The organism is Candidatus Accumulibacter sp. ACC003 (assembly GCF_907163085.1).
In the GTDB taxonomy this organism is placed as follows: domain Bacteria; phylum Pseudomonadota; class Gammaproteobacteria; order Burkholderiales; family Rhodocyclaceae; genus Accumulibacter.
Genome location: NZ_CAJQTX010000002.1, coordinates 515,491 through 573,161, shown reverse-complemented (window position 1 = coordinate 573,161; position 57,671 = coordinate 515,491). Strand labels below are relative to the sequence as shown.

37 protein-coding genes, 1 tRNA gene and 1 pseudogene (2 of these 39 only partly in view) are annotated in these 57,671 nt (G+C 63.0%); 20 read left to right on the top strand and 19 right to left on the bottom strand.

The window, feature by feature from the left end; genetic code table 11:
- A protein-coding gene (locus QZ656_RS06220) for an IS110 family transposase (RefSeq protein ID WP_291991569.1) crosses the window boundary here: on the top strand, positions 1 to 719 show its 3' portion. The gene continues 502 nt to the left of window position 1, outside the view; only the last 719 of its 1,221 coding nucleotides appear in the window; its start codon lies off the left edge, out of view; it ends in the stop codon at positions 717 to 719.
- A 57-nt stretch (positions 720 to 776) separates the two neighbouring features.
- Here the strand turns inward: QZ656_RS06220 and QZ656_RS06215 are convergent, their stop codons facing one another.
- Positions 777 to 1,529, bottom strand: a complete 753-nt coding sequence (locus tag QZ656_RS06215; protein WP_291992561.1) for a ParB/Srx family N-terminal domain-containing protein — start codon at positions 1,527 to 1,529, stop codon at positions 777 to 779.
- Between the two features lie 419 nt (positions 1,530 to 1,948).
- Between QZ656_RS06215 and QZ656_RS06210 the strand changes: the two genes are divergently transcribed.
- Positions 1,949 to 2,569 carry an MEDS domain-containing protein gene (locus QZ656_RS06210; protein WP_291992560.1) on the top strand — a complete coding sequence of 207 codons (621 nt, stop codon included), beginning with the start codon at positions 1,949 to 1,951 and terminating at the stop codon, positions 2,567 to 2,569.
- Between the two features lie 16 nt (positions 2,570 to 2,585).
- Positions 2,586 to 4,685: an EAL domain-containing protein gene (locus QZ656_RS06205; RefSeq protein WP_366522113.1), complete on the top strand. Its 2,100-nt coding sequence runs from the start codon at positions 2,586 to 2,588 to the stop codon at positions 4,683 to 4,685.
- 49 nt (positions 4,686 to 4,734) lie between these two features.
- Here the strand turns inward: QZ656_RS06205 and QZ656_RS06200 are convergent, their stop codons facing one another.
- A complete protein-coding gene (locus QZ656_RS06200; protein WP_291992559.1) occupies positions 4,735 to 5,787 on the bottom strand; it encodes a class I SAM-dependent methyltransferase in 1,053 nt (350 codons plus the stop codon).
- Between the two features lie 652 nt (positions 5,788 to 6,439).
- Positions 6,440 to 6,516 (bottom strand) — tRNA-Arg (locus tag QZ656_RS06195).
- Between the two features lie 316 nt (positions 6,517 to 6,832).
- Here QZ656_RS06195 and QZ656_RS06190 point away from each other — a divergent pair.
- Positions 6,833 to 7,279, top strand: a complete 447-nt coding sequence (locus QZ656_RS06190; RefSeq protein WP_291992558.1) for a c-type cytochrome — start codon at positions 6,833 to 6,835, stop codon at positions 7,277 to 7,279.
- Positions 7,280 to 7,376: 97 nt separating this feature from the next.
- Here QZ656_RS06190 and QZ656_RS06185 read toward each other — a convergent pair whose 3' ends face one another.
- Positions 7,377 to 8,075, bottom strand: coding sequence for a hypothetical protein (locus QZ656_RS06185; RefSeq protein ID WP_291992557.1), 699 nt, complete (start codon positions 8,073 to 8,075; stop codon positions 7,377 to 7,379).
- A 74-nt stretch (positions 8,076 to 8,149) separates the two neighbouring features.
- Complete coding sequence (locus tag QZ656_RS06180; RefSeq protein ID WP_291992556.1) at positions 8,150 to 10,132, bottom strand: UvrD-helicase domain-containing protein; 1,983 nt, start codon at positions 10,130 to 10,132, stop codon at positions 8,150 to 8,152.
- A 243-nt stretch (positions 10,133 to 10,375) separates the two neighbouring features.
- On the opposite strand from QZ656_RS06180, the gene QZ656_RS06175 reads away from it, so the two are divergent.
- The 5 genes from QZ656_RS06175 (at position 10,376) to QZ656_RS06155 (ending at position 14,881) form a co-directional block, all read left to right on the top strand.
- A complete protein-coding gene (locus QZ656_RS06175; RefSeq protein ID WP_291992555.1) occupies positions 10,376 to 11,533 on the top strand; it encodes an efflux RND transporter periplasmic adaptor subunit in 1,158 nt (385 codons plus the stop codon).
- A 3-nt stretch (positions 11,534 to 11,536) separates the two neighbouring features.
- Positions 11,537 to 12,277: an ABC transporter ATP-binding protein gene (locus QZ656_RS06170; protein ID WP_291992554.1), complete on the top strand. Its 741-nt coding sequence runs from the start codon at positions 11,537 to 11,539 to the stop codon at positions 12,275 to 12,277.
- Positions 12,259 to 13,467 carry an ABC transporter permease gene (locus QZ656_RS06165; protein ID WP_291992553.1) on the top strand — a complete coding sequence of 403 codons (1,209 nt, stop codon included), beginning with the start codon at positions 12,259 to 12,261 and terminating at the stop codon, positions 13,465 to 13,467. Before QZ656_RS06170 ends, QZ656_RS06165 begins: the two co-directional genes overlap by 19 nt.
- A 732-nt stretch (positions 13,468 to 14,199) precedes the next feature.
- On the top strand, positions 14,200 to 14,595 hold the full coding sequence (locus tag QZ656_RS06160; RefSeq protein ID WP_291992552.1) for a type II toxin-antitoxin system RelE/ParE family toxin: 396 nt from the start codon (positions 14,200 to 14,202) through the stop codon (positions 14,593 to 14,595).
- Complete coding sequence (locus QZ656_RS06155; protein WP_291992551.1) at positions 14,567 to 14,881, top strand: DNA-binding transcriptional regulator; 315 nt, start codon at positions 14,567 to 14,569, stop codon at positions 14,879 to 14,881. The genes QZ656_RS06160 and QZ656_RS06155 overlap by 29 nt, the downstream gene beginning before the upstream one ends.
- A gap of 231 nt (positions 14,882 to 15,112) precedes the next feature.
- Here QZ656_RS06155 and QZ656_RS06150 read toward each other — a convergent pair whose 3' ends face one another.
- Positions 15,113 to 15,970, bottom strand: a complete 858-nt coding sequence (locus tag QZ656_RS06150) for a pirin family protein (RefSeq protein WP_291992550.1) — start codon at positions 15,968 to 15,970, stop codon at positions 15,113 to 15,115.
- A 129-nt stretch (positions 15,971 to 16,099) separates the two neighbouring features.
- The gene (locus tag QZ656_RS06145; protein ID WP_291992549.1) at positions 16,100 to 16,702 is read right to left on the bottom strand and encodes an NAD(P)H-dependent oxidoreductase; all 603 of its coding nucleotides are present in this window, start codon (positions 16,700 to 16,702) and stop codon (positions 16,100 to 16,102) included.
- Positions 16,703 to 16,799: 97 nt separating this feature from the next.
- Here QZ656_RS06145 and QZ656_RS06140 point away from each other — a divergent pair, with 97 nt between their 5' ends.
- On the top strand, positions 16,800 to 17,750 hold the full coding sequence (locus QZ656_RS06140) for a LysR family transcriptional regulator (RefSeq protein ID WP_291992548.1): 951 nt from the start codon (positions 16,800 to 16,802) through the stop codon (positions 17,748 to 17,750).
- A 15-nt stretch (positions 17,751 to 17,765) separates the two neighbouring features.
- On the opposite strand, the gene QZ656_RS06135 is transcribed toward QZ656_RS06140, so the two are convergent.
- The 3 genes from QZ656_RS06135 to QZ656_RS06125 form a co-directional block, all read right to left on the bottom strand.
- Entirely contained in the window at positions 17,766 to 21,146 is a 3,381-nt protein-coding gene (locus QZ656_RS06135) for a mechanosensitive ion channel domain-containing protein (RefSeq protein WP_291992547.1), read from the bottom strand.
- A 30-nt stretch (positions 21,147 to 21,176) separates the two neighbouring features.
- Positions 21,177 to 21,914 carry an alanyl-tRNA editing protein gene (locus QZ656_RS06130; protein ID WP_291992546.1) on the bottom strand — a complete coding sequence of 246 codons (738 nt, stop codon included), beginning with the start codon at positions 21,912 to 21,914 and terminating at the stop codon, positions 21,177 to 21,179.
- Positions 21,915 to 22,005: 91 nt separating this feature from the next.
- Entirely contained in the window at positions 22,006 to 22,200 is a 195-nt protein-coding gene (locus QZ656_RS06125) for a hypothetical protein (RefSeq protein ID WP_291992545.1), read from the bottom strand.
- 22 nt (positions 22,201 to 22,222) lie between these two features.
- Here QZ656_RS06125 and recC point away from each other — a divergent pair, with 22 nt between their 5' ends.
- From recC to QZ656_RS06075, 10 genes are all read left to right on the top strand, one after another.
- On the top strand, positions 22,223 to 25,816 hold the full coding sequence (gene recC, locus QZ656_RS06120; protein ID WP_291992647.1) for an exodeoxyribonuclease V subunit gamma: 3,594 nt from the start codon (positions 22,223 to 22,225) through the stop codon (positions 25,814 to 25,816).
- A complete protein-coding gene (recB, locus tag QZ656_RS06115; protein ID WP_291992544.1) occupies positions 25,813 to 29,589 on the top strand; it encodes an exodeoxyribonuclease V subunit beta in 3,777 nt (1,258 codons plus the stop codon). The genes recC and recB overlap by 4 nt, the downstream gene beginning before the upstream one ends.
- 59 nt (positions 29,590 to 29,648) lie before the next feature.
- Positions 29,649 to 31,724: an exodeoxyribonuclease V subunit alpha gene (recD, locus tag QZ656_RS06110; protein WP_291992646.1), complete on the top strand. Its 2,076-nt coding sequence runs from the start codon at positions 29,649 to 29,651 to the stop codon at positions 31,722 to 31,724.
- Positions 31,725 to 32,058: 334 nt separating this feature from the next.
- A complete protein-coding gene (locus QZ656_RS06105; protein ID WP_291992645.1) occupies positions 32,059 to 33,120 on the top strand; it encodes an ISAs1 family transposase in 1,062 nt (353 codons plus the stop codon).
- Positions 33,121 to 33,245: 125 nt separating this feature from the next.
- Positions 33,246 to 34,397, top strand: coding sequence for a sugar-transfer associated ATP-grasp domain-containing protein (locus QZ656_RS06100; protein WP_291992543.1), 1,152 nt, complete (start codon positions 33,246 to 33,248; stop codon positions 34,395 to 34,397).
- Between the two features lie 690 nt (positions 34,398 to 35,087).
- Positions 35,088 to 36,371: a group II intron reverse transcriptase/maturase gene (ltrA, locus tag QZ656_RS06095; protein ID WP_366522112.1), complete on the top strand. Its 1,284-nt coding sequence runs from the start codon at positions 35,088 to 35,090 to the stop codon at positions 36,369 to 36,371.
- 577 nt (positions 36,372 to 36,948) lie between these two features.
- Positions 36,949 to 37,737 (top strand): DUF3348 family protein, encoded by a 789-nt coding sequence (locus tag QZ656_RS06090; protein WP_291992542.1) that lies wholly within the window; start codon positions 36,949 to 36,951, stop codon positions 37,735 to 37,737.
- Positions 37,737 to 39,779 carry a hypothetical protein gene (locus QZ656_RS06085; protein WP_291992541.1) on the top strand — a complete coding sequence of 681 codons (2,043 nt, stop codon included), beginning with the start codon at positions 37,737 to 37,739 and terminating at the stop codon, positions 39,777 to 39,779. The genes QZ656_RS06090 and QZ656_RS06085 overlap by 1 nt, the downstream gene beginning before the upstream one ends.
- Positions 39,779 to 40,432 carry an OmpA family protein gene (locus QZ656_RS06080; protein ID WP_291992540.1) on the top strand — a complete coding sequence of 218 codons (654 nt, stop codon included), beginning with the start codon at positions 39,779 to 39,781 and terminating at the stop codon, positions 40,430 to 40,432. Before QZ656_RS06085 ends, QZ656_RS06080 begins: the two co-directional genes overlap by 1 nt.
- The gene (locus QZ656_RS06075) at positions 40,425 to 41,342 is read left to right on the top strand and encodes a DUF2894 domain-containing protein (protein ID WP_291992539.1); all 918 of its coding nucleotides are present in this window, start codon (positions 40,425 to 40,427) and stop codon (positions 41,340 to 41,342) included. The genes QZ656_RS06080 and QZ656_RS06075 overlap by 8 nt, the downstream gene beginning before the upstream one ends.
- 264 nt (positions 41,343 to 41,606) lie before the next feature.
- On the opposite strand, the gene QZ656_RS06070 is transcribed toward QZ656_RS06075, so the two are convergent.
- From QZ656_RS06070 to QZ656_RS06030, 9 genes and pseudogenes are all read right to left on the bottom strand, one after another.
- Positions 41,607 to 42,704 (bottom strand): ISAs1 family transposase, encoded by a 1,098-nt coding sequence (locus tag QZ656_RS06070; protein ID WP_291991628.1) that lies wholly within the window; start codon positions 42,702 to 42,704, stop codon positions 41,607 to 41,609.
- 646 nt (positions 42,705 to 43,350) lie between these two features.
- A complete protein-coding gene (locus QZ656_RS06065; protein ID WP_291991620.1) occupies positions 43,351 to 44,457 on the bottom strand; it encodes a transposase in 1,107 nt (368 codons plus the stop codon).
- Positions 44,454 to 45,361, bottom strand: a pseudogene (locus QZ656_RS06060) (site-specific integrase). Before QZ656_RS06060 ends, QZ656_RS06065 begins: the two are co-directional and overlap by 4 nt.
- Positions 45,301 to 47,088 (bottom strand): hypothetical protein, encoded by a 1,788-nt coding sequence (locus tag QZ656_RS06055; RefSeq protein WP_291992538.1) that lies wholly within the window; start codon positions 47,086 to 47,088, stop codon positions 45,301 to 45,303. The pseudogene QZ656_RS06060 and the gene QZ656_RS06055 overlap by 61 nt, the downstream one beginning before the upstream one ends.
- A 545-nt stretch (positions 47,089 to 47,633) precedes the next feature.
- On the bottom strand, positions 47,634 to 49,469 hold the full coding sequence (locus QZ656_RS06050; protein WP_291992537.1) for an alpha-amylase family glycosyl hydrolase: 1,836 nt from the start codon (positions 49,467 to 49,469) through the stop codon (positions 47,634 to 47,636).
- 1,351 nt (positions 49,470 to 50,820) lie between these two features.
- Positions 50,821 to 52,245, bottom strand: coding sequence for an esterase-like activity of phytase family protein (locus QZ656_RS06045; protein ID WP_291992536.1), 1,425 nt, complete (start codon positions 52,243 to 52,245; stop codon positions 50,821 to 50,823).
- A 240-nt stretch (positions 52,246 to 52,485) separates the two neighbouring features.
- Complete coding sequence (locus QZ656_RS06040) at positions 52,486 to 55,956, bottom strand: DEAD/DEAH box helicase family protein (RefSeq protein ID WP_291992535.1); 3,471 nt, start codon at positions 55,954 to 55,956, stop codon at positions 52,486 to 52,488.
- Positions 55,957 to 56,059: 103 nt separating this feature from the next.
- Positions 56,060 to 57,118 (bottom strand): Fic family protein, encoded by a 1,059-nt coding sequence (locus QZ656_RS06035; RefSeq protein WP_291992534.1) that lies wholly within the window; start codon positions 57,116 to 57,118, stop codon positions 56,060 to 56,062.
- Between the two features lie 2 nt (positions 57,119 to 57,120).
- Positions 57,121 to 57,671: the end of a restriction endonuclease subunit S gene (locus QZ656_RS06030; RefSeq protein WP_291992533.1), read on the bottom strand. Its footprint extends 664 nt past the window's final position; only the last 551 of its 1,215 coding nucleotides appear in the window; its start codon lies beyond the right edge, outside the window; its stop codon occupies positions 57,121 to 57,123.

Sequence of the window (57,671 nt, the reverse complement as noted above, 5' to 3'; positions counted from 1 at the left end):
GCGACATCCACGGCGTCGCCGGGCGGGCGATGGTCAAGGCGCTGATCGCCGAGCACTCTCCCGCCGAGGTGTTGATGCTCGCCGGCAACCGTCTCAAGGCCGACCGTACGGAACTGCTCGACGCGCTCGACGGCGAACTCACCGCCGACCACCGCTTCGTGCTGCATGAATTGATCGCGCACGTCGAGGAGCTCGAACGCCGTATCGATCGTTTCGACCAGTATCTGCTCGATCAACTGACACCCTACCGAAGCACGCTGGCATTGATGCAGACCATCCCCGGCATCGACGCCGTCGGTGCCGCCTTGCTGCTGGTCGAGATCGGTAATGACATGAGCGCCTTCGGCTCGGTTGATCGACTGGCCTCATGGGTGGGCATTTGTCCTGGCAACAACGAGTCCGCCGGCAAGCGAAAGACCGGACGGATACGAAAAGGTAACCCCTGGGTCCGACGCCTGCTTTGCCAGTTCGCGCACGCGGCCAGTCGGACGCGATGTGCTTTCAAGTCCAAGTTCGAGGCGCTTCGCTTGCGACGAGGGCATAAGCGCGCCATCGTCGCCATCGCCCACAAGATTCTCAAAACGGTCTTCCTGTTGATCAGCCGACAGACGCACTACCGGGACTCGGCAACCGACTTCGAAGCCCTATCTGTTGCACGCAACGCCCCTCGCTGGTTGAAGATGCTCAAGAAGCACGGTTTTATCCCCGCTGCCGCCTGAGCTACTCTTCCCGCCTGTTGCTCTCAATGGCATCAAGTGCCAGAGATTCGCTCGCCTTCAGGAGGGTGTTCTTTCACGGTAAGCGGTACGACCGACAAAACCGGGAAGGCCAGCGGCCTCGGGGGAACTCGCCAGGTAGCGCGCATAGGCGAGCTTCTCCCCGTAGTCATCGGGGTCGGCCTTGCGGATGTCTGCCAGGGTCATTTCCATGCAATTCTTCTTGCACGTCAGCTGTTCGGCGAAGATCACGCGAGTGCGGAAGAAGCTGCCCCATTTGAACTCGGCGAAGATGGCGTTGTTGGGGTCCTTGACGTAGCCGTAGTCCTCGCGAACGAGCCAGGACAGGCTGCGGTAGATGTCGTTGTCGAGATCTTTCACGTGCTGCTTCAGGGTATCCGGATTCGATGGGCCGGCACCCATGGCGTCGAATGGGTAGACCCAGGCATTCGCGGCCATCGCCTTCCAGAAGTGTTTGCCCTCGATCGAATTCCAGTTGCGTGCCACCTGCACCGGGATCGCCATATCGCCCTTGGCCAGCCACAGCGAAATGCTCAGATGGTGGTGGTCGATCAGGTAGTAACGACCGTTGTTGCCGATGATCACGGGCACGGCGCGCGGCAGCAGATAGTCCTCGAGGGCGCTGTCGCTCTTGGCCTTGATCTTGGCAACCTTGGCATTTACCTCGTCCATGCCGACAGCGTTCTGGGTGGGCATCAGTTCGCCTATTTTCAGGCGTCCCAAGCTGCCCTGTGGACTATGTGCGTCTATTTTTGGGAGAAAAGCGCAGACATCTTCATCTTTCTTGGCCATTTGGTGGTCCTCCTTTGGTGGCAGATTCCTTCGGCTGCGTTCATGCCCGGGCACCGGACGTCGCAATTTTTGCTGGGCCCGGGCAAGCGCGCAGACGATAGTACGCAGATCGCGATCGAAAAATAATCCCGAGCGCGGCGTGGAAATAGCCAGCCGAACGCCCGGCGGCGTGTCGGCCGTCCCCTGGGTGAAATAGAGCGACTGGCGAGGAAGACGAGCAAAGCCGTACGCTTGCGGCGAGAGAAGATTCTTGCCGTTGACGGGGGGCGGCGAAAGGGTGATCCTGCAGTGGCGATCGGACGCCGTGAAAATCATCTCGCAACGTCAATCATCTGGCACGAGCCGTCATCCTTCCGGGAACAGTGCAGCGGCTCTCGTGATCGCGAACGTGCCTGGAGCAGTCGTAGCGAGGAGGTGCCGTGTCCACCGAACCACACCATGCGTCACTCGGCTTTACCACGCAGGATTTGCCGGCAGGGCTGCATATCTGCCAGATCTTCAGCACAGACGAGGACCGTCTCGACGCCGTCCTGAAGTTCTTGCGCAGCGGTCTGGAAGCCGGTGAGCGCGTGGCCTGCTTTACCGACAAGCTGGACGATGCGCGCTTGGCCAGCTACCTTGCCGAGAATTGCCTGTCTCTTGACGAGCAGACGAACAGTGGCGCTTTTTCGAAGACCAGCGCCGGCGAGGTCTACTTCGCCGACGGTCGCTTTGACCCCGATCGCTTGCTTGGCTTGTTGCAGCAGTTCCACCAGGGCTCGGTCGCCGACGGATTTCCGGCGGCTCGGGTCATCGGCGAAATGATGGCCGACGTCCTGCGCCTGGCCGGTGTCGACCGCCTTCTCGAGTATGAAGCACGCGTCAGCGTGCTGCTTCGTGAGCATCCGATCACCGCCGTATGCCAATACGACGCCAATGCCTTTGATGGTGCGACGATCATGCAGGTGCTCAAGGTTCATCCGCTGATGGTGATCCGCGACGCCGTCGTGCACAACCCCTTCTACGTCCAACCCGAGGACGTCCTGGGAACTCGCTGCTGACCTTCGGGGAGGCCGGATGTCTGAAGCCGTCTTGCCGAATGTGCGCGTGCTTGGACAGCTTCTGCTCATGCAGAGTGTTGTCACTTCATTGCCCGATGAGTCCATCCTTCCCTTCGTAACGCAGGGATTGGCCGATGTTCCCGGGGTCCCGCACGTGCAGTTCCGCGCCGAGCCCTCGGGTGACGAGGATGCCGCCCTGCGCTTCCGCCTGGCTTCGAGCGTCGGCGAGCATGGCGAGCTCGTTTTCAGCGTCAGTGACGCCATGGTCTTTGCGCCTTACGCTGACCATATCCGCAATTTCGCTTTCATGCTGGCGGTCATCCTGGCAGAGCGTAGCCAGCGCCGGACGATAGTCGCTCAGTATCGGCATCTTGAGCAGCGGGTCGCGCAGCGGACCGGCGAACTGGCGCGCGAACGCGACACGGCACAACGCTATCTGGACATTGCCGGCGTGATGCTCATGGCGCTCGACAAGCAGGGCCGGATCGTGATGGTCAACCGCAAGGGTGCCGAGCTTCTCGGCCAATCGGAAAGCAGCTTGATTGGCGTCGACTGGTTCGACAACTTCCTGCCGGCAAAAGAGAAAGCAGCAATCCGCAAGCTCTTCGACCTCCTGATGGCCGGCGATACGCGGCTGCTCGAGCGTCACGAGAATGTCATTGTCACCAGCACCGGCGCGCCGCGGGTGCTGGCCTGGAATAACAAGCTGTTGCGCGACGAAGCAGGCGCGGTGGTGGGGACGCTTTCTTCTGCTGAGGATGTGACCGAGCGTCGGCAGGCGGAAGAAAGGATCAGGGAGCTGGCGTTTTTTGATCAGCTTACCTCGCTGCCCAATCGAACGCTCCTGCTCGATCGTTTGAAACAGACGCTGGCCACGAGTGCGCGTAGTGCCAGGCATGGCGCGCTGCTGTTCATCGATCTGGATAACTTCAAGTCACTCAACGACACCCTGGGGCATGATACCGGCGATATTCTGCTGCAGCAGGTGGCGCGACGCCTGACGAGTTGCGTACGCGAAGAGGATACGGTCGGGCGCCTTGGCGGCGACGAGTTTGTCGTCATTCTGGCAGGCTTGAACGGCAGCGCCGAGGACGCGGCGGCTGATGCCGAGGTGGTCGCCCACAAGATTCTGTCGTCGCTCAACGACGTCTATCACTTGGGCAATGTCGCGCAACGCAGTACCGCAAGCGTTGGCGTGACCTTGTTTGATGGTGAGCAGGTCACCGCCGACGACTTGATGAAACAGGCCGATCTCGCCATGTATCGTTCCAAGGATTCCGGTCGCAATCTCGTTAGCTTCTTTGACCCCACCCTCGAGTCGGCGGTGAAGGAACGCGTCAAATTGGAGCAGGGTTTGCGGCGGGCTCTGGCGGAGAGGCAGTTCGTGCTTCACTATCAAGCGCAGGTCGCGGCCAACGGCCGGCTGTCCGGCGCCGAAGCCCTGTTGCGCTGGCAGAGTCCCCGGCGTGGCCTGGTCTTCCCCGGCGAGTTTATCGGACTCACCGAGGAAACCGGCTTGATCGTGCCGCTGGGCCTGTGGGTGTTCGAGGCCGCCTGCCGCCAACTCGCCGCGTGGGCGAACCAGCCGGCGATGGCCCAACTGACGATCGCCGTCAATGTCAGCGCCAGGCAGTTCCATGAAGTGGACATCGTCGATCGACTGCTGGCGATAATCGAACGGACGGGCGCCAGGCCCGAGCGACTGAAACTGGAACTGACCGAGAGTCTGCTGCTTGACGACGTCGCCGACACGGTAGGCAAAATGGCGGCTTTGAAGACCCGCGGTGTGGCTTTTTCGCTCGACGACTTCGGCACTGGCTACTCGTCGCTGTCCTACCTCAGGCGTTTGCCGCTCGACGAGCTGAAGATCGACCAGTCGTTCGTGCGTGACATCGTCGCCAATCCCGGCGACGCGGCAATTGCCAGAGCCATCGTCGCCCTCGGTCAGAGCCTGGGTCTCGGGATTATCGCCGAGGGCGTGGAGAGCGAAGAGCAACGAGAGTTTCTCGTCAGCATCGGTTGCTACGCGTACCAGGGTTACTTGCACAGCCACGCCTTGCCGGTCGATCGCTTCGAGCAGCTTGTCGGGCGCTCGCCTGGCGGCCGAAGCGCCTGATGGCGAGTTTCAAGCTCGTATCGCTGTGCCGGGGGTGTTACCGGGCGGCTCAGGCGCGCGCCAACAGACAGCGGAAGCTTGCGGCGATGGTGTAGCTGCCGTTGGGCCGACGGAAGCGTGTAAGTGCGCTGGCATGCGCCGCGTCGACCGCTGCCTGGCCGTGCTCTTCGATCGCCCGCGCGGCGACGCCCGACGACCCGAGCCCGCGCAGGGCCGTAGCGAGGTCGGCGTACTGCCAGGGCGAGTCAAGGTCGAATACTTCGCCGGCGTCGAGGCCCGCGTCGGTGGCGAAGGTCCGCAGCGCGGTTTCGTCCGACAGGGCAAAAGGACCCGGCGCAGCGGCCGGTGACGGAGGCAGTAGCGGCTTCAGCGCCGCCAGCAGCGAAGCGGCTTCCATGCCTTCTGGTTCTCCCCAGGTGACGATCACGACATCGCCGCCCGGCCTGGTGACGCGCCGTGCTTCGGCGAGTGCCACTCCGGGATTGCCGGCGAACTGAAAGGAATTGAAGCCAGTGACCAGGTCGAAGCTATCGTCGGCGAAGGGCAATCGCTCGAGGTCTCCCACGCGCAGGTCGCCGTCCGGCACCCGCGCCCGGGCGATCGCCAGCAGATTGTCAGCAGCGTCGAGCCCCGACACGCGCGCACCGCGTTCCGCGGCGATCTGTGAGGCCATTCCGGCACCACATCCGGCGTCGAGATACGCCGTGCCCGAGCGTAGCGCGACGCGCTCGAAAACCGCCAGGTACACCGGCCGGCATCCTTGCTCCTGGATGTCCGCCCAGTCGTGTGCCCTGGCTCCCCATCGGCGACCGTTGATGTCGACGGTGCTTGGCATTGTCTCCCTGGCCATTGGCTTCTCCTTTTCGTTGGTCGCGTCCCTGCTCACGCCGCGGGTGTTCAGGCAGGCGACGGGTGACCGCAATCGGTGCCGGTCTTCGAGAATGCCTTGCCTGGCCTTGTTCGTCGTCGGATTGTAGCGGTAACGCAAAAGACTTGTCGCCGCCGCGTGCAGCTCGACCTTGGCGTGCTCTCCGGCTGTTCGAACACGCCGGCCTGCTGGCTTGTGGAGGCGATGCCGTTCGGTGTCTGAAGCGAAGTTCACAAAAAGTATCCACAGGCTGTGCACAATCGGTGGATAGCAAGATCATCCCCAAGAGCTGTGGAAAGATCGTGGGACAGGCCTGTGGATACCACCCGGATCCTCTGGCAGCGGCTGGTTCGGCTGAGTGTGCCTACACAATAGGCAGTCCCTGCAGCGATTTACCTGTGCCGATCCGGCCGGATGCCTGCCTGGACGCGCGGATCGTCACATTTCGCCGACGGCCTGGCAGGCGCTGAAGCGCCAGGCTGAATCGGCGGCGCACATCGACGACGCGAAAGAGAGGCGGCTGCGATTGGCCAACCATCCGCGCGAGGCCGGGTTTGGCGTGTCGGTGACGCGATTCTGGAAGCAGGACAGCGTCGCTTACAAGTGCTTGCGACAGTTGAAGGACGTCGATTTGGAGCCGTGCCGGGGAAAGGGCGTGCGTCGCCCTCTGATTGAGCTGCGGGCAAAGGCCAGGAGGCGCATGGCGAGGAAATTGCTTGCGCTCCGCGGCCTCGTAGCTGCCATCCCGAGTGCACCACAACACCAAGCGCCCCGGCTACGAGGGCGTACCTTGGCGCGACGGACTGGATAGGGACTTGCTGAAGCTGACGGCATGGCGTCAGCGCTGGAAGCGACCAAGTAAGCACTTGATGGCAAATAGCTGTTTTGGTGCGCCCGAGACGATTCGAACGTCCGACCCCTGCCTTCGGAGGGCAGTACTCTATCCAACTGAGCTACGGGCGCGTGTGGGAGACGAAGCTTAACCGCTTTGTCCCCGGGAGTCCAGCCGGAGGCTTTGGGAGAGGGCGAAACGGCGGTACAATTGCGCGTCCAAAAGTCAAGACAATTGCTGGCACCCAAGATCGTGAAAGTGATGACCGTTTCCTGCACTTGCAGCGCGCATTCCGGCTTCTCGCCGGAATCGTTCGACGGGCAGCGAGCAATGCACCCTGAATTCCCCGTCTTGCTCCCCGGCCCTTCTCCCGCGGTGGCGCGAAGGGCGATCCCCTAGTCGCGGACGCGACTTTCACATTAATCCGCAGACAACCAAGGATCTGGCATGGCTGAAAAACGAAATTCCTCACGGGTGATCCTGACGATCACCATTGTCATCGCAATCGTTTTGATCGTGGTGATCTGGCCCTTGTCAATGATCGGTAAAGGTAGCGTTGCGAAAGGCGGCAGCGACGACGAGGTGTATGTCCGCATCCTGCCGGTGGCAAAAATCGAATACGAGAAAGCACCTGCGGCGGCAGACGGCCAGCCGCGTGACGGTGCGACGGTCTATCAGTCGGTTTGCATGGCCTGCCACGGCACTGGTGTCGCTGGCGCCCCGAAAGCGGGTGACAAGGCCGCCTGGGCGCCGCGGATTGCCACCGGCACCGACGCGCTGGTCGCCAGTGCGACCAACGGCAAGGGCGCAATGCCGCCCAAGGGTGGCAACGCCAGTCTTACCGACGACGAGATCAAGGCCGCGGTCGCACACCTGGTCGGCTTGGCACAGTAAGAGATCTGATTCGGTAGCAGACGAAAAAGGAGACCTCGCGGTCTCCTTTTTTTGCGCCCGGAAGTTTCCTTCCGGGGCGTGCGACGGCGTGCGATTTCTACTTGGCGACAGCCGGAACAGCGCTTTCAGCGGCCGGGGTGGCTTCCATCTTTTCGCCTGCCGGATGCTTGGCGGCAGCCTTGTGCGTCGGTGCCTTCGCCTTCGGCTTGGCATCGTGCATCTTTTCGCCAGCCATCGCATCCGGCTTGGCGGCATCACCCTCGGCCGGGGCGGCTTCCATCTTCTCGGCGGCCGGCTGCTTGGCAGCTGCCTTGTGGGCCGGTGCCTTTGCCTTCGGCTTGGCGTCGTGCATCTTTTCGCCAGCCATCGCTTCCGGCTTGGCGGCATCGCCCTCGGTCGGGGCGGCTTCCATCTTTTCGGCGGTAGGATGCTTGGCGGCCGCCTTGTGCGCGGGTGCTTTCGCTTTGGCGTCGTGCATCTTCTCTGTAGCCATGGCTTCGGGCTTGGCGGTCGCTGCACTGGCAGCAACTGCCGGGGTCACCGCGGGAGTGGCCGCAGCAGGGATCGCCACGGCCGGCGTGACAGCGGCGGCTGCGGCCGGCTTGACCGCCTCAACCGTCTTGGTCGCGGCAGCGGCAGAAGGAGCTTGAGCGAAAGCGGCGGTGCTGAAAGCGGCGGCAACGGCAACGGCGATGATGTTCTTGAACATGTGGATCTCCTGAGATTGATTGGTCTTGTTCGATCGGCCGCTTTGCTGTTCTCTCGGCCTTGCCAGCATTAACGCGAGCGCTTGCAAACGCGATGTCAGGTCATGCGTAACGTCGTGTGACAGGCTGTAACCATCTCTCGGAGTGCGGCGCTTTTGAAAATCTACCTGGCCTTGCCAAGCATCGCCTTCATCGCCGCCAGGCGGTCGGAGTTGGCGGCCTTGTCCGGCGGTGCCGCGCTCTTGCCACCGGAAACGCGCAGGTCGTCGCCCATCTCGGCGACGAAACGAGAGGGCTCGCAAGGAATCGTTTCGCGGCCCTGCTTGCGTCGCTCGCAATAGCTCAGGTGCAGCGAACGCTGCGCGCGGGTGATGCCGACGTACATCAGGCGGCGCTCTTCTTCGATGCGGCCGTCGGCCTGTGCTTCGCGGTGCGGCAGGATGCCCTCTTCGATGCCGATCAGGAAGACGTGCTTGAACTCCAGGCCCTTGGCGGCGTGCAGCGTCGATAGCTGGACGGCGTCGACGTCCTTTTCGTTCTTGTCGAGCAGGTTGATCAGGGCGATGGTCTGGGTGAGGTCGATCAGCGTCTTGCCTTCTTCCTGGCCCTTTTTGCCCAGCCAGTCGCAAAACTCCTGGACGTTGCCCCACTTGATTTGCGCCGCCCGTTTCTCGTCGCGCTCGTTGAGCCAGTCCTCGTAGGCGATGGCGTTGAGCAGCTCGCTCAGCAACTGCGCCGGCGGGTCGCTGCTGGCGCGCGCCTGCAGGCGGTTGATGAATTCGCAGAATTCCAGCAGCGGCGCGAGTTGGCGGGGCTGCACGCGCTGCGCGAAACCCTGTTCGAAGGCGGCGGCGAACAAGGACAAATGGCGTTCGCCGGCGTAACCGCCGAGCGCCTGTAGCGTGCTGGTGCCGACGCCACGCCGCGGCGTGCTGACCGCGCGGATGAACGCCGGGTCGTCGTCGTCGTTGGCCAGCAGCCGCAGGTAGGCGACGAGATCCTTGATTTCGCTCTTGTCGAAGAACGACTGGCCGCCCGACAGGAGATAGGGAATGCGCTGGTTGCGCAGGAATTGTTCGAGCGCCCGCGCCTGGAAGTTTCCGCGATAGAGGATGGCGTAATCGCGGAAGGTGCCGCGATGTTCGAAGCGGTGTGCCTGCAGCTTCATGACCACGCCTTCGGCTTCCTTTTCGCTGTCCTGGCAGACGCTGACGGTGATTGGGTCGCCGTGGCCGAGGTCGGACCACAGTTTCTTGTCGAACAGCTTTTCGTTATGCGAGATCAGCGCGTTGGCCGCCTTGAGGATGCGCACCGTCGAGCGATAGTTCTGCTCGAGCTTGATCAGCTTGAGCTTTGGATAGTCGCGCGGCAGTCCCCGCAGATTCTCGATGTCGGCGCCGCGCCAGCCGTAGATCGCCTGGTCGTCATCGCCGACCGCGGTGAACGCGGCGCGCGGTCCGGCGAGCAGCTTGAGCAGTGTGTACTGGCTGGTGTTGGTGTCCTGGTACTCGTCGATGAGTAGATAGCGCAGGCGGTTCTGCCACTTCTCGCGCACTTCGGGATGGTTCTCGAAGAGCGCCACCGGCAGCGCGATCAGGTCGTCGAAATCGACCGCCTGGTACGCCTGCAGAGTCGCCGAATAGCTGGCGAAAGCATTCGCGGCAAGCAGTTCGGTGTCGTTCTGCGCGTCCTTGCGTGCCTGATCGGGCGAAACCAGCGCGCTCTTCCAGTTCGAGATCAGCGACTGCAGCTTGCGGATGACCGCCTTGTCGACGCTGGCGGCCAGTTCGGAGACGATGGCAAAACAGTCGGTGGCGTCGAGGATCGAGAAGTTCGGCTTGTAGCCGAGCGTGCGTGCCTCCTCACGCAGGATGCGCACGCCGAGCGCGTGGAAGGTCGAAATCGTCAGACCTTTCGACGGCTTGTCGGCCAGCAGTTTGTTCACCCGCTCCTGCATTTCCTTCGCCGCCTTGTTGGTGAAGGTGATGGCGGCAATATTTCTCGGGCTGAAGCCGCAGGACTCGATCAGGTAGGCGATCTTCTCGGTGATCACGCGCGTCTTGCCCGAGCCGGCGCCGGCCAGGACCAGCAGCGGACCGTCGAGGTAATGGATCGCTTCGCGTTGCGGAGGATTGAGAGAGGACATCGGCGAAATTGACACCAGCAGACACCAGCGTGCGAGGCCGGACGGAAGGGGGAATGAGGCGGAAGCGGGGCGGCGATTCTAGCACGCTGGCCGGCGAGGCCTGCGGTGGCCGCCTCGACCACACCCGGCAACGCGTTCTGCCCTTGCTACTGGCGCGGTTTCATCGGAACATGGCGAGCGTTGCCGTCGAGCCGCCGGGCCAACGTTTTTTATTGCACCTCGCCAACCCCGAGCCCCACCCCTATGTCGCCGCTGATTCGCCGTTTATTGCTTGCTGTGCTCGTCGTAGTTCTGATCGCCGCCGGCGTGTGGTGGGCGACGCGACCGAAACCGGTGGTCGTGGTGTTCAGTGAAATCAAGCGCGGACTCGTCGAATCGACGATCGCCAATACCCGCGCCGGCACCGTCGAAGCGTGCCAGCGTACCAAGCTGTCGACGATTACCGGTGGTCGCATCGAGGTGCTGGCGGTCAAGGAAGGCGACCGGGTCGAGAAGGGCCAATTGCTGATGAAGCTGTGGAACGACGATCAGCGGGCGCAGCGGGCGTGGTACGCCGCGCAAGTGGCGACCGCTCGCCAGCGCGTCAACGAAGCCTGCAGCGTCGCCGCCAACGCCGAACGCGAAGCCGATCGGCAGGTCACTCTGCGCGCCAAGGGCTTCGTCTCGCAGGCCAAGGAGGATAGCGCGCGCAGCGAGGCGCAGGCCAGGAGCGCCGGCTGTGCGGCCAGCAGAGCCGACGTCTTGCAAGCCGAAGCGCGCGTCCGCCTGACGCGTGTCGAGGAGGGCCGCACCGTTCTCTACGCGCCGTTTGCCGGCACCATCGCCAAGATCGTCGGCGAAGTCGGCGAATACTCGACGCCGTCGCCGCCGGGCGTGCCGACGCCGCCGGCGATCGACCTGATCGATGATTCGTGCCTGTACGTCAAGGCGCCGATGGACGAGGTCGATGCGCCGCGCATCGCCGCCGGGCAAGCGGTGCGGATCAGCCTCGACGCGCTGCCAAAGAAATCGTTTCCAGGCCAGGTCAAGCGCGTCGCTCCGTATGTCTCGGCGGTCGAGAAACAGGCGCGCACGGTTGATATAGAGGCCACTTTCGACGACCCGGCGGCGCCCGGGAAACTGCTCGTCGGCTACAGCGCCGACGTCGAAGTGATCCTCGACGTCCGCGACAACGTCGTCCGCGTACCGACCTCGGCGCTGCTCGAAGGCGGCCGCGTGCTGGTCGCCGGCGCCGACGGCATGCTCGAAGAGCGGCAGGTGAAGACCGGTTTGGCCAACTGGGAGTTCGCCGAAGTGCTAGAAGGACTGGCGCCTGGCGATCGCGTCGTGACCTCGCTCGAACGCGCCGGCGTCAAGGCCGGCGTGCATTACGCGGTCGATGGCCAGGCCGCCGGCCGCTAGCTGATGGCCGCGGCGTTGATCGAGCTGGCCGGCATCGAGCGGATTTTTCAGCTCGGCGACAGCGCGGTGCACGCGTTGCGCTGCCTGCAACTGAGCATTGCCGCCGGCGAGTACGTGGCGGTGATGGGGCCGTCCGGATCGGGGAAATCGACGCTGCTCAACCTGCTCGGCCTGCTCGACCGCCCGAACGCCGGCACCTACCACCTCGAGGGCCGCGACGTCACCACCCTGTCGGCAGAAGAACAGGCGCGCGTGCGCAGCGAGCGCATCGGCTTCGTCTTCCAGAGCTTTCACCTGGTGCCGCGCCTGACCGCCGCCGAGAACATCGCGCTGCCGATGATTCTTGCTGGCATCGCGCCGGCCCAGCGCACGCAACGCGTCGTCCAGACGCTGCGCGACTACGGGCTGGAGAATCGCGCCGACCATCGTCCGGACCAGCTCTCGGGCGGCCAACGCCAACGCGTGGCGATCGCCCGCGCGACGATCATGCAGCCGGCGGTGATCCTCGCCGACGAGCCGACCGGCAACCTCGATCGCGCCACCGGCGAAGAAGTCATGCGCCTGCTCGAAGCGCTCAACGGCCACGGCGTGACGTTGATCGTCGTCACCCACGATCAGGCGCTCGGCGCGCGCGCCCGCCGCCAGTTGCTGATGGAAGACGGCGCGCTGGAACACGACAGCGCCAGCCCGGCAGGCGGAAAAGACGCCAACGACGCCAACGACGCGTGCGCACTCCCGACCTGATCCGCTTCGCCCGCGGCGCGGCGACAGGCAACCCCCTGCGCACTTCGCTGCTGGTGTTGGCGATGGCCATCGGCGTTGCCGCCGTCGTCGTCCTCACCGCGCTTGGCGACGGCGCGCGCCGCTACGTGGTCAATGAATTCTCGTCGATCGGCAGCAACCTGGTCATTGTCCTGCCCGGGCGCTCGCAGACCGGCGGCTTCAATCCCGGCAATGCCGTCACCAGCACGCCGCGCGACCTGACCATCGACGACGCGCAGGCCTTGTTGCGCGCCAAAGCCGTGCACCGCGCGGCACCACTCGCCGTTGGCACGTCCGAAATCAGTTTTGCCGGCAAGCTTCGCGAAGTAATGGTAGTCGGCACCACCGCCGAGTTCATCGACGTGCGCCGCCTGGCGCTCGCGCAGGGACGTTTCCTGCCGGTCGGCGACTGGCGTCGCGGCGTTTCGGAAGCGGTCATCGGCGCCAAAATCCGCGACGAAATCTTTGGCCGCGAGTCGGCGCTCGGGCAATTGGTACGCGTCGGCGACCGCCGTTTTCGCATCGTCGGCGTCCTCGCCTCGAGTGGCCAGGGGCTGGGAATGAACACCGACGAGCTGGTCATCGTGCCGGTGGCGCTGGCGCAGGCGATGTTCAACAGCAACACGCTGTTCCGGATCCTCGTCGAAGCCAACGGCCGCGAGGCGATCGAGCCGGCCAAGGCGCAAGTCACCGAGATCATCAAGCAGCGCCACGACGGCGAGGAGGACGTGACGATCATCACCCAGGACGCCGTGCTCGCCACCTTCGACCGCCTGCTCGGAACGATGACCCTCGCCGTCGCCGGCATCGCGGCGATCAGCCTGGCCGTCGCCGGCATCCTGGTAATGAACGTGATGCTCGTCTCGGTCGCCCAACGCACCGCCGAAATCGGCCTGCTCAAGGCCCTCGGTGCGACCGGCGCGACGATCCGCAACGCCTTCCTCACCGAAGCCGCGATGCTCTCGGTCGCCGGCGCGCTGCTCGGCTTCGTTCTCGGGCAGGCGGGCGCAGCGCTCATCCGCCAGCTCTATCCCGTTTACCCGGCCTTCCCGCCCGACTGGGCGGTGCTCGCTGCGCTCGGCACGGCGCTGGTCACCGGCGTGCTGTTCGGCGTATTGCCCGCCAGCCAGGCCGCACGGCTTGATCCGGTGCAGTCGTTGTCCAGGCGCTGAGCGGGCGGCGGCGCCCCCTAATCCGCTAGAATGCTGTCGGTAGGGTGTTTGCTGAACCCATCAACACCGCGACCCGGGGAAATGACAGGCTGATGGCGACGAGAAGCACCAAGAAAGGCGACCACGTCAGAAGCGTAAGCTAACGGGCGGCGATGTAAAGGGTTCGGCTGCGCCCGGACTGCGTCCGCCCTTGACATCGCCGCCCCCTCAAACTGCCAAAACCAGCGCCCGTTCCACAACACGAAACGACATAGACCCCATCTTGGGCGGACGTCGTCAAGGTGTTTGGTTTGAGCGGCATCACGGCGGTTCTACGGTCCGAGGTCGAACGTGAGCCCATCCTATCCGATTTCTTGAGTGCCGTAGTTGCGCCAATCGACCCCGTTGAAGCTAAAGCGATCGTCGCAGAACACTTCCGACAAAGTGAGAAGCGACTTAGGCTGCCGTGATGTTTTCCAGAAACCGCAGAAACGGGCTCAGGTCTTGACTATTGCCCAAGGCACGGGGGAAGAGCTGACCCCGCGCGCTAGTGCTGTGGTTCGATAGCTGGCAACGCGTCGTCATGAAACGGCAACTGAAGCCTAGCGTACGACATCTCCGAATCGTCGGTTGGCTCTTGGCGAGATCATGCTAATAGCCTAACGTGCGGCCTATTCCGTTTCGTGAGCAGAACCCTTTTAGCTTGCCATGCGCTAGCACTGAGTGCTATATAAGAAACCGAGGAGAACGGGCATGGCAATCTACAAGACCCGATGGTTTGACCGTTGGGCGAGAAAACAGGGCGTCGGCAGCCAGGCCCTTTGCGCGGCGGTGCGCGAGATCACGGACGGGCTGTACGAAGCCGACCTGGGCGGTGGCCTGCTGAAAAAGCGGATCGCGCGGGCAGGGCAGGGGAAGAGTGGCGGTTTTCGCACGCTGGCGGCCACCAACAAGGGCAGCCGATGGGTTTTCGTGTATGGCTTCCCGAAGAACGCGCGCAGCAACATCGACAAGGACGAAGAGGAAGCCTTGAAGACCTTGGCTGCGCACTTGCTGTCGCTGACGGCGACGGCTCTGAGCACGGCACAAGTTGCCGGTGAAATGATGGAGGTCGATTGCGATGCGGAAAACGAAGTCAGCGATTCTTGAAGCCGTCCACGATACGGCGAAAGGCTTGCACGGCGCGGGCGTGATGGAGCAGGTGACGATGCGGGAATTCGACCGCCTGTGCCTGCCGCCGGTGGAGCCACTGGAGCCGGCGCAAATCAGGCAAATCCGCGAAGCGGCGCGGGTCAGCCAGGCGGTCTTTGCCCGTCTGCTGAACACCAGTGTGTCGACGGTGCAGAAGTGGGAAAGCGGCCAGAAACGACCGGCAGGCACCGCCCTCAAGCTGCTGCGCCTGGTCGAGAAGCGCGGCCTGGAAGTGGTCGCCTGAAACCTGGTTGCGGCGCGAGCCGCAGGCGTCATTGCGAGGAGGCGCAGCCGAGGTGGCAATCCAGAGGTCTTTCTTCTGGCGTTGGCGATGCGGCGGCGGTGAAGAAGTCAGTGGGTGGAGCTGGATTGCCGCGTCGGCTTTGCCTCCTCGCAATGACGGCGTGGGGGCGGGCCGCGTGTCCGCCGCGGCGTTAACGGCTGTTCAGTTTCCCTGCCTGACGATCCCCACGATTCACACCAGCCGACCATTCTGGTAGTCGGCAATCGCCTGCTCGATTTCTTCGCGGCTGTTCATCACGAAGGGGCCGTACTGGACCACCGGCTCGAGCAAGGGGCGCGCGGCGAGCAGCAGGAAAGCCGCGGCGCCGTCGTCGGCGCGTATTTCGACGCGCTCGCCGGCCGATAGCACGCCCGCCTGGTGAGCGGCCAGGACGCTCGCCTCGTCGGCGGCGCCGATGCTCAGCTGGCCTTCGTAGGGATAGACGAAAGCGTTGTGGCCGGTCGCCAGGGGGTTCGAGAAGCTCGCCCCGGCCGGCAGGCGGACGTCGAGGAACAGCGGTTCGGTGCTGATTCCCTGGATCGGCCCGAGAACATTTTCTCCGTCGACCAGCAGTGCGCCGGCAATCACCCGGACTTCGACGCCGCCGGCCATGGTCACCAGCGGAATCTCTTCCGGCTGCACGTCGCGGTAAGCGGCGGCCTTCATCTTCTCGCGTGCCGGCAGGTTGATCCACAGCTGGAAGCCGCGCATCCGTCCGCTTTGCTGCTGCGGGATTTCGGAATGGATGATGCCGCGCCCGGCGGTCATCCATTGCGCGCCACCCCTGCGCAGGTCGCCGCGGTTGCCAAGGTGGTCCTGGTGCAGCATGTGGCCGTCGAGCATGTAGGTCACGGTCTCGAAGCCGCGGTGCGGATGATCGGGAAAGCCGGCGATGTAGTCGTCGGCGTTTTCCGACGCGAACTCGTCGAGCATCAGGAAGGGGTCAAGGCGCAGCGCCGGCGCCTGTCCCAGGCTGCGGCGGAGTTTGACGCCGGCACCGTCCGAGGTGGGAATCGAGCGTATTACCTGTTGCAGTTTGCGGGTGTTCATGGTGCCTCCTGGTGGTCGTGTGAGTCGCCGTGGCGACCCGGGGATCGTCGGTGTTGCGGCGGCGCAAGGCGCTGCTGTTGGACTGCCGCGCCGCTGCGCTCCTCGCCGTGACGGGGAGCGGTAGAGCGATCAGGCGGCGAGTTGTTCCAGCCGTTGGCGGGCACCGGCGAGCGCTGTCTGCTTCCTGGGCTCGCCCATGTTGAGGCCTTCGGCATAGACGAAGTCGAGCTCGGTGATGCCGATGAAGGCCAGGAAGTCGCGGACGTAGGCGCTCTGGCTGTCACGCGGCGTGCCGGCGTAGAGGCCGCCGCGGGCGGCGAAGACGTAGGCCTGCTTGCCGCTGAGCAGACCTTCGGGGCCGCTGGCGGTATAGCGGAAGGTGACGCCGGCGCGGGCGATATGGTCGAAGTAGGCCTTGAGTGTCGAGGGAACTCCGAAGTTGTACATCGGCAGCCCGAGGACGATCACGTCGGCATTCCTGATTTCGTCGATCAACGCGTCCGATTCGGCGACCAGCGCCTGCTGCTGCGGCGACCGTTGTTCCGCCCTGGTGGTGAAGGCGAGGAAGCGCTCGGCGTCGAGGTGCGGCAAGGGCTGCGCGGCGAGGTCGCGGACGACGACCTGCGCGTCCGGCTTGCTCGCCCGCCAGGCGGCGACGAACTGGTCGGCGAGCTGGCTCGACTCGCCGCCGTTGGAGAACAGGCTGGTATTGAGTTGCAGCAGGTTTTTCATGGCACAGCTCCGTGAGTGGGTAGGCACTCATTTAACTATTTACCAAGGCGATTAAAAAGAACAATATATAGGCTTATACAATCTATTAATTAGATACATGACCGAAGCAGCACACATCACGCTCGAGCAATGGCGAGCGCTGATCGCCGTCGTCGACGCCGGCGGCTACGCGCAAGCGGCACTGAGCCTGCACAAGAGCCAGTCGGCGGTGACCTACGCGGTGCAGAAGATCGAATCCCTGCTCGCCCTCAAGGCCTTCGAGATGCTGGGGCGCAAGGCGGTGCTGACGCCGACCGGGCAGATGCTTTACCGCCGCGCGCTGGCGCTGGTCGCCGAAGCGCGCGACCTGGAACGCGCCGGGCACACGCTGTCGGCGGGCTGGGAGGCCGAAATCCACCTGGCAGTGGAGATTCTCTTCCCGACCTGGCTGCTGCTCGATTGCCTGGCGCGCTTTGGCGACGAGAGTCCGCGCACGCGCATCACGGTGATCGAATCGGTGCTCGGCGGCACCGCCGAAGCGTTGCTCACCGGCCAGGCAGATCTGGCGATTTCACCGCAAATGCCGCCCGGTTTCCTTGGCGATCCGCTGATGCAGATGCCGCTCATCGCCGTCGCGCATCGCGATCATCCGCTGCATCGCCTGCAGCGCGAGCTCACCGCGCGCGACCTGCGCGAGCATCGGCACGTGCTGGTGCGCGACTCGGGCGCGACGCGCGATCGGCGGGCGCTGTCGGTGGAAGTCGACCAGCGCTGGAGCGTCGGCCACCTGGCGAGCTCTATCCAGGCGGTACGCATGGGCTACGGCTTCTCCTGGCTGCCGTGCGAGCATATTCGCGAGGAGCTGGCGAATGGCCTACTGAAAGCGTTGCCGCTGCGCGCAGGGCGGCAGCGCATGGTGCCGCTCTACCTGGTTCTCGCCGACCCGGACTTTGCCGGCCCCGGCGTGCGCCGGCTGGCCGAGATCATTCGTGAAACGGTCGATACTACGTGCCCGACGAAGTACCCCCCGTCGCTCCGAGCGGGCTCGGCGCCGGCAGACGCCGGCTGACACGCACCAGGCTCATCACTGCGTATCGGCGTCGGCCGCTGGCGTCTTCATGACCACTTCGAGCGGCGAATCGGTGTTCAGATGGACGTCTCGTTGCGGGTGCGAGACCTTGATTCGCTGTTCGCAGAAGGCTTTCTCGATCGCCATGTTCAGCTCGTGCGTGACGATGCTGCGGTACAGGACGAGGCGCGTGAACACCCGCAACTCGAACTGCAGGCTGCTTTCACCGAAGAGCAGGAAGAGCGCCGCCGGTGCCGGTTCGGCACAAACGCTTTCGTTGTCGCGAGCGACCTCGAGCAGCGTCTCGACGACGAGCTCGGTGTTGGTCCCGTGGGCGACGCCGACCGGGACGATCAGGCGCGTGATCGGGTCGGACAGCGTCCAGTTGATGCAGTCCTGGGTGATGAAGGTCTTGTTCGGGATCAGCAGTTCCTTGCGATCCCAGTCGCTGATCGTCGTGGCCCGGATATGAATTCGCGTCACCGTGCCGGTATGGCCGGCGATGGTCACGATATCGCCGACGCGGAATGGTCGCTCGAAGAGAATGACGATTCCCGAAACGAAGTTGGCGACGATTTCCTGCAAGCCGAACCCCAGACCGACGCCGAGCGCCGCGATCAGCCATTGCAGCTTGCTCCAGTCGATGCCGAGGAGATTCGACGCGGCGATCAGGCTGACCAGGACAATCAGGTAATTCAGCAGCATGGTTATCGCGTAGCCGCTACCGGGTGCCAGCTGGAAGCGGCTGAGGACGGCCACTTCGAGCGCACCGGGCAGGTTCCTGATGGCGATGATGGCGATGGTAAACAACGTCGCGACGACGATCACGGTCCACAGGCTCACCACCTGCTGCGCCAGCGTGCCGTCACCGGAACTGATCCGCCACAGCACGATCTCGTCGAGCGAGCGGACCGCCGGCAACAGTCCCTGCCAGATCGATGCCATGGCCAGGGCGACGCCAATCAGGACCAGCAGGCGAAGCAGCGCGCGGCTTTGCCGGCTGATCGTGCGACCGTCGATGTCGTAACTCTGCAGGTCTTCGGGAATCGCGTCAGCGGCGCGCTCGGCGGCGTGGCGATCGACCGTTCGCGCGCTCGATTCGGCGCCGGCCGCGCGCGCCAGCGCCAGGCGTCGCTCGAAAACGGCAAAGGCGCGCTCGAGCGTCGCGTGGATCAGCGTCGCCATGGTCACCACCAGGATCGACTGCATGGTCAGGCGCAGCAGCTGCCAGGCGGTGTAGTGGTAGCCGAGCAGCGACAGCACGATCATCACCAGCGCGATCGTCATCAGTGCCGGATAGCCCAGGTAAACGATGTACCACAGCCAGTTGTCGCCGTCGGTCTCGGCCAGGCTGAGACGCGACAGGCGCCACAGCCGGGAAGCGATCCAGGCAATCGCGAGACAGAGAACGATCAGGGAAATCCGTCCCAGACCGTCGCGAATTTCGGGAGCGGCGTGCACCGAAACGAGGACCATGACGATGGTGATCGGTACGAAGAGCAGCATCAGCCGCCGGCAGTTGCGGCGCAGCAGCGTCAGCGTTGACCGGCTCCAGCAAAAATGGACGGCGGCGACGCCGTTGGCGCGCACCAGTTGCAGCAGGAACTCCATGAACAGGACCAGCACGCCACCGGCCAGCAGCGCCATCTCCAGGCTGCGCGCGAAGCCGCTGCGGCTGTGGCTCAGATACGCCAGTCCGAAGAGCAGCAGCGCCGGTGGCAAAGCGAGGATCACGGTAATTGCGAAAGCTTCGAGCGTCAGGGTCAGGTCGTCGGCTTCGACGTCGCCGATCCGTGGCGCCATGCGCTCGAGGCGCTGCTTCAGGTAGCCGCGGCTGGCGATGGCGAGCAGCAAGAGCAGCAGCCCGACCAGGAATCCCGTCAGACGCGTTTCCAGATTGATGGCCAGCGCCTGCCGGACGTCGTGCCAGTGCGCGGGTTCGGAAAGCCAGGCCAGCGAGTCGGCCGCCGCGCGCAGCGTTGGCAGGCCCATCGGTTGCGCGCTGGGAATCCAGAAGAGATGGCTTTCGAGCGCGTCGCGGTAGGTATGCGAACGCTCGGAGAAATACTTGAGCTGGGTAATCAGTGCCGACAGTTCGTCGGCGTAGCGCGCCTGTTCGTCCTTCAGGCGGGTGATCAGGTTGCGTCGCTGTTCGAGCAGTGCATCGATCGCCGCGCCCCAGTCGTGTGCCGCGCCGCGCAGCAGCTTTTCCAGCGACGCCTTGCTCGGCAGGTCGTATGGCGGGCGCCTCTCCTCGAGCTGGAAGAGGGCGATCCGACTCGACTCGAGTTCGCGCTCGGCCGCGCTGCGGGCGCTGTCGATGTTGATCGCGTCCGAGGCCTTGTCTCTTTCCTGGCGCAAGGCGATGCCGAAGGCCGCCGAAGCGTCGAGCTGATTGAGGTTGAGCAGGCGATCGAGCGTCTCGAGCTTGCTGTTCAAGAGCGCGACGTCGCCGCGCAGGCGAGCACTTTCAGCTTCCGCTTGCTGCCGTTTGGCGGGGAATTCGTCGATCACCCTGGACAAGCGAATGTTGCCCTCGGCGAAACGAAGCAGGTCCTCTGGCGCCGGACCAAGCGACTCCCTGAACGCTTCGAGCTTGTCGACCAGCGCGCTGACGCCGGCCTTGTGCACCCGACTCAGCAGCGCCTGCAGCGCGGCGATGTAGTCGGTCGTGCTTGCCAGCTGCTCGGCCAGCAGGTCCGCTTCGGCTTCCTGCAAGGCCAGCCGTGCCGGTCGGCTCGCCAGGCGCTGGCTCAGCGCCTCGATACGCGCCAGTTTCAGGCGTTTGTCGGCAACGCGGGCGCTCGCCTCGGCCAGCTGTGCCTGCTCGGAAGTGCCGACGGCGCGGGCGACGTTATCGACCTGGTTGACGCTCTCTTGCGCCGTCGTCAGCAATTGCTTGAGCGCCAGCGCGCGCTCCGATTGAACGCTCGATTGCAGCCGCGAAAGTCTCGCGCGCAGGATCGCTTCGGCGCCAAGCGCTTCGAGCAGCGTCTGCTCGACGACGCTGGTCGGCTGCCTTTCGAGGTCCTTGCCGACCTTCGGGGGCTGGTACGCTTGCTGCCTGCTGCGCAGCCGCTGTTGCTCGCGCGGCAGTTCAAGCAGCGCTTGCGTATAGGCTTCGGCTTCCTCGTCGAAGCGCTCGGCAGCCTCGATGCGCGCTATCGCCAGCCGATACAGCGCCGCGATCTCGGCCTTCTGTGCGGTGCCCAGGTTGCCCGCCTGCTCGATCGACGCCAGGCGCTGCTGCAAGTCGGCGAGGCCGGGCAAGGGCACTTCCTGGGCAACGAGCAGCGCCGCCCAGAGCAGCGCAACGATCGCCAGGATCGGCCTGGCACACCGGACGATTGCCGCCAGCAGCCTTGCCACAAGCATCGCCAGGCCAACAGCGGGCATTCGCGGTCGCTGCAAGGCCCTGATCACGGCTCAGCCGGCGCCAGCCACCGGCATCGCGAAACCAAGAACGACACGGCGCGTCATCGCCGCTTTCTTCTCGACCTTGGTGACAATCACCGCGCCGATCTCGGCGGTGTTGGCGACGTGCGTGCCGCCACACGGCTGCAGGTCTACGCCGTCGACTTCGAGCAGGCGTACGCGTCCCTGACCGCGTGGCGGCCGCACGCTCATGCTGCGTACCAGAGCCGGGTTGGCGTCGAGCTCGGCTTCGCTGATCCAGCGGTGGCGTACCGGATGCGCCTCGGCGACCAGCCGTGCCAGGCCCGCGCTGAGCAGTTGTTTGTCGAGCGGCTCGACCATATGGAAGTCCAGCCGCGCGTAGGCGGCGGTGATCGAGCAGCCGTCAACGGCGTGCGGGACGAGCGCGCACAAGAGGTGCGTCGCGGTATGAAAGCGCATGTGGCGCTGCCGGCGCTGCGTGTCGATGCGCGCCTCGACGGCCTGACCGCTGGCCAATCGCGCCAACAGGTGGTGTTGGCCGGGCGCCGGCACATGCACGATCTCGCCCGGCAGCGCCGTCTTGCGTGTGTCGATGATCTCCAGTTCGGCGCCGTCGGGGAGGACCAGCACGCCGCGGTCGCCCGCCTGGCCACCACCCTGCGGGTAGAACACCGTGCGGTCGAGTCGTAGCCCCTGCGGGTCGATGAAAGTGACTCGCGCGGCACAGCTGGCGAGGGTGGCATCTTCGCGAAACAGTTCTTCGGTCATCGACAAGGCGGCCTGTGAATGGTGCGGCGCGGTAGCGCAGGATGCGGCGAGGGTTTGCGGCAAGTGCGCAGCAGGCGAATGCGACGCGATTTCAAGCGATCGCAAGGAGCAAGGCTGCAGCCGGAGTATAGAGGGCCATGTGAAAAGCCGACAACCCGCTTTTGGCTTGCGGCGGCGGCGCCGCGTTGGCGATCGGCGACATGGCGACACGATTGCGCGTCTGCATCCGGTATTCTTCGCGGATGTGCAGCGATCCCCATTGAACAACGGAGTCCGATTTGAGCAACAGTGACCTCGCCGCCGGCCTGATGCTGGTGCACGGCAACCACGCCGAGTCCTTGCGTGACTTGCTGGTCGGCTGGATGAAGCGCTACCCGCTGGCGCCGCTGGAGAACGAAGTCATCCTTGTCCAGAGCAATGGCATCGCCCAATGGCTGAAGCTTGCGCTGGCCGCCGACGCCAGCGACGAGGGCGCTGGCGTCGGCGGCGGTTGCGGGATTGCCGGGGCCTTGAGCTTTTCGCTGCCGGCGCGCTTCCTCTGGCAGGTGTACCGCGCGCTGCTCGGCCGCGAGGCGGTGCCCGAGGTGTCGGCGTTCGACAAGCCGCGCCTGCTCTGGCGGCTGCTGCGCTTGTTGCCGGCGGTACTGAACGAGCCGGTCTATGCGCCGCTGCACAGTTTTCTCGAAAGCGACGGCGACCTGCGCAAGCGCTTCCAGCTCGCCGAGCGTCTTGCCGACCTCTACGACCAGTATCAGGTCTACCGCGCCGACTGGCTGGCCGCCTGGGCCAGTGGCGACGACGTCCTGATCGACGCGCGCGGCGTTTGCTCGCCGCTGGCCGCCGACCAGCAATGGCAGGCGGCGCTGTGGCGCGTGCTGCTGGCCGACGTCGCCGCCGCTGACCTGGTGCAGGGCGTTGCCGCAGGGCAGGGGCGCGCGGCGGTGCATGCGGCCTTCCTGCAGCGCGTCGCCAGCTGGCGTGACGCCGAGCGACCGCCGGCCCTGCCGCGTCGGGTCATGGTCTTCGGCATTTCGTCGCTGCCCCGGCAGTCGCTGGAAGTGCTGGCGGCGCTGGGGCGCTGGACGCAGGTGCTGCTGTGCGTGCAGAACCCGTGCGAGCATTTCTGGGCCGATATCGTCGCCGGCAAGGACTTGCTGCGCGCCCAGGCGGTGCGCCAGAAGCGGCGCCAGGGCGTGCCGCCGGCGCTTTCCGACGAGCAGCTGCACCTGCACGCCAATCCCCTGCTCGCCGCCTGGGGCAAGCAGGGACGCGATTTCATCGCCCTGCTCGACGAACACGATAGCGATACGGCGCGCGGCGATTACGCCAGGCACTTCGCGGCCATCGGGCAACGCATCGACTTGTTCACTTCGGCCGGCACCGACAGCGTTCTGGCGCAGCTTCAGGACGACATTCGCGACCTGCGACCGCTCGCCGAGACGCGCGCGCGTTGGCCGGCGATCGATCCGGCGAGCGATCAGTCGATCCGCTTTCACGTCGCGCACGGCGCCCAGCGCGAGGTCGAAATCCTGCACGATCAGCTGCTCGCCGCTTTCGCTGCCGACCGCAGCCTGCGGCCGCGCGACGTGATCGTCATGGTCCCCGAGATCGACGCCTATACGCCGCACATTCAGGCCGTTTTCGGGCTGCTCGGCAGCGACGACGCGCGCCACATTCCTTTCAGCGTCGCCGACCAGGGACGGCGCCGCAGCGATCCGCTGATCCACGCCATCGAGCTGCTGCTGGCCTTGCCGCAGTCGCGGCTCAGCGTCAGCGACCTTCTCGACCTGCTCGAGGTGCCGGCGCTGCGGCAGCGCTTTGCCATCGCCGAAGCCGAGCTGCCGCTGCTGCACCGCTGGATCCGCGGCGCCAATATCCGCTGGGGCCTGCACGCCGAGCAGCGCGCCAGCCTCGGCCTGCCGCTGGAGGCGGCGCAAGCCGCCCAGAACAGCTGGCTGTTCGGGCTGCGCAGAATGCTTCTCGGCTATGCCGTGGGCGACGGCGCGGCGGCGTGGCAGGGGATCGAACCCTACGGCGAGATTGGCGGGCTCGACGCCGCCGCGCTCGGACCGCTGGTGTTGCTGCTCGAGCGCATCGACGCCACCTGGCGCAGCCTGCGCGAGCCGGCGCCGGTGCGCGGCTGGTGCGATCGCTTGCGGCAGCTGCTGGCCGATTTTTTCGTCGCCGAGAGTGGCCGCGGCAGCGACAGTGACAGCGACCGCGACGCGTACACGCTGCTGCAGCTCGCCGGCGCGCTGCGGCGCTGGCAGGAAGCCGCCGACGAGGCGGCGCTCGCCGAGAGCTTGCCGCTGACCGTCGTTGCCGATTTCTGGTTATCGTCGCTCGACGAAGGCGGCCTGGCGCAGCGCTTCTTCGGCGGCGCGGTGACTTTCGCGACGCTGATGCCGATGCGCGCAATTCCTTTTCGCCAGGTCTGCCTGCTGGGGATGAACGACGGCGACTTTCCGCGAACGCGGATACCGATGGATTTCGACCTGATGAGCCGCGACTATCGGCCGGGTGACCGCTCACGCCGCGAGGACGATCGTTATCTCTTTCTCGAAGCGCTGCTGTCGGCACGCGAGCGGCTCTATATCTCGTGGGTCGGGCGCAGTATCAACGACAACACGACGCGGCCGCCTTCGGTGCTGGTCGCTCAGTTGCGCGATCACCTCGCCGCCGGCTGGCGAGTCGCCGACGCCGCTGGCGCAGCCAATGAATTCGGCGGCCCGGCCGGTGCCGCGCTGCTCGCCGCGCTGACCGTCGAACACCGGCTGCAAGCGTTCAGTCGCGACTATTTCCCGGCGCAGCCGGCGACCTCGCCGCTATTCACCTACGCGCGTGAGTGGCGAGGTGGGCAGGCGGCCAAGAGCGTCGTCGACAATGACGCGCCACTGCCGCCGATCGACCATCCCGAGCCGCTGTCCTTGCGCGAACTCGTGGACTTCGTCAAGGACCCGGTACGGGCTTTCTTTCGGCAGCGCCTGGGCGTGCGCTTCGAAGCCGACGATCCGGCGAGTGAAGACCTCGAGCCCTTTGTCCTCGATGGCCTCGGCAAATGGGCGCTGCAAAGCGAGCTGATGAACGCGCAGGCGCTGGCGCTGAGCGAACAGCACCGCGGCGCCGCCGCGCGCGCTGACTGTCTGAGTGGCATTCAGCGGCGCGGCGAGCTGGCCAACGGCGGTTTTGGCGCGGTCATGGCCGAAGAACTCGTGGCACCGATGGACGAACTCTTCGAGCGCTACGCCGCGGCACTCGCGCGTTGGCCGCAAAGCGACGGCGAAGAAGACGAAATCCGCTTCGCGGCGACGCTCGATGGCGAGCGCCTGGAGCTTGCCGACTGGCTCGGCGGCCTGCGCCGCAACAGCGCCGGCGCGCGCGGCCGCGTCGTCCTCGAGAGCAGCGACCTGGTCAAGGACAAGCAGTACCGCATCGAGAAGTTGATTGGCCACTGGCTGGCGCACCTGGCCGGGCAATTGGCGGGCGAGCCGCTGAGCACCGAGGTGATCAGCAAGGTCGGCGACGTGACCTTCCATCCGCTCGCCGCCGCTGCAGCAGTGACCCATCTGACGACGATTCTGGCCGCCTGGCAGCAGGGCATGCGGCGGCCGCTGCCGCTGGCGGCCAAAACTGCGTTCGCCTGGTTGAAGGCGCTACCCGATACGTCGGCAGCCAGCGGCGCCAATGAGGAACGCCTGCTGGAGAAAGCCGGCAAGGCCGCGCGTGCGGCCTACGAAGGTGGCGACCGGCAAGGCGGCGAGCTGGCCTACAGCGCCTACTTGCAACGCGCCTGGCCGAGCTTCGACGCGCTGGTCGCCAGCGGCGAATTTGTCGAACTCGCCGAGACGTTGTTGCGGCCGTTGCAGCAGGCCATTTTCGCCAAAAAAGGAGCCAGCGCATGAGCGTTAAGAATCCGACGACGCTGAACGTCTTGCGCTTTCCGCTGCACGGCAGTCAGCTGATCGAAGCCAGCGCCGGTACCGGCAAGACCTTCACCATCGCCGCGCTGTACCTGCGGCTGGTGCTCGGGCATGGCCTTGCGGACGGCGAAGCCACTGGCTGCCGGCGGCCGCTGACGCCGCCCGAAATTCTCGTCGTGACCTTCACCGACGCCGCGACCAAGGAACTGCGCGATCGCATCCGCGCTCGTCTTGGCGAAGCCGCCAGCTATTTCCTGGCCGACGTCGACGCCGGCGAGCCTGGTGAAATGCTGCTGCACGAGTTGCGTGCCGATTACCCGCCGGCGCAGTGGCCGGCGTGTGCACGCCGCTTGCAACTGGCCGCCGAATGGATGGACGAGGCGGCGGTGTCGACCATCCACAGCTGGTGCAACCGCATGCTGCGCGAGCACGCCTTCGACAGCGGCAGCTTGTTTACGCAGGTGCTGGAGGCCGACCAGAGCGAGCTGCTGGCCGAGGTCGTTCGCGATTACTGGCGCAACTTCATGGTCCCGCTGGACGCTGCCGGCGTCCGCGAGCTCAGGCAGTGGTGGAGCGGGCCCGTAGCGCTGCAGGCGAGCTTGCGCAATCTTCTCGGGCACGCGGCGTTATTCCCGGCCGTGGCGACACCGGCGATGACGCTGGCGCGCGTGTTGCAACAGCGCGGCGCGGCGCTGGCCGCGCTGAAGTCGCCGTGGCAGCAGTGGTTGGGCCAACTGCAGACCTTGCTCGACGCCGCGCGCGCGCAAAAAGCCTTTGACGGCAGCAAGCTGCGAAAGAACAACTACGACGATTGGTTGGCCGCTATCGGCGCCTGGCGCGACGACGACAGCCTGCGGCCGCAACTCAGCGACGCGGCCAAATTGCGCCTGACCGAGGACGGTCTGCGCGCCATCTGGAAGCCCGGGACGCCGCCGCCGCTGCACGCCGCGCTGCGCGCGCTGGCGACGCTCGACAGCGCGCTCGCCGCTCTGCCCGACGCCCGCGACGAGCTGCTTTATCATGCCGTCCGCTGGGTCGTCGAGCGTTTCGCTGCCGAGCAGCAGCGGCGCGCGCAACTCGGCTTCGACGACCTCCTCGGACGCCTGGCCGCGGCGCTCCAGGGTGGCAACGGCGCGCGCCTCGCCGAGCGCATCCGGCACAGCTTCCCGGTGGCGCTGATCGACGAGTTTCAGGACACCGACCCGGTGCAATACGGCATCTTCGACGCCGTCTATCGAGTCGGCAGCGACGACGCGTCGACGGCGCTGATCCTGATTGGCGACCCCAAGCAGGCGATCTATTCATTTCGCGGCGCCGACATCCACACCTATCTGGTCGCCCGTCTCGCCTGCGCCGGCCGCCTGCATACGCTACAGCGCAACTTCCGCTCGACGGAACAGATGGTGACCGCGACCAACCGCTGTTTTGCGTTCGCCGAAGCGCGCGCCGCGGGCGCGGGTGCCTTCCTGTTCCGCAGCGCCGCCGGCAATCCGCTGCCCTTCGTCGACGCCACCTGGCAGGGCCGCCAGGACGTGCTGCTGGTCGACGGCCGGCCATTAGCCGCGCTCAGCGCCTGCTGGCTGGCGCCGCCAGACGGCGCTGCGGCGCTCAGCAAGACCGCCTACTTCAAGCAGATGGCCGAGAGCTGCGCCAACGCCATGGTGCGCCTGCTCAATCGCGGCCAGAGCGGCGACGCGGCGTTTGTCGGTCGCGACGAGTCGTGTCCGCCGCGACGGCCGCAGCGCCCACTGCGACCGGCCGACATGGCGGTGCTGGTCAACAGCCGCAACGAGGCGGCGGCGATTCGTCGCGCGCTGGCGGCGCGCGGCGTTCGCAGCGTCTATCTCTCCGATCGTGATTCGGTGCTCCTGACGGCGCAGGCTGCCGAAGTGCAGCACTGGCTGGCGGCGTGCGCCGAACCCGACGACCCGCGTCTGCTGCGCGCCGCGCTGGCGACGCCGACGCTGGCGCTGAGTTGGGCCGAGCTCGAGACGCTGAACCATGACGAAGTCGCCTGGGAAGCGCGCCTGCTGCAGTTCCGTGGCTACCGTCAATGTTGGCGCCGACAGGGTGTGCTGCCGATGCTGCGGCGCTTGCTCAATGACTTTCAGCTGCCCGCCAGACTGATCACCGACGGCGGCGACAGTGCCGACGCAAGCTGCGGCGGCGAGCGCATTCTGACCGACCTGCTGCATCTCGCCGAGCTGTTGCAGGAGGCCAGCGGCCTGCTCGACGGCGAGCACGCGCTGATCCGCCACCTCGCCGAGCAGCGCCGCGACGCCGCACAAAAAGGCAGCGGCAGCGGCGACGTGCGCCAGATTCGCCTCGAGAGCGACGCCGACCTGGTGCAGGTGGTCACCGTGCACAAGTCCAAGGGGCTCGAGTATCCGCTGGTCTTCCTCCCCTTTGCCTGCAGCTTTCGCGAGCTCAAGGCGAGCGACGTGCCGCTGAAATACCACGATGACGCGGGCCGTTTGCAGCTCGCCCTGCGCGCCGACGCGCCAATCCTTGGCCGCGCCGATGACGAGCGCCTCGGCGAAGACCTGCGCAAGCTCTACGTCGCGCTGACGCGCGCCAAATATGCGACCTGGGTCGGCGTGGCGGCGCTGGAAGGGTTGGAGAAAAGTGCCTTCGGCTATCTTCTGGCGGGCGGCGCGGCGATCGCCGCCGAGGCGCTGGGCGGATTGCTGAATACCCTGCGCGGCAACTGCCGCGAGATCGAGGTCAGCCGCGTGCTCGACGAGCCTGCCGAAATATTCACGCCGCAAGGCGCCGCCGTGGCCATGGGCAGCGCGCGCCGAGCAAGCCCGGTCGGCGGCGAACGCTGGTGGATCGCCAGCTACTCGGCGCTGAAAACGATCGCCGCGACGCCGCAGGCGGTCGCCGAAACGCCGACCGAGGATGTTTTTCGCGAGGCACGGCAAATTCCCGACGAAGTTGCGGCGCCAGCCGCCTCGCCGGCCAAATTACCCGACGCGCCAGACGCGCCGGAGCGTGGCGCGCTGCACGACTTTCCGCGCGGCGCCGACGTCGGCACCTTTCTGCACGATCTCCTCGAGTGGGTCGCCAATCAGGGCTTTGCCAACGTCGCGGCCAACCGCGCCTTGTTGCGCGACACCATCGCGCGGCGCTGCAACGCGCGTGGCTGGCAGGAGTGGATAGACGTGTTGACCGCCTGGTTCGACGATTTTCTGAAAACGCCGCTGTGCTTGCCGGCTGCCGAGCCGGCGCCAGCAGCAACTTTCGCGCTCGCCGATCTCTGTACGACGATGGCCGAAATGGAGTTCTGGATCGCCGCGCACGCGGTCGACGCCGCCGCCATCGACCGCCTGGTTTGCGCGCACACGCTCGCCGCCGCGCCGCGGCCGCTGCTCCAGCCCGGGCAGCTGAACGGCATGCTCAAGGGTTTCATCGATCTCCTTTTCGAGCACGACGGGCGCTATTACGTCGCCGACTACAAGTCGAACTGGCTGGGCGCCGACGACGCGGCCTACACCGCCGAGGCGATGCGGGCGGCGATTCTGCATTCGCGCTACGAGCTGCAGTACGCGCTCTACGTCTTTGCCCTGCATCGGCTGCTGCAGGCGCGCCTGGTCGATTACGACTACGACCGCCACGTCGGTGGCGCCGTCTACCTCTTCCTGCGCGGTAGCCAATCGGCGACGCGCGGGGTGCACTTCGAGCGTCCGCCGCGCGTCCTGATCGAAGCGCTCGACGTCCTTTTTGCGGCTCGCGCCGTCAAGGAAAGCGCATGATCGCCGGCCAGCCCGAAGCGAGCGCCACGGCGCCTGCCGGCAGCAGCGCCAGCGAGCGCATGCGCTACACGCTGCGCGCCTGGGCTGAGAACGGCTGGCTGCGAGCGGTCGACGCGGCCTTTGCCGGATTCCTGTGGCGCGAGGCGCCCGACGCACCGCCACTGCTGATCCTGGCGGCCGCGCTGGCCAGCCACCAGCTCGGGCGCGGCCACGCTTGCCTTGATCTGGCGGCGACGCTCGCCGACCCAACGCTGGCGCTGTCATTGCCGCCCGAAGGTGCCGAGCCGAGCGACGCCGTCGAGCTGCCCGGACAAGTGCTGCTGGGCGTGCAGCTGCGCCAGTGGCTGGCGGCGCTTGGCGACTCCCGGCTGGTCGGCGACGGCGTCGGTGCGACGCCGCTGGTGCTCGTCGCCCAGCGTCTCTACCTGCGCCGTTACTGGCAATACGAGCAGGACGTACGCGGCGGCGTTTTGCAGCGCCTGCAGGCGGCCGCGGCGTCCGCTACGGCGCTGCCGGTGGACGCACTGCGTAAGGTGCTGGCGACGCTGTTCCCGAAAGTGGCCGAAGCTGACGCCGCCGAAGCCGAAGCCGACTGGCAGAAGCTGGCGTGTGCGCTCGCCGCGCGCAGCGCTTTCAGTGTCATCACCGGCGGTCCCGGTACCGGCAAGACGACGACGGTGGTGAAGCTGCTGGCGTTGCTGCAGGCGCTGGCGCTGGCCGACGCGCCGGCCAGCGGCCGCCCGGCGCGGCCGCTACGGATCCGCCTGGCGGCGCCGACCGGCAAGGCGGCGGCGCGGCTCAGTGAGTCGATTGCCGGCGCGCTGGCGCGCTTGCCGCTGGCCGATCTCGGCAACGGCGAGGCGATTCGCGCCGCCATCCCGGTCGCCGTCAGCACGCTGCATCGACTGCTCGGCAGCCGGCCCGATAGCCGCCTGTTTCGCCATCACGCCGGCCAGCCACTGGCGCTCGACGTGCTGGTGATCGATGAAGCGTCGATGGTCGACCTCGAAATGATGGCCGCCGTGCTCGCCGCGCTGCCGGCGCGGGCGCGCCTGATCCTGCTCGGCGACAAGGATCAACTGGCCTCGGTCGAGGCCGGCGCGGTGCTCGGTGAGTTGTGCCGGCGTGCCGGCGAAGGCCACTACACGCCGCAGACGAGCGCCTGGCTAGCGAGCGTCTGCGGCCAGACGATCGACCCACAGCTGCTCGACGAAGCCGGCTCGGCACTCGACCAGACTGTCGCCATGCTGCGCTTCAGTCATCGCTTCGCGACCGGCAGCGGCATCGGACGGCTCGCCGCGGCGGTCAACGCGGGCGACTTCGCGGCCGTGCAAGGAGTCTGGCGGACGCCGGCTGCCGACCTGGCGATGCTTTCACCTGGCGCCGGCAACGCCGCCGCGTTCAACGATCTGGTGATCGATGGGCGCTTGCCGCTGGCGACCAGCGGCGCGGGGGGCGGTGAAGGTGTCAGCGGCGGCGGGCGCGCCGGCTACCGTCATTACCTTGAAACGCTGCATCGTCAACGCCCAGTCGCCAGCGCCGGCCAGCCGGCCTTCGACAGCTGGGCGCGGCAAGTCCTGCGCGCGCACGGCGAGTTTCAGGTGCTCTGCGCGCTGCGCCGCGGCCCGTGGGGCGTTGACGGGCTCAATCAGCGCATCGCCCTGGCGCTGCACGCGGCCGGGCTGATTCCGGCAACGCAGGACTGGTACGCCGGTCGCCCGGTTCTCGTCACCCGCAACGACTACGCGCTCGGCCTGATGAATGGCGACATCGGGATAACGCTTGCGGTCCCGGTCCTGCTCCCCACTACGGATGCGGCGAGCGGAGAGTGGGTCGCGCGCGTCGCGTTTCCCGCCGGCGATGGCTCCGACGCCATCAAGTGGGTCCTGCCGAGTCGGCTGCAGGCCGTGGAAACGGTCTATGCGCTCACCGTGCACAAGTCGCAGGGCTCCGAATTCACGCACACCGCGCTGGTGCTTCCGGAAAAGCCCAATCCGATTCTGACGCGCGAACTGCTGTACACCGGCATCACGCGCGCGCGGCGCTGGTTTACGCTGCTCAACCCGGGCGGTGACGATGTCCAGAGAGTGGCTGTCGAACGACGCGTCCTGCGCGCTTCGCGCTTGCTGGAGTGAGCGGACGTCGGCGCTGCCAGACCTGCGCGTGTCAGTCTCGCTGTCTTCCTGGCCTTCGGCGTCGGTCGCTCCGGCGGTCTGCACTGGTCGGCAGCGGCTGCCAGGCACGGCCGGGATCTGGCCTTGCGCGCGGCGCCTTGCATGCGTCATGCGATATGCGAACGCTCGCCGGAACTCCTTGCCAGGCGCTTCGCCTCGATTCGATCGTCTCATTGCGTCGCATACCAGCATTGGGCATAATACCCGGTTGCAAATCGATGCCTAAATCATTGCCGCTGCCACTTTTCTCGTCTTTTGGATCACCGAAATGACTGTGACGACGAGTGTGAGCCTGATGTGCTGCTTGAGGGAAGTGAACGACGCGCGCAGACCCAGCAACGGGACGCTACATGACTTTCAGGAGATTTTGGTGATTGCCATGGCAGGGGCACTCTCGGATTGTGACACCATCGAAGACATCGCCTATTGGGGGCGCCGGAAGGAAACATGGCTGCGTAAGTTCCTGGTGCTCAAGAATGGCATTCCCTCCAAGAAGACGTTTCTGCGGGTCTTCCGAGCGCTGGACCCGAAGCAAGTTGAGGTCGCGTTTCGCCGCTGGGTGGCCGGGGTGGTCGGCGCCTTGGGAGGCAGCGTCGCGTTCGATGGCAAGGCGGTGCGAGTTTCCGGCAGTGGCGGTGAAACCGCGATTCACATGGTCAGCGCCTTCGCTACGGAATTGGCTATTGTCCTCGGCCAGGAAAAGCTCGCCAGCAAGAGTAATGAGATCACCGCCATCCCGGAACTGCTCAAGGCACTGTATATCAAGGGGTTGCTGGTCACCATCGACGCCATGGGGTGCCAAAAGACTATTGCCCGGCAGATCACGGATCAAGGCGGCGACTACCTACTGGCGGTCAAAGGCAAGCAGCCGACCTTGCTGGAAGCCATCGAGACCGAGTTCATTGACCAGTATCAATCCGAGGCCGTTGATCGCCACCGCCAGGCCCGCAACTCCCATGGTCGAATCGTCGGACAAATCGCCTCGGTCTTGCCTGCGCAAGGACTCGTTGATCTGGCCGATTGGCCGAAGTGCCAGACGATCGGCCTGGTCGACCCCCTGCGCAAGGTCGGCGACAAGGAATCGAACTTCGAGCGGCGCTACTACATCAGTTCTCGTGCGTTGACCGCCGAAGAACTGGTGGCCGCGGTGCGAGGCCATTGCGGCGTGGAAAGTGTGCCGCAGGCACACAGAAAAGAAGTTCAGTATGGACTGACGAACTGTGGAGATCTGATTCGTCGGGATACGACCGACAAGACCAAAGCCAGCTTGCGCTTGAAGCGCAGAAAAGCTGCTCGAGACGGCGATGTCCGGATAAACAGGCTGGGCCTCATAGCGTTATGTGAAACGAGATTCTGAATCTCTGGGTAAATAACGTATCGCTGGTTAATCGATCAACGGCTCCCCTATTAAATTATTAGCACTTCATGTCTTTTGCACAATTCAGAGTCTCCTTCGCTATACTCCCGTGACGAGCCAACAACATGACACTAATCGATACATATAAACAAGCCGCGTCGTTGTCAAGTCGGTCGCTATCTTCACTGCTCATTGAGGCAGCGCGGCTGCGCGTTTCTCGAACAAAACTAGGCTTGTCTGAATACATTGACTTTCGGTTGTATATGAACGACCTTTCATGGCCAGAGAAGGCGTCATTCGGTGGGCAGAGAACGCAAGCAGCAATTGAAGACATCCTTGTTGATGACTACTCACGATTCCTGAGCCTAGACAAAATTACAATGTACGCACTTATGTCGGGCCTCAAGATTCCTGTGCCCAAGATAAAAGCCGTATATCGTTCAATGCGGCCATCATCAATTCCTCAATTGCAAACGTTAGTAGATGTTTCTGCATTTTTCACGGACCCTGGCAGCTTTCCTCTATATATCAAAAGGTCGTTCGGGTCGTATGGTAGAGGTAACTTGCTCATCACCGGGTTTGACGGACACAACGTAATATTCGGCAACGGCCGTAAAGAATCTCTTAACGATTTTTGTTCATCACTTGACGAAGGTCGTACGCTCGGGTGGATATTCCAAGAATCACTCGCGCCACATCAAGACATTTTCGCGTTAACCAAGTCAAATAAAATATCGGGCCTTCGTATTCATACATTCTTTGCTAAGAATGAGGTTAAAATTACAAAAGTCATTTTTAAGATAAATGCTGGGCTGCGGGACTCGGACAATTTTGAGCATGGGGCTAGCGGTAATATGCTCGCTGCCGTGGATGTCAAGACGGGTAAAGTCATTCGTGCCATTTCCGGAGTTGGGTTGCACCAAACCGAGATTCCAATACATCCGTCAACAAAGGCTGAAATTGTGGGCTTCAAAATTCCGAATTGGAATGAAGTTGTCGATCTGGTAACTGACGCACAGAAAGGGTTTCCGGGATTCATTTGTCCGGGATGGGACATTGCTCTCTGTTCGGAAGGCCCAAAAGTACTCGAAGTAAATGCATTCGGGGACATTGACCTATCGCAACACGCATACAGAACTAGCTTTTTTGACGAGGACTTTATTTGGCTTTTGCGAAGTCGAGGCCTCGACGGCCTCATGTATTCGCCACCTAAAAACCATCTCCGGTCACCGATAAATCATCGCATGGGAATTAGGAAGCATCACTGGTTGTGGTAGTGAAAAATCGCCTATTAAAAATAGTGCCGCGCACCGACTGGCTGGTCAGTTTTAACGTCGGCATGCCGATTGAAAAACGACAGTAAGCGCCCGCTTGTTGAATTTGCCTGTAGTCTTACATTTATATGCTACGGCAGCTCTGATTTAATCGATTTTCACGGCAAGCTAGGTTCCCGATTAAATCAGTAATTTCTTGTGCGCCGTGCCAAGGCGCTGTTTTCCAGCGGGTGCGAATCCCGCCCGGCAACTTTCGCTCCGGCCGGTAGCAACTGGAGCAGTCGTGGAGGTAACGAAGCGGCTGAAGCCTCCGGTATAGAGGGTTCTTTAAGGAACTTGGCGAACATGCAGGCCGTAATTTGATTGAACACTGAGCAGGCCTCGAAAAGGGTGATGCGGAAGCCGACCCGCCGTTAATACGGGGAAGGCCGTCGTCGCAGGCGAATGCGAGCGAAACGCAGTCTGTGGTTCCGCCGGGGTATTGGTGACGGCATGTGTGGAAGAGGAAGGCAGACGCAACACGGGAAGCCCCATCACGTGGTCAAGCGCAAGACCAACCGGACGCCCGCGAGGGACAGGCCGGGCGAGATGGGGTGGCGGAGAGGCCCGTAGTACCGCTGAAGTCGGGTAATGCCGATGGAGGAAAGGGGCCTCAGTTCAAGACCAACGCAAGAAGCGGAAAGGGACAGGAGATTGGGCAACCTGCAAACTCCAATAAGCGTTCAGAAACTGCAGATGGCGTTACATGCCAAAGCGAAGGAAGAACCCGGGTACCGGTTCTACCTCCTGTACGACAAGGTCCATCGACCAGACGTACTCGACTATGCCTACCGAAGCTGCAAAGCCAACAAGGGAGCAGCCGGGGCGGACGGAGTGCGTTTTGAAGACATCGAAGCCTATGGAGAAGAACGCTGGCTTGGGAAACTGGCGGAACGGCTGAAGAAGAAAGACTACCGACCGGAAGCGGTCAAACGGGTCTGGATTCCCAAGCCGAACGGCAAACTGCGCCCCTTGGGGATACCGACGATCACCGACCGAGTCGTACAAACGGCGGCCATGCTCGTGCTGGAACCTATCTTTGAAGCCGATCTGCAGCCGGAGCAGTACGCCTACCGGGCAGAGCGCGAGGCGCAGGATGCGGTACAAGCGGTTCATCGTCTATTGAACACGGGACACCGGCCAGTGATAGACGCGGATCTATCCGGCTATTTCGATAGCATTCCGCACCTTGAGCTGATGAAGAGCGTCGCCCGTCGGATTGTCGATCGGCACGTTCTGCACCTCATCAAGCAATGGCTGGAAGCGCCTGTGGAAGAAGACGATGGACACGGTCACCGGCAACGGACCACGTCCAACCGGGACACCGGGCGCGGCACCCCGCAAGGGGCCCGAATTTCACCGCTGCTGTCGAATCTGTACATGCGGCGTTTCATCCTCGGATGGAAGACGTTGGGGTATGCGCGTCGCTGGTCGGCGCAAATCGTCAATTATGCGGACGACTTCGTCATCTGCTGCAAAGGCCGGGCAGAGAATGCCATGGACGCGATGCGAGGCATGATGGCGACACTGAAGCTGACAGTGAACGACGACAAGACACACCTGTATCGACTACCGCAAGAGCGGTTTGACTTCCTGGGATACACCTTCGGGCGGTGCTACAACCAGACGACCGGGCGCGCCTACATTGGCACTCGGCCCTCGCAGAAGAGCATCAAACGCATGGTGGAAAGCGTCAACCAGGAAACTGACCGTTGTCGAACCCTCCTGGATGCCGAGTTTGTCGTGGGACGTCTGAATCGCAAACTGACTGGCTGGGTGAATTACTTCTGCCTCGGCCCTCTGTCAGCCCGGCCTATCGGGCGATCAACACCCATGTCAAGCAGCGGCTCCGCCGGTGGTTGTGCAAGAAGCACAAGGTTTGCGGCAATGGGGCGACGCGCTACCCCGATCAATACCTCTACCAACAGGTGGGGCTGATCCGTTTGCCAGCCTGAACCCATGACCTTCCGTGGGCGAAAGCATGATGTCTTGTCCGAGAGCCGGATGCGGGAGAACTGCACGTCCGGTTCGATGAGCGGGATGTGGAAACGAAGCTATGGCCAGGCTACTTGGGCACCGTCAGACGAAAGGGACGGAAACAGACAAGCCGAACCTACGGCTATCGCGCCACATCTCGACTCTACCGTTACTACGAAAAAGCCAGGCAAATCGGGGCCAGCAGCTTAGGTTAGCAGGGTCTCCGCGCTCGAAAAACATACGCAAAAATATATTGTTTATGAGGGTATTTGACGTGTTTCTTGAACGCTCTTGCGCACCCCATCTCGGTCTGACGCAGGCCGCTCGGCCATGATGATATGAGGCGCGCCGAGAAGATGCGCGTGAAGCCGTCGTTGAGTTGCGCGCAATCCTCGGGTTGCGGATAATCATAACCCATGCTGTCCGAGTACGAAATCCTTGGCATGAGAATGGGGAAACACAGCCCTGACGCTGGTTTTCGAGATCCTTGATTTTATTGAGCCATATTTCCTGAAGCGATGTGCTTGCCAATATTCGCATGACTCAAGTGCCGCCGCCAACAGCTCTGGCCAGTTCCAGATTGATTCGTTTTTTATCCGATCTCACCGTTACGGGCGTCGAGGTTTCGCATAAGCACTTTGCTGAACGCCTTGGCCGACTAATCGATCTGTCTGGCTCGATAGCTCTGTCAAGAGTACATGTCGGTCTTGCGGCGACGGCATCAAAACCCTGCGCGAAGACTGCCACTGTGGTTTCCACGGAGTCGCTGGTAGACGAGTTTATCCGGGTTCGCACAACGATAGTTCAATCGATAATAGATAGTTTTGTCCCGGCTGCGGGTGTGGGTGTGGCGCCGCCAAGCCTGCCGCTGGTAACGGCGGCTATATCCGCGGCAGAGCTAACGAAATATGGGCGCTACCAGCTATTCTATGTGAGTCGCCAAAAAGAAATCGCCGTCAAACTCGGCAAGCTTAGGGCCAGTACCCGGGCAGCAGTTTCAAGTCGTTCATCGAGGCTTGCTCAGTTGGTCGTCCTCGATGCCGCGCTCGACGAGGCGCTTTCTGCGCCCACGCAGAAATTGTTCGCCGAAATACCACGCCTGCTTGAAAGACGTTTTCAGTACCTGTATCTGCAGCACCAGCAGGTGGTTGCGAGCCAAGATGGTGAGCACGGTGAAGGCGATTGGCGTTTGTGGAGTCAAGCAGGCGGGTGGCTTGAACAATTTACCGGGGAAATGCAGGGTTTGCTGCTGGCCGAGCTTGAAGTTCGCATACAGCCGGTGCTGGGACTGATAGAGGCACTTAAGGAAGAGGTAGAAAGAGCTTGATGAGCAGATTATTTTTCGCGACAGCATTCCTCCTGGGAGCGGCGGCGATTGCCTGGATGGGCCTGGTTTTCACTGGCTCGAACGTGCTGGGGCTTGCCGTGACGGCGCTAATTGGCGGCGTCTATTTCGTCGGCTTTATGGAGATCGTACGCTTTCGGCAAGCCACGTCGACGCTCACCAATGCGCTCGCCGGATTGTCGGGAACCGCGCCGATGGCTGCGCCTGATTTTCTTGAGCAATGGCTGGGCAAGCTGCACCCGTCGCTGCAAAACGCGGTTCGGCTACGTATTGAAGGAGAACGGGTGGGCTTGCCCGCGCCCGTGATTACACCCTACCTGGTGGGCTTGTTGGTCATGCTGGGTTTGTTTGGAACGTTTCTTGGCATGGTCGATACACTGCATGGCGCCGTAGCCGCGCTGGAAGGAACGACCGAGTTACTGGCCATTCGCGCCGGCCTGGCTGCGCCAATCAAGGGGCTGGGGCTGGCCTTTGGCACCTCCGTTGCCGGCGTCGCGGCGTCGGCGATGCTGGGACTGATTGCCACTCTAAGCCGACGCGACAGAATGTTCGCGACGCGACAGCTGGATGGCAAGATCAGCACGATATTTCGTGAGTTTTCTTTGGCCCACCTTCGGCAACAGACTTTAAAAGCCATGCAGCTGCAAGCGAACGCGCTTCCCGAGGTGGCAGAAAGACTGCACGCGTTGGCGAGTGCGATGGAGCGAATGGGCGATAATCTTGGCGATAAGTTGCTGGCCAATCAGGAGCGCTTCCATCTGTCGGTACAAGGCACCTATTCCGAGCTCGCCAGTTCGCTGCGTCAGTCGCTCGCGGAAAGCGTTACCGAGAGTGGTCGGCAGGCGATAGAGAGCGGAAGACAGCTTGCTGAAAGCATCAAGCCGCTGCTCGAAAGCGTAGTGACCGATATTGGCAATGAAACCCGGACGACTCATCGGCAACTGAGCGCCACTGTTCGGGAGCAACTTGAAGGGGTGACCGGCTCGCTACTGGAATCATTCGAGCAGAGTTCATCAAGCTGGCTGGAACGTCAGCAGTTGCTCGATAGGGAGCGATTCGAACTGTGGACCGAGTCCTTCGAGCAGGCGGCTGAGCGCTCGCGCATGCAAAGCCAGGCGTTATGCGATACGCTCGAAAAAACTGCCAGTGAAATGTCAGATAATGCCCGCGCAAACTTCAGTGCGACGCTCAATGAAATGCGCTCTCTGTTGCAGTCTTCCGAGGCTTTGATCCAGGCCAGGATAGAAGGCGAAGCGTCGTGGCTGCAGGGGCATGGCCAGCGGATGAGTGAGCTGACATCGACCCTGCGGAGCGAGTTGCAGGCACTCAGAAATGATGAAGAACGTCGCGGCCAGGCCGCGCTCGATAGCCTCGCCGGCCTCGAGTCGACAGTAGCTTCACAATTGGCGAGTCTGGCGAAAGAGCTCGAAGAACCGATTGCCAGCCTTATCCAGACGGCCTCGGAGACACCACGGGCTGCCGCCGAAGTCATTGATCAGCTTCGCCGTGAAATGTCGAACAGTATTGTACGAGATAACACCCTGCTTGAAGAGCGACAACGGATCATGACAGAGCTCAATACCGTTTTGGTTTCCTTGCAACACGCGACCAGCGGGCAGCGAGAAGCGATTGAGTCACTGGTCAGATCTTCAGTCAGCACGCTTGAAGGTGTCGGTTCGCAATTTGCAGGTCATGTGGCGTCAGAGGTGTCGAGGCTGTCCACGATCGCCGATGATTTTGCCGTCAGCACGATCGAAACATCGAGTCACGGCGACGCATTCGGGCTCGCCGTTACGCTTTTCAACGAAGCCAATGGCAAGCTGGTAGAAAGCCTCAATCGCATCGAGAAATCGCTGGCTAAATCGAGCAAGAGAAGTGATGAGCAATTGGCGTATTACGTCGCCCAGGCCCGGGAAATAATCGATCACAGCATGCTGTCGCAGAAAAGCATTTTTGACGAATTACGCCAGCTTGGCCAGCGGGTGCAAAGAGCTCCCGAGCCCGCAGCCAAAGAGGTGCTTTGATGGAAGAGCTGGAAGATGGCTTCTCTCAGGACACCCCGATCTGGGCGATTTTTGGCGACTTGATGTCTGCGCTGGTCGGTGTCTTTGTCTTGCTTCTGGTGTGGGCGCTTGGCTTCCAACTCGAGCTTGCGCAGTCACTCGAACACGAAGTCGAAAAGCGTCAGGTCGAGGAGCGGCGACGGATTGCTCTTGAAGAAGCGCTGGCCGATCCACTGGCCACGGGACGCGTGACGCTGCGTGACGGGCGCATCGCGATCAGCGGTAGTGTGTTGTTCTCATTGAATTCAGATCAATTGCAGCCGGCAGGGCGTGAATTACTGCGAACGCTCGTTGCTCCACTCAAGGTTTATCTTGACCAAAGGGATCAGCTGTTGATGGTGAGTGGTTTTACCGACGACCTACCGATTCAGGAGGGAAATCGTCGTTACGACGATAATTGGCAGTTGTCGGCGGAACGTGCGCTGACCGTGACCCGGGCGTTGATCGAAGATGGCATGCCGGCAGCGATGGTATTCGCGGCGGCGTTTGGCTCACAGCAACCGGTATTTTCCAATCACGACGCGAAGGGGCGATCGCTGAATCGACGCGTGGAGATCGCACCAGTGCCGCGGGCCAGTAATCAGAAAGAGGCGCTGATATCGTCAGATGACTGATACGCTTCCCTCTGCTATTGCCAGCAAGGAGGAGTCTTCGCTGTCGTCTCGCCTGGCGGCAATTGACACCGCCGACCTCGGACTGCTTGTTTCCTGTCTGGCGAAAAGCAGTGCTCGTAAGCTGGATCCGCTTCGGTTCCAGCTTATTGAATCGATGGCCACGAGGGCGCTCGAAAGAAAAATATCGGTACGCGTGATTCTGGAACGGAAGATACGCATTGCTTTAGCCAATTATCAGGCTGACTATGCAAAGGCAGAACATTGCGCTGCAAGTCTCGTTGAGAGGGTTTCTACCCAGTTTCCCGAAGCCGCCGATCGTATTCGATCCTTGTTCGATGATGGTGACTTCACGGCAGTTAACCGCCTGGCAGCCAAGCTCAACGGAGGGCGAGAAGCGAAACACGACGGGCAGGAAGTCAGCGCGCTGGCCGTATTGACCAACGAGATTAACCAGGGCTCGTTGGCCGCGCATGCGGAGGCGGACTCTCTCAACGACGTCTTGCGACAACGCGAAGACGCCGCGCTGCAGGCGTCGGGTCTGGCAAAATCAAAAGCTCGCGCGGGCATTTTGGCGGCTGAAGACACCCAGCAGTTCGCGGTTTTCGGTGAAGCTTGCCGCGGCGGTCGGGCAATCGAATCGAGTTCGGTGCGAGATTTCCGAGAGCTACTGGTAAAGCTTGATTCAGACCGACTGGTAGCGCGGGTCATCAGTGATGGCCCTGAAGCACCGGGACCACTGAACCCGCAGGCGCTGGTCATACGATCTCTCGCCGCACTGCGGGACTTGTCGCCGGACTACCTCAGCCGATTTGTCTCGTATGTGGACACGCTCCTGTGGCTTGAAGAGGCTGGCGAAGGCCGCAAGCTCGCCGATCACAAGGCGAGAAGAGCCCATCTCAAAACAGACTGAGGTGGTCGCTTGCGAGGACGCCAGGGCGTGTCGGAGGCCAATGCGTTCGCGCAAATTACCCTGGTGATTCCGAAACACCTGCGGCAAGGTGCGCAGCGCAGGAACAGCGGCGCCGTGTCGGGATAGCGCCATATCCACGAATATCAAACCAGCAGGAAAGAACTCCGTCACGCCTATCGACTTCCGCGAGAATCGTGTTGCCGTAACGCGTGGCCTCGCAGTCTCCATCATCGATACGCGCCGCAGGGCCTCCGCACTCGGCTGTCATAGCGGTGTGAGGCCCAGCATCGTCATCCGGACATCGTCATCCCAAGCAGCTCCTTTGCGCTTCAAGCGTAAGCTGGCTTTAGTCTTGTCGGTCGTATCCAGACGAATCAGGTTGAGAACGATTTTCTTCAAGAGGGAGAGGTTCTGTGGGGCGTTGTCCTTGCGTACAGTGCTGGCATCTTCACGAAAGCTGACGTCGAGCACCCAGTGAAGGCGGTTTTCTACGCCCCAATGGCCTCGCACCGCGGCCGCCAGCTCTTCGGCGGTCAAGGCACGAGAACTGATGTAGTAGCGTCGCTCGAAGTTCGATTCCTTGTCGCCAACCTTGCGCAGGGAGTCGACCAGGCCGATCGTCTGGCACTTCGGCCAATCGGCCAGATCAACGAGTCCTTGCGCAGGCAAGACCGAGGCGATCTGTCCGACGATTCGACCATGGGACTTGCGGGCCTGACGGTGGCGATCAACGGCCTCGGATTGATACTGGTCGATGAACTCGGTCTCGATGGCTTCCAGCAACGTCGGCTGGTTGCCTTTGACCGCCAGCAGGTAGTCACCGCCTTGATCCGTGATCTGCCGAGCAATAGTTTTCTGGCAGCCCATGGCGTCGATGGTGACCAGCAACCCATTGATATACAGTGCCTTGAGGAGTTCCGGGATGGCGGTGATCTCATTACTCTTGCTGGCGACCTTTTCCTGGCCGAGGACAATACCCAATTCCGTAGCGAAGGCGCTGACCATGTGAATCGCGGTTTCGCCACCACTGCCGGAACCTCGCACCGTCTTGCCATCGAACGCGACGCTGCCTCGCAAGGCGCCGACCACCCCGGCCACCCAGCGGCGAAACGCGACCTCAAATTGCTTCGGGTCAAGCGCTCGGAACACCCGCAGAAACGTCTCCGTGGAGGGAACCCCGTTCTTGAGCACCAGGAATTCACGCAGCCATTTTTCTTTCCGGCGCCCCCAGTAGGCGATGTCTTCGATGGTGTCACAATCCGAGAGTACCCCTGCCATGGCAATCACCAAAATCTCCTGGAAGTCATGCAGCGTCCCGTTGCTGGGTCTGCGCGGGTCGTCCACTTCCCTCAAGCAGCACATCAGGCTCACTCCCGTCGTCACAGTCATTTCGTTCGTCCAAAAGACGAGAGTAGACCTGATTTCAACAGGGTTTACAAGTGGTTGTCATAAGCCCATGAATGTTAACGATTTTCCGCTGATCGAGTATGACAACAAGCACTATGCTATCCGAGTGCGGAGGCCCTGATACGCGCCGCGATCATGCAAACGAATGGTGTGCTCCGGTCGTTGATAGGCCGACCAGTATTGCTCATAGGTAGTTGCGCAACGTTCCCACCGTCTTGCACTCTCCGCGATGCCTGGGCACACGCCCGAAAACGGTCGGCGCACTACCGCTGCGCCGACCCTGGGCTTACTTCGAGTGGCCGTCCAACGAATAAGGATAGATCGTGCGAAGCCACGATCTGATCCGTTTGTTGGACGAGCCCGGGCCGGAGCGCTGGGCGCGCCCTCTGCAAATATCTTTTTTGGATTTACCCCGCAGGCATGAATGCCGAAGGGCGGGGAGCGGGCCGTCGCCGCGCGCTGCGGCACCGTCAGCGAAGATCGCGCAAATCCGGCCGTTTTGGCGTCCCGGCCACTGAACTCCGGGCGACCCCGTCACTCAGCTTGGGGAAACTGAAGTCCCAAAGGCGGCCGGACAGCGCTGTGAAGGCGGCTTACACGATCAGGCAGCGATCGCGACGAGCGGTGGAGCAGCGACGAAGGCGGGCGATGTTGATCGAATACGCGTCCGGACAATTGACATCACGGAGCCACAGCACGGGCAAAGCATCGCTGGCCGCTCCTTGCGCGGCGGCGTGAAGCGGCTGGGATCGAACTTCAGCAAGCGGTGCAGCAAACTGATCAGGCGCTTGCAGTTGGCGTGCAGGAAGCCGAAATTGCGGGCGCGGCGAAAGCCCTTGGGTAGCACGTGCTGGAGGATCAGCCAGAGGAAATCGGCGCCGGCTAGCGAGCGCTTTTCCGACTTGCCGGTTTGTGCGTTGCGGTAGCGGAAGCTCACCCGCCCATCCTTACAAGCGAGGATGTCCTGTTCACGGATGACGCCGCGGTAGAGGTAACGACCGAGGTAGATCAGGGCCTTCTCGCCGCTGCCCACCGATTTGCAGTGCGCTACCCATTCCCGCGGATAGGACGCCGGCAGGCAAATGCCGGCCGCCTCGATCGCCGCCAGCATTTTGGCCCGGAAGACCTTGGCCATCGCCTTCTCGTTGAACAGGTAGGTGCCGTTCTTGCCGCGCCGCTTGCGTCGCCAGCGCTGCTTCGCGGCATCGATCGCTGCCGCGGGGACGACGAGATGGACATGCGGGTGGAAGTCGAGCCGACGCGAGTGCGTGTGCAGGACCGCGATGGCGCCGGGCGTGCCCTGCAACTGCCGGTCGTTCTGACTGAAGCGGTGCACCGTTTCCCAGGCACAGCGCATCAAGCCATCGAAGACGACGTCGGCGTGCGCCGCAGCGAGCCCGCGCAATTCGGCCGGCAGCGTGAAGGTCAGCAGAAAGTAGTCGGCCGGGACGAGGCGCTCTATCTGACGTTCCAGCCATTGCTGGCTCTCGTGGTGCTGGCAGTGCGGGCAAAGGCGATGGCCGCAGGAATGCGGAACGAGTTTTTGCTGATCGCAGCCTTCGCACTGGAGCTGCATCATCGGGCTGGCCGGGCCGCGGCAATCGCGCATCGCCGAGAGTGCCCGAAGCTGATCGAAGCTCAGGCGGTGGCGAAATTGCGTCATGAAGTCCGCTTCGAATTCGGCAATGACAGAGCCGAGGCGGATCATCGCGGCGTCCCCTTGCTCAGACAAAAGCGGTCCATCAGCGCGTTGATGCGGTCGATGGCGTGATGCCGGGTTTGATCCGTCAGATGGGTGTAGCGAACCGTCGTGAGAATCGAGTGATGGCCGAGAATGCTCTGCACCTCGGTGAGCTCGACGCCCGCCTCGATCAGGTGCGTGGCATAGGCGTGACGCAAACTGTGCGGCGAAATGTTTTTTTTAGCCCGCAGGATTCGACCACCGCCCGCAGTGCCTTCTGAACGCCGCTGCGATTGAGCGGTGTCCTGGCGCTGCTCGCACCTGGCAAGCCGCCGCGGCGATTGGGAAACAGCAGAACGGGATTACGGTGGCGCTGCCAGAAACAACGCAGGAGTCGGTAGGTGGCCGTCGGCAGCGGCACCAGGCGATCCTTGTTGCCCTTGGCATCGCGGATATGCACCCGCCCGCGCGCGCCGTCGATGTCGGCGACCGTCAGCCGTAAGCCTTCGCCCAGGCGCAGGCCGAGACTGTAGAGGGTGAAGAAGAAAACGCGGTAACTGAGCACCTGCGTGGCCAGAAAAATCCGCTCGGTCTCCTCGACCGTGACGATGTCCGGCAGGCGCAGCGAGCGCGGCGGCTTGATCAGACCGGGCGCCACCCAGGGTTTCTTCAGCACGTGCTCGTAGTAAAACTTGAGCCCGTACAGATCGAGCTTGAGCGAACTCCAGGAGTGCGTCTCACGCAGGTCGGCGAAGTAATCCAACAGGTCGGCCTCGCTCAGATCGTCGATCTGATGAGCGAAGTAATCTCCCACCCGGCGGACGGCGCGCGAATACGCGTCGATCGTCTTCGGCTGCAAGCCCTTGAGCTTCAGGTGCTTCTGGTGCAGCTCGTAGTTCGTGTCAAAAATCGTCGTTGCGACAGCGGACATCTCTTCCATCTTGCGGTAACCTCGCATTCGTCATGAACGTCCCTCGGATGAGGGGCGAGGTCACATCTTGAGTCAACGCGACGACAGCACCGGGGTTTCCTCCGCGTAGCGGCTTCGTCCAACTCCAAAACACCCAAGATGGACCAAGCAAAGTCGAGCTTCAATGTGGCGTTGAAGATCGGGTCCGTCAGGCTCATATAGTAGTCCGTGCCGTACGGAGTTTGGCGATTTTGCCCTTCGCCGACGGAATAATCGGTTTTCGGGTTGTACAGCGCCAGGTTATGACATGTCATGCAATTGGTCTGGACGCCATATGCATTCTTGATGGTCCCGTTGATGGCGCGCACGATCTGGAAAACAGAAGGATCGAAACCGGCTTCCAGGTGAGGATTATATCCAATCACCGAGGCGCCGACATTTTCGCCGCTGGTAATTGGTTGCGCGGGCGCGACCATGCTATAGGCAACGGACATGGCATAATGCTGCGCGGCTGCATCCAGGTATTTCATCGGGCGCGCAGCCGCGATGTGGTCGTCGCTGGGCGGATAGGGTTTGTCGGCATTGGCGGACCACCAGAATGTTTGCCAAGCCCAGCGCTTGATTTCTCGCGTGGTCACGTGCATGCCCACCAGGATGGCGTAGTCCCCGTCCTTGGCCGTCAAGTTAAGTTGCGTCTTCAGAAATTGCACATCCTGCTGGGTGAGCTTCTGATGGATGAAGTTATTCAGGAAGAACGTGTTCTGAGCGCTGCGCCCCTTGCATCCAGGATCAATGCTGTTACCACCCGCGCCGGAGCCGTTGATATTGACGTAGACGCAGCTGTTCCAGTTCTCCTCGGGAAAGGCGACGGCCGGATTCGGCGTGCCCGGCCAGCCCGGGAAAGTGTAGATGCCATTGGCCGTGTTCTGCGGGATGATCTTGTACACCGGCTTGATGGTGATGGCGTTGTTGGGGAAGTTCGGGATTTCCGTGTAGCCTTCCTTCAGCAAGGTGTCCAGCGTACTTTGCAGAAATAGCTTGTTACCGTTTGCATGTTTTGCCGCCGGCGGATTATAGGCGACGGAGACGAAGATATTGGTATCGCCGACATTAGATTTGGCGATTTCCTCACGGCCGAGCAGTTTGAATTTGCGTTCCTTGGTCAAGCCGTGAAATTGTCTCGGGATACCGAGATCCAACACCGGTTGTCGGCTGGGTGCCGCGGCTTCCATCTGTAGTAAGGTTTGGCCTGATTTGATCCGGTACAACATATTCGATGTTGTAGCCCAGGTCTCGAAGGCGCGCACAGGTGTGCCGTTGACGAGGCCGACGGTGTGGGTCAAGCCCGCCCAAATTCCCCAGCCGTGCCGGACAATCGCGCCTGTATCGTTGTCGTACACCCATCTATTAACCGTAGTCTCCGATACTGGAAATGGCACTGCTGGATCCGGCTTTGGCAGATCCGGCAGGCACACTAGGTTGCCGTCGATGTTGCCGATATCTCCATCTTTGGTGATATCGTTCAGACAAGCGCTGATATTCGCCAGCGTAGTCGGCTGACTCGTCCCATTGAGCTTGCGGCAAGTCGCGATTAGGCTATCATCGCTAATCGATATGCCGGAACACGTATAGCGATACGAGCCATTTGGTTCCGCCGCGGCATGGGCCTGGGGAGCGGTGGCTAGACACGCTGTAAGCATGAGCACGCTAGTCGGAAAAACAGGAAAGCGGATGTAAGACCGATGCATTACGATATCCTCCGTCGTGGTTTTTGCGGACTTTCTATATTGAATCCAAGGCGGACTCTTGGGGCTGTGGCAATCGCCCTCCGGGAGACAAGCCAGTTTGCCGAAGGTCTCGCTAAAAAAATAGTTAATCCAATGGGCTTTCGGCAAAAATAATTTCTCTGTCCTTAGAGGATAAAGCCGTCAATCGCCGATTTTGAGCCGGCAAGCGTTGCGATTTGCAGACAGGTCCGCCAGCAGCAGGCCCACAGATTCCGGGCTGCGGGCGGGATATGAGGCGGTATATAAAACAGGCACCTGGCGCAGCAGTACAGCAGCGTCGCGGTCAAGTGGTGTCTTCGTGGCAGGACCAGCGCCTGCGGAAATCCTTGCCCGCCTTTTTCAGTGCAATCCCCGAAGCTTCGAGCAAGCGTTCCGCCGCCACTGCAGGGCGGGTTCATGACAGCGGGAATGCAGCAGGAGGCGGCCGAACGTTTGGCTCCAGCTAGTTTTTGAGGTAGTTTCAGTAAGGAATGACGGTGAATACGACCTAGGATACCTCGCCGTTTTCAGATCGACGTCCGCGCCATGACGACTATTCCCTGCTTGGGGATGTTGATGGTCATCGAGGCGTCGTTGGAGTTCGGATCGTTCAGGTAGTTGCCTACGCCGTCGCCACCGAAGTGCGTGGAGTCGCTGTTGAAGATCTGAGTCCACCGGCCCGTTTCACCATTCGTTGGCACGCCGTAGTGGTATTTGTCCTCACCCGTCCAGTTTCCCGCGACCACAAGCACCGCTGCTTCCCACTTCCGCTTGAAGGCGAACCAGCCGTCCTGCGGATAGTGTAGCCACTCGAAGCTTGTCCCCTCTCGAGTCAGTGGATCGTAGCTCTGGCGGATCTCGATCAGGCGCTGGAACATGGCCTTGAACTGAGGCCCTGGCGGCAGCCGCTCCAGGTCCCAGTTCAGGATGTGATCCTTACGGGCATCGTTGAAATTGCCCTCCATTGCGAACTCATCACCCATGAAGAATAAAGGAACGCCTGGAACGAAGAAGGCCAAGGCGTACATCATGCGCGACTTCTTCTGCGCCCAGTAGTCGCCTCGCCAGCCAAACTGCGTCACCGGGTAGAATTTATCTTGGTTCTGGCCGCCGTCCCACCAGCACTCGTCGTGATTGTTGGCATACACAACGCGGCTGTGGGCGTGGGTGTAGTCGCCGCCGTTGATGGCATGCGCCAGGGCTCCTTCAACGCCTTGCTGGTACGGCTTGAGGGTCGTTTGTAGCTCTTTGCGGAAGTTGAACCAGCCGGCATCGAAGCCGATATGTTCCATCATCCATCGACTATAGCTGCCGGTATACTCGTCCCAGTGCTCGCACATGAGTGTCTTCTCGGGGTCGGCGTTCTTGAGCCCGGCGATCAGCCTGCGAAGCACGTTGCTGCCACTATCGTCTCCACTACCGGAGTTCTTGTTTACGATCTGTGAGGTGAAGTCGAACCTGAGACCGTCGAAGTGCAACTCGGCTAGGTAGTAGTGGCACGCGTCTTCGATGTATTTCTGCACTTCGTATCGGGCCCAGTTGGGCGCCATGCCGAAGGTGCCTCCCGCCTGATTCGAGGCCTGTTCACCGCTAAAGTAGATGTTCGTTGTCGTTGAATCGAAATTCCACAGTGGGCCAGAATTACCGGCGGCACCGAAGTGATTCAACACGATGTCGGCGATCACGGAGATGCCGCGCGAATGAGCGTCGTTGATGAAGGCTTTCAGATCATCGTATGAACTGCCGTCACCGATCACGCCGCCGTACGAAGACTCGACAGCGAAGAAGCTGACTGGCGAGTAGCCAATATAGTTATCCCCGCTGAACTCGTTAATTGGCAACAGCTCAATCGTGTTGACTCCGAGAGCTTGGATATAGTCCAGCTTCTTGCGCAGCTGTGGAAAATCTCCCTTTCTCTTCTGGTCCCAGGTGAAGTGGTAGTTGTTCCCGGCGGGATCTGTCCAGCTCCCGTCGCCGCGACCGACATAGCCACCCTGGAACAACTGGTAGATGACCATCTTGCCTCGGGCAGTCGGGCGATGCTGAGCATCGGTCCATGGGAAGCGCGCCGGATCCTTGTGTATCGAATAGGACTCGCTGTGCTGCATGGCGCGGGCGTAGGGGTCGACTCGATAGCGGGTTTCACCGTTATCCAGGACAATTCGCAACCAGTAACCGTCTCCGTCGCGGAGCGGCAAGTTCTGGAGGCCGTGAGCAGGTACTTGCCAATACCCTGGTAAGGCCTTGCCACGATAGGTCTGGGTCGTTTTTTCGAGTCGGATTGATGGCTGGAACGACTGCTTGTCGCGCGTCACCAGCTCGACACTCTGTGCGTTGGGTGCCCAAACCTTGAAATGTTCCATGCCTTCACCTCCTGTGCTATTTGTGCTCGGAGCGTAAGAGCCATCGCCCCGCGGCCTATGGTTATAGTTAACTCCTTTGGTGTCACGGTGTGTTATTGTCCCGCGCCATGGGATTTGCAGTCCGCGCGCACAGAGGGTGCCGCCAATATTTAAATCACTTTACGCGGCGTGCTCTGAGCTTGCGCTCGTTCCGCAACCAGGTTTTTTTACGGCATTGTCAGCCGGACTCCGAAGGATAGGAAGTGCAATGGGCTTTGGGGAAATATAATGTTTTTATAGCTGACGGCTGATAAGTTGGTCAATCGCCGATTTTTGGGCGGCATGCGTTTCAATTTACAGAAGGGCCTGGCGAATAGCAGCGCAAGCACTGCCTGGCACGGCTTCGGGCACGAGCTTCGCCACCCACCCACCTACCACGCGATGTGCTGATCGACGCGATCTCCGCTGCGGGTTGGGCTGACGAATCCACCGAGAATCGTTGCGCGCCTGTTCCGCCGCTGCCGCCTCCCGCAGCGGTGGCACACGCGCTGCGGTATTGCGTGCTGGCTGGACGGATCCGCCGAGGTGGTCGAGGATCTTCGTCACGGTGCCGGCACCGTCGATGAAGCGCGATGATCGGCATCTGACTGTGGTCGATCGGGCAACGCAGTGGCCGGCCTTCATAGAGGCGCGCCAGCCACATGGCCCACAGATACCGGGCGACGGCAAGATTGCGGGGGGCTTCGCTGGGCGCCGCACAGGTCGGCACTGGCGGACCGGCGACAGTGGCGAGCGTCGTCACCACAGAGCGTAGCAGTACATTGGGCGCGCAAACACTCTTCTTGCGATGGCGATGTGCCCATGGCTGCGGCACCAGCGCGGCAACCCCCCGCGTCGAGTTCGAGTGCAGCATGAAGGCGACGCTCGACGCATCGCCCGGGGCGACAATCGGCTTGTCGCGGCGTCTGCCGCGCCTGGTCGGCGGAAGCGTCGATCTCGCTGAGCTTCAGCCCCGCGCGGATGGTCGCCAGCGCGTGCAGCAAAGCTTGCGGACCTGTCAGCGGTCGCTGTCACAGTTCGTCATGGCTAGCGCCCAGCGATCCGGCGCTGGTCGGTGCGAACGATTCGGCTCCGTTACGGCGGTAGCGCCCAACTCGCGGATCAGCCGCTTCGTTCCAGGTAGCGCTTGGCGGCAGGTCGGCGTTCAGCAGCTCGACGTAGCGCCGGTAGCTGAAGAAGCGCCCGCGCTGGCGCTGCGTAGTTCGGCGACGATCCCCAGCGCCCGCGCGGCGCTTGCCTGCACGCCCTCGGCAAAGAAATCGAGTCAGCGTTTTCCCAGTCGCCGCGCAGACAAAGCTCGTTCAGCGGCCCTTCATATCGCGCGCGACGTGTCTGCGCGGCGACGGTGGCCAGCCACGGCCAGCAGACCGAGGCCCATCAGCACCCAGCTGGCGGGCTCAGGCACGGTGCTGATGGATTGCGGCACGAATTCCGAACCGTTGAGATCGGCGTCGCTGAAAGCGAAAACGAACCACTGGTTCGGGTTGTCCAGGCCAGCGGGCGTGACCGCCAGGAAATCGTTGTCGTTGGCTACGAACAGCGTGTGCATCGTCACGCCGCCGATTACTACGTCATCGCCGAAGGCCATGCCTTCAAGCTTGGCCGGGATCTGGTCGTCGGTGATGCCGTGGGCGTTGAGCGCGGCCTTCAGATCCAGGAACAAGCTTGGTTTGACCGCCTTTAGGCTTAGCGCCGCAACGCCGCTGTCGTTGTCGACCGTCTGGGCGCCTGCGATATCGACCTTCAGCACCTGCTTGAAGGCGGTTTTGGAGTCGTCGCCCAAACCTTTGCCGTCGCGCTCGAGCACCAGGAATTCGTGGTTGTTGAGCGCCAGGATCTCGCTGTTGTTGTAGTTCTTGCCAGTGATCCGGTTATCGTAGGCGTACTCATGCGTGCTGCCGGTGGCGATGTCGATGGTCACCAGCCGGTTGTAGCGGGCGCCGTCGCCGCCGTCCTGCAGCAGCGCGCTCTGCATCATGCCGACCAGCATGGCGCCGTCGGGCGTGATGGCCAGGCCTTCCATGCCCTTGTTGGCAACGCGGCCGCTGCTGTTGGTGGGCGCGCCTTCGCTGGCCGTGGTCGGGCCCAGGGTGGCCACGGCCAGGTTGGACGGTAGCGTGAAGGTCCGAATGCGTTCGCCGGTGCTGCGGTCCAACTGGTAGACGTAGGGGCCGTATTCGTCGGAGATGAATACGCTTCGGCCATCGTTGGAGACGCGGATGCTCTCGGTGTCGAGCCGGGCATTGGCCGTGTTCAGGGAGTTCTGCGTCGGATCGAAGGCGTCGGAGCGGCCGGTGAAATAGTTCTTGCCACTGCTGGCCAGGGAGGGGGCAGTGCCGTAGTTTAGAGCCGTGCTGCTGTGCAGCAGCGTGCTCGCGGTTAGCTTCGGCGTGAGCGTAAACGGCAGGGCGCCACTTGATGCCGCCGATAGCGCCAGCGTCAGCGTCTGGAAGCGGGGGATGTAGGACGCGGTGTCGGCCACCGTGGCATTCCAGGCCGTGGCATTTGGGCCGCGGTCAGGCAGCCCCAGGAAGGTATTGCCGCCGGCCCAGGCCAAGCCTGAACCGAGGCCGCCGAGGAGGTTGCCGGCTACGCCATTTTCCAGCGCGCCGCTGGTGGACGACAGGTCGTTCAGGGCACCTGAAAGGCTGCCGCTGGCAATCAGGTTGATAGCATGGGCCGAAGGCATGGCCAGGGCGGCGGCAAGTGCGGTGGCAAGCAGGGTGGGGCGCAGCATGGTGGTTCTCCTCATCGCATGGAAGCCCGCATGCTAAGTAGCGGTCGTGACAGGCCGATGACGGCTTGCCGCAAACGCAGGCCGCTAGACGACTGAGGTGTGGTCTATTTCCCCGAACACCTCGATAGGTCGATGATCCACCTTTGGAGGCGCTGTGATGGCTCCCTGCCAGCGATCAGCCGGTCAATCGGTGATGGATAAAGGCGTTCGCACCAGCTGCTTCAGTTCGTGGGCCGACTTTCATGCCGCCACCGCTGTGTCGCGCACGGCGGCGAGCACGGTCATCAACTCATCGACCTCGGCGTTGCTGAACAGCACATCGGGACCGCGCGGCGTAATGTCGATGAACGGCGACTCGTAAAGCAAGGCGGCGTCGAGAACACCGTGCTCGGTGAGGTGATTGACGATCAGGTTTACGAACTCGATCTGGTTGGCAGCGAGCGTCTTGTCGGCCAGGAAACCGGCGAGCGCCTCCTTGGCGGCCTCACGATCCATGCCGAGCAGCGAGCGCACGAAGAGCCCCAGCCCGTGCGACTCGCTGGCGGCGCGTTCGATATCGCTTGCCGCACCGACGCCGCTCTCGGCAAGCATTCGTTCGAGTTCGCCCAGGTCGGCGACGGTCAGTGGCCGGTTCATGCGCAGCTTGTGGATCGCCAGATGGTCCTGGTGCGCGCGCAGGAAGGCCTGCGCCTTGGCGCGGAACTTCGTGTAGTCCGTGCCGTCGGTGAAGCCCGGCAGGGCGACCTCCTTCTCGTCGCCGATCTCGTCGTCGAAGTCGGTGAAGATCGGCTGGCGCCGGTGCTTGTCGATCAGCCGCACCAGCTCGCGTAACTTGCGGCGCAGGCCTTCGAGCATGGTGACCGTCACGTCCTGCCACCAGTCGTCGGTCTGCACCGCCAGGATCAGCACCATCTGCTCGCGGACCATCGGAATCGCGGCCTTTTCCTCAAGCAAAGCAGCGATCTCCATCAGCTGCTCGCGCAGACGCAGGAACGCCGGCTCGGCACGCAGTAGCGCCAGTTGCAGCTTGAGGACGAGCAGATCGAAGCGCCGCGCTTCCTCGCCATCTGCTGCCATTTCGGAAGGCAGGCCGGCGACCTCGGCGGCGAGCTGCGAGCGCGCCGCCGGCGTCAGCGTCTTCCAGGACTCGGGTTTGGCGTACTGCTCGACGATGCGGCGCCAGGGTCGAACGACGAAGTTGTCGAGGTTCATCGCCGCCGTCTCGCGGTGCAGCCGTTCGGCGACGTCGCGGCGCAGCTCGAACTCGTTGGCCGGCGTATCAATCGTATAAGGCAGTCGTTCTTCCTTGAACCGGGCGCGCTCTCCGGCTTCGAGCCGCTGGTCAAGCGCGCCGATCAGCTGCAGGCGCGTGGTGAACAGCCGCTTGCCGAGCGACGCGACCAGCGGCACGTCGCTTGCTTCCGGATCCTGGCCAAAGTATTCGAGGTTCTGGCAGTAGTCGAAGACGTAGAAGAATGCCTTGTCGTTCCCCGGCCCGAACACGTCCGGGCACAGGCGCGTGCCACGACCGAGCATCTGCCAGAACTTGGTCTTCGAGCGCACCAGCTTGAAGAAGACCAGGTTCACGACTTCGGGAACATCGATGCCGGTGTCGAGCATATCGACCGAGATCGCGATGTGCGGCGCCCGCTCCTTGATGCTGAAGTGATCGATCAGGTCCTGCGCGTACTCGGTCTTGAAGGTGATCACGCGCGCGAACTCGCCCTTGAAGTGCGGGTAGTTGGCGTTGAAGCGCTCGGCGATGAAGTCGGCGTGCGCCTGGTTCTTGGCAAACACGATGGTCTTGCCGAGCCGGTCGCCGCCGGCAACGGTCACGCCGCGCGTCATCAGATGCGTCAGCACCTTGTCGACGGTGTCGGTGTTGAACAGCCACTTGTTGACCGCTTCGGCGTCGACCCGCTGGGGAACGATGCCGTCTTCGTCCCACTCGATGGCGTCCCACTGCTCCTGTTCTTCCGCCGAGAGCTCATCGTAGCGGATGCCGCCGCGCTGGAACTTGAGCGGCACCGAGACCGCTTTCGGCGGCACCAGGAAGCCGTCGCGCACTGCTTCTTCGAGCGAATAGGCGTCGGTCGGCACGCCGTTTTCAAGGTCGAAGAGGCTGTAGGTATTGCGGTCCACCTCATCCTTGGGCGTGGCCGTCAGCCCAACCAGCAGCGAGTCGAAGTAGTCGAAGATCGCGCGGTACTTCTGGAAGACCGAGCGGTGCGCCTCGTCAATGATCAGCAGGTCGAAATGCCCGACGCCGAAGCGGCGCTGGCCGCTGCTGCCGGCACGCCCCGGGCGCTCCGACGTTATCTCGTCGATCAGCCCCATCATCGTCGGGTAGGTGGCGACGAACACCCGCCCTTCGCCGTAGCGGTCGCTGACCAGGTTCACCGGCGACGCATCGGGCAGGTGGCGCTTGAAAGCGTTCACCGCCTGCCTGACCAGCGCCACGCGGTCGGCGAGGAAGAGCACGCGCTTGACCCAGTTGCTGCGCATCAACACGTCGCAGAGCGCGATCACCGTGCGCGTCTTGCCGGCGCCGGTGGCCATCACCAGCAGCGCCTTGCGGTCGTGATCGCGCTCGAAGCTCTCGGCGACGCGCCGGATGCTGCGCGTCTGGTAGAAGCGTTCGGCGATGGCGCGGTCAATGGTCGCCGCCGCCAGCGGCTGGCGCGTGCTACGCCGCTGCATCAGCAGTTCCAGCTCGGCCTTCTTGCAGAAGCCCTGCACCGTGCGCGGCGGGTAGTAACTGTCGTCCCACAGCCAGTGCTCGTAGCCGTTCGAGTAGTAGATCAGCGGCCGCTGGCCGAATTGCCGTTCCAGGCAGTCGGCGTACAGCCGCGCCTGCTGCTGGCCGACGCGCGCGTCGCGGCGCGTGCGCTTGGCTTCGACGAGTCCCAGCGGCTTGCCGTCGTCGCCCCACAGAACGTAATCGACAAAGCCTTTGCCCTGGCCGTTGGGCATGCCGGTGACCTCGAACTCGCGCGAACCTGGGTGGCCTGGCTCTTGCTCCAGGGACCAGCCCGCCTCCTTCAGCAGCAGGTCGATGAAGCTGCGGCGCGTTTCGGCTTCCGAATAGTCGTGCGTATCGGGCTCGGCCGCCGCGGCGTGCTTCGCGGCGGCGACATCGGCGCGTAGCCGCGTCAACTCGTCGTCGAGCGCGCCTTGCGCGGCGAGCACTTGCGCCAGCTTCTCGTCGCGCTCGCGCAGCTCGGCTTCGAGCCGCTGCAGCGCTTCGGCGCTTTGCACCGGGGCTGGCACAGGCAGGGCGGCTGCTCTCGGCAGCGCAGCCGCGTCGAAAGCCAGCCCCGGCGCCGGCCGCGCCGTGCGTCCATAGGTGCGCGCCAGCCAGTAAGCGACATGGAACAGCTCGCGCACGGCGACCAGCGCGTCTTCGGTCGGGATGCTGCGCGGGCCGTGCACCGCGCGGTTGCCGAGCGTAACGATCACCCGTGCCTTGCTGAACACCGCCTCGCCCGCCGCCTGCCTGAAACTCGGCTCGTGAATCAGCGCCGAGATCGTGTCCTGGTAAGGCCGCTTGAGCGCCGCGTCGTGCTTGTACGCCCAGCCGACCGCCAGTTCGAGCGCGCGGCGGGCGTAGAAGCAGGCGCTGCGCGGGTCGGCGTGTACCGCCGCTTCGGCGCGCTGAGCGGCGTCGAACACCGCCGGCCATTCGCGGTCGAGGAAGGAGAACTGGCTCATGCGCCTGCAGCCAGGCTTGCGGACTTGTCACAGCTCGGTGTCACAGCTTGTCATAGCTCCCTGTCACAGTTTGTCACAGCTTGCGACGCCCGGCCGTGCGCGGCTAGCGATCCGGCGCTGGCCCGTAGGAACGATTCGGGTCAGTCACGCTGGCAGCGCCCAGCTCGCGGATCAACCCCTTGTCGAGCAACAGCTTGAGGTCGCGCTGCAGCGAACGGCGACTCACGTTGGGAAACAGCGGTTCGAGTTCCCCCAGGGAGAACATCTGTGCCTGATGGATCGCTGCGAGCACCGCTGCCTGGCGCAGCCCAAGAGCATGCTCCCTGGCCTGCACGTCGGCCCGGATCACCGATACGCCGCGACTCTTGACCTCTTCCAGTTGCTGCATGAGGCCGTGCACGAAGTAGTCGAGCCAGTCAGTCAAATTCATATCCCGCTCGCGCACGCCTTGCAGCGCGGCATAGAACGCGCTTCGGTCGCGGTCGAAGAACTCGCTGAGGGTAAACAAGCGCTTGAAATCGTAACCCGCGCGGTAAAGACAAAGGGTCGAGAGCAAACGCGAGGTCCGGCCGTTGCCGTCGACGAAGGGATGGATATGCACCAGCTGGAACTGCGCAATGCCGGCGACCAGCACCGGATGGATGTCCGTGTCGCCGCGCAGCCACTCGATCAGCTCGCGCATCAAGGGCGCCACCTGCTCGGGCGATGGCGGCGTATAGATCACCGCACGCGTGCGGCTGTTGGCGATGTAGTTCTGGATAGTCCGATAGCACCCGGGCTGCGCGGCGTGGCCCCGCACGCCGCTTACCAGTCGCTTGTGGATCTCGCGGAGCAGCCCTTCGGTGATGGGTTCGCCACCACCGAGATACTCCGACACCAGTTCGAAGGCATCGCGGTAGTTGAGCAGCTCGCGCACGTCGTCAACATTGGCACCCGCTACCGTCTCGCCCCCCCACAATCGCTCGGCCTCGCCCAGCGTGAGCAAGGTGCCCTCGATGTGCGTGCTGTGATGCGCCTCCAGCAGCAGCGCCTGCTGGCTCATGCGCTCAACCCACGCCTCTGAAAGCGTCGCCGCTTCCAGAAAGCCGCGCGCCCGCTCGATGGCGGTGAGCGCTGCGGTGATCGAATTCGAGATCGTGAACTTCGGTTGGAAGCTGGTCATGGTTACAACTCTCCTCTGAAGGCGCGGTGCTGGAGGGAGGCGAAGAGGGCATCGAGTTCGGCGAGTGAGGCGCGGTGAGCGGCTTTCAGTTTTTGCGCGATGGCGACATGGCGGGCGAATTCGTGCTGCAAGGCAAGCGGCGGAAGAAGGAGCGGGAAGCCCTTCAGCTGCGTCATGTTTATCGACGCGATACCCGTCGTCTGTTTCGCCGAACGAAGAAAGTAACGCTTACCTCGCTGGCCACCTACCAACCAATTCAGGAATAGCGGGGTCACCGCCTCAGTTGTGAGCCTCACTCTGAAGATGTGATTCTGGTGGATGCACTCGGGTAGTTCGTTATTCCAGAGCGTTCCTCGTCCAAGTTTGTCCGGATCACCGCCTTCGGTCAGGAGCAGATCATCCGCTTGCAATTGATAGCGCTGAATCTCCTCTTCCGTCGCCTCAATGCGCTTGGTGATAGAAAGGTCGAGCGCCCGATCCTGCACATTTGAAACGGCAAGGTAGGGCACCATGCGCGAGACTTTTCCCTGTAGGTTTCGCCCCTTGGTGACCC

What these genes read in the sequence shown, in the direction of transcription:
- QZ656_RS06080 (WP_291992540.1), top strand. Translation starts at nt 39,779, where the DNA reads ATGGAAGAGCTGGAAGATGGCTTCTCTCAGGACACCCCGATCTGGGCG.
- QZ656_RS06090 (WP_291992542.1), top strand. Translation starts at nt 36,949, where the DNA reads ATGACTCAAGTGCCGCCGCCAACAGCTCTGGCCAGTTCCAGATTGATT.
- QZ656_RS06035 (WP_291992534.1), bottom strand. Translation starts at nt 57,118, where the DNA reads ATGACCAGCTTCCAACCGAAGTTCACGATCTCGAATTCGATCACCGCA.
- QZ656_RS06205 (WP_366522113.1), top strand. Translation starts at nt 2,586, where the DNA reads ATGTCTGAAGCCGTCTTGCCGAATGTGCGCGTGCTTGGACAGCTTCTG.
- QZ656_RS06105 (WP_291992645.1), top strand. Translation starts at nt 32,059, where the DNA reads ATGTGCTGCTTGAGGGAAGTGAACGACGCGCGCAGACCCAGCAACGGG.
- QZ656_RS06190 (WP_291992558.1), top strand. Translation starts at nt 6,833, where the DNA reads ATGGCTGAAAAACGAAATTCCTCACGGGTGATCCTGACGATCACCATT.
- QZ656_RS06055 (WP_291992538.1), bottom strand. Translation starts at nt 47,088, where the DNA reads ATGCATCGGTCTTACATCCGCTTTCCTGTTTTTCCGACTAGCGTGCTC.
- QZ656_RS06180 (WP_291992556.1), bottom strand. Translation starts at nt 10,132, where the DNA reads ATGTCCTCTCTCAATCCTCCGCAACGCGAAGCGATCCATTACCTCGAC.
- QZ656_RS06135 (WP_291992547.1), bottom strand. Translation starts at nt 21,146, where the DNA reads ATGCCCGCTGTTGGCCTGGCGATGCTTGTGGCAAGGCTGCTGGCGGCA.
- QZ656_RS06085 (WP_291992541.1), top strand. Translation starts at nt 37,737, where the DNA reads ATGAGCAGATTATTTTTCGCGACAGCATTCCTCCTGGGAGCGGCGGCG.
- QZ656_RS06160 (WP_291992552.1), top strand. Translation starts at nt 14,200, where the DNA reads ATGGCAATCTACAAGACCCGATGGTTTGACCGTTGGGCGAGAAAACAG.
- QZ656_RS06150 (WP_291992550.1), bottom strand. Translation starts at nt 15,970, where the DNA reads ATGAACACCCGCAAACTGCAACAGGTAATACGCTCGATTCCCACCTCG.
- QZ656_RS06175 (WP_291992555.1), top strand. Translation starts at nt 10,376, where the DNA reads ATGTCGCCGCTGATTCGCCGTTTATTGCTTGCTGTGCTCGTCGTAGTT.
- recB (WP_291992544.1), top strand. Translation starts at nt 25,813, where the DNA reads ATGAGCGTTAAGAATCCGACGACGCTGAACGTCTTGCGCTTTCCGCTG.
- QZ656_RS06170 (WP_291992554.1), top strand. Translation starts at nt 11,537, where the DNA reads ATGGCCGCGGCGTTGATCGAGCTGGCCGGCATCGAGCGGATTTTTCAG.
- QZ656_RS06075 (WP_291992539.1), top strand. Translation starts at nt 40,425, where the DNA reads ATGACTGATACGCTTCCCTCTGCTATTGCCAGCAAGGAGGAGTCTTCG.
- QZ656_RS06145 (WP_291992549.1), bottom strand. Translation starts at nt 16,702, where the DNA reads ATGAAAAACCTGCTGCAACTCAATACCAGCCTGTTCTCCAACGGCGGC.
- QZ656_RS06070 (WP_291991628.1), bottom strand. Translation starts at nt 42,704, where the DNA reads ATGTGCTGCTTGAGGGAAGTGGACGACCCGCGCAGACCCAGCAACGGG.
- QZ656_RS06040 (WP_291992535.1), bottom strand. Translation starts at nt 55,956, where the DNA reads ATGAGCCAGTTCTCCTTCCTCGACCGCGAATGGCCGGCGGTGTTCGAC.
- QZ656_RS06100 (WP_291992543.1), top strand. Translation starts at nt 33,246, where the DNA reads ATGACACTAATCGATACATATAAACAAGCCGCGTCGTTGTCAAGTCGG.
- QZ656_RS06155 (WP_291992551.1), top strand. Translation starts at nt 14,567, where the DNA reads ATGCGGAAAACGAAGTCAGCGATTCTTGAAGCCGTCCACGATACGGCG.
- QZ656_RS06065 (WP_291991620.1), bottom strand. Translation starts at nt 44,457, where the DNA reads ATGATCCGCCTCGGCTCTGTCATTGCCGAATTCGAAGCGGACTTCATG.
- recC (WP_291992647.1), top strand. Translation starts at nt 22,223, where the DNA reads ATGCTGGTGCACGGCAACCACGCCGAGTCCTTGCGTGACTTGCTGGTC.
- QZ656_RS06140 (WP_291992548.1), top strand. Translation starts at nt 16,800, where the DNA reads ATGACCGAAGCAGCACACATCACGCTCGAGCAATGGCGAGCGCTGATC.
- QZ656_RS06045 (WP_291992536.1), bottom strand. Translation starts at nt 52,245, where the DNA reads ATGCTGCGCCCCACCCTGCTTGCCACCGCACTTGCCGCCGCCCTGGCC.
- recD (WP_291992646.1), top strand. Translation starts at nt 29,649, where the DNA reads ATGCGCTACACGCTGCGCGCCTGGGCTGAGAACGGCTGGCTGCGAGCG.
- QZ656_RS06215 (WP_291992561.1), bottom strand. Translation starts at nt 1,529, where the DNA reads ATGGCCAAGAAAGATGAAGATGTCTGCGCTTTTCTCCCAAAAATAGAC.
- QZ656_RS06130 (WP_291992546.1), bottom strand. Translation starts at nt 21,914, where the DNA reads ATGACCGAAGAACTGTTTCGCGAAGATGCCACCCTCGCCAGCTGTGCC.
- QZ656_RS06050 (WP_291992537.1), bottom strand. Translation starts at nt 49,469, where the DNA reads ATGGAACATTTCAAGGTTTGGGCACCCAACGCACAGAGTGTCGAGCTG.